Here is a 57671-nt window from a genome sequence, read left to right as displayed (position 1 = left end):
CCGCCGAGAGCCTGTGTTGCTGCTGCTAAAGCGGCGTGGATATGTTGGTCGGCACTGATGTAGGCATCGATCGTTTGGCCCATGTGGTCGGCTGTGCCGCGGTGTGCATCCTCAATCAAACCGAGCACGTTGTCGCCCGCATCAACAATCATCTTGTTAATCGGATACAAGGCCATGAGTAGAAGCCCCGCGTTCTCCTTCTCAGAGAAGAAATCGCACCATTGGCGTAAGAAACTGCGAATCTCTTGGGTGTGCTTACATTGTCGTTCGAGCACGGCCTTGGCCAAGAACATATCCGCGTATTCGACAGATAAAGGCATATTCCCTCGCTATGTCTCGAATCTTTGACGGTGGATCCTCGCCAGTGAGGTGCGCCGTGGTGCTCAGCGGTGAGCCGATCGTAGTGCCCACCCACATTAACACAGGTAGTCAAAGTTCGTGGTCGGCTTCTTGAGGGGTGTAGACCGCGCACGTATGATCGCCGCATGAGCGTCCTTGGAACCGTCATCGTCGGTATCGTCATCCTGATCGGAGTGATCGGAGCGGTCGTGCAGGTTTGGCCGTCCGCGCCCGTCGTCGGAGGCGCGATCCTCGTGTGGTCGTGGATGACCGGCACGCGCGCCGCGTGGATCATCTTCGCCATCGCGGCAGCCGTCCTGCTCCTCGGAACGGTCCTGAAATACGTGATCCCCGCCCGCGGTATGAACAAGGCGGGAATCCCCCAGTCGACCCTCGTCTGGGGAGGGGTCGGCGGCGTCGTCGGCTGGTTCCTCGGCCTGCCCCTCGGCCTCGTCCTCGGCATGATCGCTGCCATCTTCCTCGTCGAGTACCTGCGCAGCCGCGACACTGCAAACGCCTGGAGGGCCACCCTCCACGCCCTCAAAGCCTACGGCTGGACCATCGCCATCGAGCTGGTTGCGGCGCTGGCCTCCGCGACCCTGTGGGGCGTCGGCGTCGCTCTCGCCGCAGTGGGAAGCTAGGCGATCGGGGAGGATACCCCGCCTCGTTCAACCTCCGGTACGATGGACGCGTTGCGCGCACCCGCGCGACGCACCCAACTTAACGGAGATACTCATGCCCGCCGTCATCGTTCTCGGCGCCCAGTGGGGCGACGAAGGCAAAGGCAAGGCCACCGATCAGCTCGGTCAGCACACCGACCTCGTCGTGAAGTTCAACGGAGGAAACAACGCGGGGCACACGGTCGTCATCGACGGCGAAAAGTACGCGCTGCACCTCCTGCCCGCCGGTATCCTCTCCGAAGGCGTCACCCCCATTATCGGCAACGGCGTCGTTGTCGACCTGGACGTGCTCTTCGAGGAACTTGAGGACATCAGCGGGCGAGGCGTGGACTGCTCGCGCCTTCTCATCTCCTCGAACGCGCACATCATCGCCCCCTACAACCGCCTCATGGACCAGGCCAATGAGCGGGCGCGCGGCAACAACCTCATCGGCACGACCGGGCGCGGAATCGGCCCCACCTACGCCGACAAGATGAACCGCATCGGCCTGCGCATCCAGGACCTCTTCCACCCGGAGGAGTTGTGCGCCAAGGTGGAGGCCGCGCTGGCCCCCAAGAACACCATTTTCGAGGCCGTGGACCTTCCCGTCCTCGACCCCGCCGAGGTCTCCGACCACCTTCTGTCCTTCGCGGATCGTATCAAGCCGATGCTGTGCGACGTGTCCCTCGTGGTCAACGACGCGCTCGACCGCGGCGACACCGTGCTCTTCGAGGGCGGCCAGGCCACGATGCTCGACATCGACCACGGCACCTACCCCTTCGTGACCTCCTCCAACCCGACCGCGGGTGGCGCTCTCACCGGCTCCGGCGTTGGCCCAACCCGCATCGACCGCGTCGTCGGCGTCGCCAAGGCCTACACGACCCGCGTCGGCGAGGGCCCCTTCCCCACTGAGCTGGATGACGAGGTGGGCGAGGAGCTGCGGCGCAGGGGCGGCGAGTTCGGCGTGACCACGGGTCGCCCGCGCCGCACCGGCTGGTTCGACGCCGTCGTCATGCGCTACTCCACGCGCATCAACGGCCTGACCGACATCTGCCTGACGAAGCTCGACGTTCTCTCCGGCTACGACACGATCCCCGTGTGCGTGGCCTACGAGGTGGACGGCGTGCGCACCGAGGAGATGCCCCTCGATCAGGCGGGCTTCGAGGCCGCCGTGCCCGTGTATGAGGAGCTGCCTGGCTGGCGTGAGGACATCTCCGGTGCGCGTTCCTTTGAGGAGCTGCCACGCGCCGCCCAGGACTACATCACGCGCCTGGAGGAGCTGTCGAGGTGCCGCATCCAGTCCATCGGCGTGGGACCGGGCCGCGAGGCAACCATCGTGCGCTACCCGCTCATGTGAAGCGGTTGGCGGCTGAACGGGGGCTGACGCATGCGCGTCGGCCCCCGCTGCGCTGTCCGGGCCTCGCCCGCAGCCCCGTGGTCGAGCCTCGTTGTGCTCTATCGTGCGGGAGCCTCGCGCGAGAGGCGGCAGTCTGTGACATCTCCACCGTCGCGAGGGGCAGCCGGGTCGCTGGATGAAACTCCAACCGCCCCTGCGTCGTCGGCCTGCGGGTTCTGTGAAACTCCAACCGCCCCTGCGTCGTCGGCCTGCGGGTTCTGTGAAACTCCAACCGCCCCTGCCTGCCCGAAATGGCGCAAAAATGACCCTTGCCGGGCGACAGGGGTGGTCGCGGTTTCACTGGGGGCGGGCGTGCCGTACGCAGGGGTGGTCGCGGTTTCACTGGGCGTGGGTGTGCTGTAGGCGGGGGTGGTCGTGGTTTCACTGGGGGCGGGCGTGCCGTACGCAGGGGTGGTCGCGGTTTCGGTCGCGGCTGGGAAGAGGACGGACTCCGCGCAGACGCGCTGAGCCGCGCCCTCGGCGGGCGCGCCTCGGCGCCTGCAAGAGGACGGAAACCGGTAGCAGGGACCGTGCGGGTTGCGGGCGAGGTCGGCACAGACGTCCCGTGTCCCACACCGTGGCCGGGTGCCCCGCCATCGACGCCCGGATACGACAAAGCACGCCGAACCGAATGCGCCTGTCGGCGCGAAGGCCGCTCGTAGCGGCAGAGTTTGGAGCCCGGGGCATACCGGTCCGGCGTGCTCCACAACTGTACGGCGAAGGAGCGCCTCGGCGCATCTTTGGCAGGCGTGCGCATACACACACTCGCTCGGCCCCTCCCCGCCTCCCGCCAGTCGGTGCCCCCCACGGCCGCCCCGCCGCGGCCGTCCCACCCCTGCCCCCGCCGCAAGGCGCGGGGCGGGGCCTCGCGACCACCGAACATGTGCGACGATGGAGGCGTGATGACATCAAGCCAGCCTCCCACGCGAACCAGAACCGGCCCCGACCGCGGGCGCCGCCGCGACACACCGGCGACCCTTCGTGTCCCAGCCGCCGTGGGCACGCTCATTGTCATGCTCCTGGCCGCGCTGACGATCGCGGCCTGGTGGTTGCCCGGCTCGCGGTGGAGCGTGGGTCCCGTCGTCGCGGTGGCATCCTTCCTCCTCGCCCTCGGGTGGCCTTCCCTCGCTCGCCTGCACATGCCGTGGCTCGCGCAGGCGGTCCTCGCCCTGGGGGGAGCGCTGACGCCGGTGGCCGTCGCCTACTGGAAGAACCTCGACATCGCGATCCCGCTGACGGGCATCACGCTGGTGGCCCTGGTTGCCGCCACGATTCTCGACGCGCCCGCTCCTCGGGACCACTCCGTCGGGCGAACGAGCGAGCACTGGGGTTCGACGTCCCTGACGGCGGCGCTGGCCTCGTCGGTGACCGCGCTCCTCATCGTCACGGCCGGCTCGATGTGGGTGTCCCTGACCGTTCACGAGCGCTGGTCCGTCATCGTTCCCATGGCTGCTCTGATCGCGCTCGTCGCCGCCGCGTCGGCGCGAACCGGTCGCAGCTCGCGAGCAGTCATCGTGTGGTCGATCATCATGGGGTTGGTTGCGGGCTTGGTCGCAGCCTCGGCGGCGTGGATTCTGGGCCAGACATCCGACCTGCTTCCCGTCGTCTTCCCCTTCATCGCCAGACGATTCGGAGACTTCGCTGCCTTCCTCACGCTCGGTGGCGTCACCGGATTCGGCGTGGGTTTCGCGGTGTCCGTCGTGGACGTGCTCCTGGGCGAGCGGACCTCCTCCGCGCAGCTGGCGAGCGTGCTTGGACGGGGAGCCGCGAAGTTCCTGGTCGCCGCCCTTCCGGTCTACGCGATGATCCGAATCGGCGGGATCTGAACCCGGCCCCTGCGGGTGTCAGACGCTAGGCTGGAGGCATGATGGTGATACCCGCTGATCTGCCCGCACTCGTCGCTCCCGTCGCGTGGATGCTCGGAACCTGGGAGGGGTGGGGCATGCTCGCCGGCCCCGACGCTTTGAGCCGGGGGGACGGGGACGGCGCCGCCGAGGACTCTCCCGTGGTTGAGGAGATCCGCGGCGAGGTCGTCGGAAACCAGATGCGCCTCGTGACACGCGTCTACGCCGGTGCCTCCTCGACCCCGATCGATCCGACCTGGGACGCGGCCAGCGGGCTCTCCGCGATCTCCAAGGGCGACCTCGTGAGTGAGGAAACGCTGTACGTGTCGGTCGCCCCCTCCGATGCCCCGCTTCCCCCGCCCGGGCAGTACTCTCCGCGAGAGTTCGCGGCGACCTCGGCCTCGACTCAGGGGCACGCGGCGGTCTGGAACGGCGTGAGCGTGGGACCGCGCGTCCAGATGGTCTCCGACGCGATCGCGCTGGGCGAGGGCACGCAGCGACTCGTTCACCTCGGGCGCATGTTTGGCCTGGTAGCCGGGGAGTTCATGTGGACGCAGGAACGCACGCTCGACGGGGAGCAGGAGGCGAGCGTTGAGATCTCGGGACGACTGATGCGAACCGCGCAGGCCTCGACGGAGTCGGGCGAACCCATCGACGGAATCGACGATTCTGAGGGTGGTTTCCTTGTCTGAGGAACGCAGCGCTGACATCCTCGACGAGGCCGTGACCTCCTTCGGCGCGACCCCACACTGGGGGGACCCCGCGGGCGAGCAGTGGGCGCTCGAGGGCGGGCGCGCCATCGTGGAGCGTCCCGATCTGGCGGTCATTGACGTGGGCGGCGCGGATCGGGCGACCTGGCTGACGTCGCTGGCGTCCCAGGTTCTGACCGGGATGGCGCCCGGAGACAGCCGCGAGCTGCTGATCCTGTCTCCCGAGGGACGCATCGAGCACTGGGCGGGCGCCAGCGACGACGGCGAGACGACCCACCTGATCGTGGAGCGTTCCGACGCGGACTCTTTCGTTGAGTTCCTCGAATCCATGCGCTTCGCGCTGCGGGTGAGCGTGGGCGTGCGCGACGCGGTTGTCTTCTCGTCCGTGCGCGCCGGAGCCAACACCGCCGACGCCGCTTCGGCCCTGCCCGGGATCGAGTGGACGTGGGAGGACCCGTGGCCCGGGGTCGCCGAGGGCGGCGCGGCGTACTTTCAGGGCGAACGTCACCCGGGCGCGCGCACGCCGATGATGTACCACGTGGCCTCGCCCGAGGGGGCCGCCAGCTTCGAGGACGCCTGGCTGGGTGTCACCGAGGGAGGGAGTCGTCGCCGGGCCGGCATCTTGGCGTGGGAGGCCATGCGCATCGCCGCGTGGAAGCCGCGCCTGGGACGCGAGGTGGATGCTCGCACGATCCCGGCCGAAGTGGACTGGCTGCGCACCGCCGTCCACACCGATAAGGGCTGCTATCGCGGGCAGGAGACCATTGCTCGCGTCATCAACCTGGGGCGTCCGCCGCGCCGCCTCACCTACCTGCAGCTCGATGGCTTGCGCGCCGACCTGCCCGCCCCGGGCACTCCCATCGAGGTCGGGGGGCGACAGGTTGGGGTGATCACCTCGGCCGCCCGCCACGCCGACGAGGGGCCGGTGGCCCTGGCGCTCCTGGCTCGCGCGCTTCCCGTGACGACGGTCTTCGACATTGACGGGGTGGCTGCCGCGCAGGAAGAGATCGTGCCCCAGCACGGTAAGTCCTCCATCTCCCCGCAGACTCGTCCCGGGGCCGACCTGTCCCGCGAGGCGGGCCAGCGCGGCGGGGCGAGCGGATTCGGTGGGCTCGGTTCCGCGCTGGGGGCGCGCTGATGCGAGCCGTTATTCAGCGCGCGACCTCGGGGGAGGTGCGGGTCGGCGGCCGCGTCGTCGGACGCCTCACCTTCGGCGAGGGACCCCTCGGGCGCGCGGGGGATGAACCCGGCGCCCCGGCGAAAGCCCGCGTGGACGGCGAGAGCGCGCAGGCGCGCCAGGGCCTCGTGGTCCTGCTGGGGGTCCGGCGAGGCGACGGCCCCGAGCAGGTGGCCACCGTTGCCCGCAAGATCGCGGAGCTGCGTGTCCTTAACGGCGAGGTCAGCGCGTCGGAGGCGGGCGCTCCGATCCTTCTCATCTCGCAGTTCACGCTGTACGGGGACACGCGCAAAGGTCGGCGCCCCTCGTGGGCGCACGCCGCTCCCGGGGAGGAGGCGGAGCCTCTCGTTGACGCGGTCGCGCAGGAGCTGCGCGCGCGTGGCCTGCACGTTGAAACGGGCCAGTTTGGCGCGATGATGGAGGTCCGCCTCGTTAACGACGGACCGTTTACGGTTCTGGTGGAGGCCTAGCTCGCGGGGCCTGCCGCCCGGCCTCGCTCGCTGAGCGTTTCTGTGGTCGCGGTGCCTGCGTGCGCTGCCGCACCGCCGGACCGTCGTGGTTTGTTGGCCGGTGCCGTGCTGTGGGTTTGCTGGCCTGCCGTGGGTCCGGCTACGCGCACGTTAACCCACTAGGTGGCCGCTTCGGCCCGGTTACACGCACGTTAACCCACTAGGTGGCGGGTGGGCGGGGTTGCCCACGCTCCACTAACTGGGCTAACCTGCGCAGCTGCCGGGCCCACGCTCCACTAACTGGGCTAACCTGCGCAGCTGCCGGGCCCACACGGCCAAGTAGTGGGCGAACGAGCACGAGGCGCGAGGCACAAACCACGAGGGCTTGCGGAGCCGACCCGGCACGTGAGGAAGATGGCCCGTTCCGAAAGCCGTAACGTCGCAATCTCGAGCGGGCCCGGCGCGTGCGGAAAACGGCGTTCCCGGCGTCGCGGGACGTGCCGCCCAGAGGGAGTCGGAGGGCCGATTCCGTCCCGGCCTCGTCGAGAGGGTCCCGTCCGGCGAGCTTGCCCGCACACTCGCCGCCCCATGCCCTGCGCCCAGGGCGAAAGCGCGCGCACGCCGTGAGCTGGCCTCGTAGTCTGGTAACCAGTCAACTGGGATGGGTCTGTGCCGAGTTCGGCGCGGTGGACGCCCCTGAAATGAGGAGAGGCATGTTCGAACGCTTTACCGACCGCGCTCGCCGGGTCGTCGTGCTCGCGCAGGACGAGGCACGCGGTCTCAAGCACAACTACATCGGCACGGAGCACCTGCTGCTCGGTCTGATCTCGGAGGGTGAGGGCGTCGCAGCCAAGGCCCTGGAGACGATGGAGATCAAGGGTGAGGCCGTGCGCGCCTCGGTCATCGAGATCATCGGCGAGGGCGAGAAGCCGGTTGAGGGCCACATTCCCTTCACCCCGCGCGCCAAGCGCGTCTTCGAACTGAGCCTGCGTGAGGCCCTGCAGCTGGGCCACAACTACATCGGCACGGAGCACCTGCTGCTCGGCCTGCTCAAGGAGGGCGAGGGCGTGGCCGCCCAGGTCCTTACGAAGCAGGGGGCCGACCTGGCGCAGGTGCGCCAGACCGTCATCCAGATGCTGTCCGGCTACCAGCGCGGCGACGAGGAGGGCCGCGAGTCCGTGGGAGCCGGCGTGGGTGGCACCGGCGGCCCCGAGCGCTCCAACTCGGCGATCCTGGAGCAGTTCGGTCGCAACCTGACGCAGGCCGCGCGCGAGAACAAGCTGGATCCCGTGATCGGGCGTCGCACGGAGATGGAACGTGTCATGCAGGTCCTGTCGCGGCGCACGAAGAACAACCCGGTGCTCATCGGCGAGCCGGGCGTCGGCAAGACCGCCGTCGTTGAGGGGCTCGCCCAGGCGATCGTGGCGGGCGACGTGCCCGAGACGATCAAGGATCGGCAGATCTACAGCCTCGACATGGGGTCGCTGGTGGCGGGTTCGCGCTATCGCGGCGACTTCGAGGAGCGCCTGAAGAAGGTGCTCAAGGAGATCCGCACGCGCGGGGACATCATCTTGTTCATTGACGAGATTCACACGCTCGTTGGCGCGGGCGCCGCGGAGGGGTCGATCGACGCCGCCCAGATGCTCAAGCCGATGCTGGCGCGCGGCGAGCTGCAGACGATCGGTGCGACCACGAACGACGAGTACCGCAAGTACATCGAGAAGGACGCGGCGCTGGAGCGTCGCTTCCAGCCGGTGAAGGTGGACGAGCCCAGCGTCGACGAGACGGTGGAGATTCTCAAGGGGCTGCGTGACCGCTACGAGGCGCACCATCGCGTCATCATCACGGACGCCGCGATCCAGGCGGCCGCGGAGCTGGCCGACCGCTACATCTCGGATCGCTTCCTGCCCGATAAGGCCATCGACCTGGTCGACGAGGCGGGCGCCCGCCTGCGGATCCGCCGCATGACCGCCCCGCCGGAGCTGCGCGAGCTCGACGAGAAGATCGCCGAGGTACGCCGCAACAAGGAGGCGGCCATTGACGACCAGGACTTCGAGAAGGCGGCCTCCCTGCGCGACGAGGAGTCGAAGCTCGCGGAGGAGCGCAAGTCGAAGGAAGAAGCCTGGAAGGGCGGGGAATCCGACGAGATCGCCGAGGTGGGGGATCAGGAGATCGCCGAGGTCCTGGCCATGTCGACGGGTATTCCGGTCGTGCGCCTGACCCAGACGGAGACCGCGAAGCTGCTCAAGATGGAGGATGAGCTGCACAAGCGCGTCATCGGGCAGGACGAGGCCGTCAAGGCCCTTGCCCAGTCGATCCGCCGCACGCGCAGCGGCCTGAAGGATCCGAACCGTCCCGGCGGCTCCTTCATCTTCGCGGGCCCGACGGGCGTGGGTAAGACGGAGCTGGCCAAGGCGCTCGCCGAGTTCCTCTTCGGGGATGAGGACGCTCTGATTCAGCTCGACATGTCGGAGTTCTCCGAGAAGCACACGGCCTCGCGCCTCTTTGGTGCGCCTCCCGGCTACGTCGGCTACGACGAGGGCGGGCAGCTGACGGAGAAGGTACGCCGCAAGCCGTTCTCGGTTGTTCTTTTCGACGAGGTCGAGAAGGCTCACCCGGACATCTTCAACTCCCTGCTGCAGATCTTGGAGGAAGGCCGCCTGACCGATTCTCAGGGCCGCAAGGTGGACTTTAAGAACACGGTCATCATCATGACGACCAACCTGGGGACCCGCGACATCAATAAGGGTGTTCTCACGGGCTTCCAGACGGCGGATCACTCGACGCACGACTACGGCCGCATGAAGGCGAAGGTCGCGGAGGAGCTCAAGCAGCACTTCCGGCCGGAGTTCCTCAACCGCGTCGATGACACGATCGTGTTCCCGCCGCTGACCAAGCCGGAGATCGCCCGCATCGTGGATTTGATGATCGCGAAGCTGGCCAAGCGCATGGAGGCTCAGGATATGCGACTGCAGCTGACGGACGAGGCGCGCGAGCTCCTCGCGGACGTCGGCTTCGATCCGGTTCTGGGAGCCCGCCCGCTGCGTCGCGCCATTCAGCGAGAGATCGAGGACGCGCTGAGCGAACGCATCCTGTTCGGAGAGCTGCAACCTGGTCAGGTTGTCACGGTTGGCGTGCAGGAAGAGGGAGGGGAGCGCTCCTTCACCTTCAACGGGGAGTGATCTTCTCGCCAGTTGCGCTGGGATGACAAGTGTGTGGTTGGTGGTAAAGCGACCGCTGCTCTGTGAGAGAACCCCCTCTGGTTGTTAGGTAATCGCCGGTCTGATAGATTCTGATTAACTATTGGATCCGTGTGAACTCGTGTCACACTATGTTTAGGGCACTGCTCATCTATCGAGAGAAGGGTCATGACCTCGCGACCGCGACGACACCTGACTAGCGTGAGGCGACGCCTGCCGTCGGCCATCCTCATGCTGGTCGTCGTTGCACTCTGCATCGCGGGCGTCATCTACCGGGGCGCGGAAGTCACCCAGGTCAACGTCAACGACGGTGGCATCTGGGTGACGAACAAGTCGAAACAGATGGTCGGCCACCTCGACTACGAGGCCCGCATCCTCGACGGCGCGCTGCGCACCGAGGCCACCAACTTCGACGTGGGTCAGGCGGCCGAGACCGTCACCGTCTCCGACCTCAGCTCCCTCACGGTCGCTCCGGTCAACGTCACTCAGGTCGCCCTCGGCGCCCCGACCGCTCTGCCCGCCGGTTCCGTCGCGATGCAGGGCGGCGACGTCCTGGGCGTGCTCAACGCCGCCGACGGCACCCTGTGGACGACGTCCGCGTCCTCCCCGAGCCCCTCCAACCTCGCCGAATCAGCTGCTCTGGCCTCGAACATGGGGGCCAGCGCCTTCGTGACCGGCGAGGACGGGTCCGTCTACTCCCTCTCGGCCTCGGGCACGCTCACGACCGTGAAGCATCGTGGCTCGGTTGACGAAACGAAGACGAGTCAGGTCGCCGGGATCTCCGAGGACGCCCGCCTGTCCATGACGGTCGTCGGCGATCAGGTTGTCGCCCTCGATGCGGCGTCCAACACGCTCTACCTCCCGGGGAACAAGACCCTTGACCTCGGCGCCGCCGGTGTCGAGTCCGGCGGTGTCCTGCAGCAGGCCGGACCGAAGGACGACTCGGTCCTGCTGGCCACGGCCACCTCCCTGGTCTCGGTCCCGCTGGCGGGTGGGCGCCCCTCGATCACGCCCGCCGCCGAGGGAGCCCCGAGCGGCATCCCGACGGCCCCCGTGCGCCACGAAGGCTGCGCCTACGGCGCGTGGAGCGGATCGGGGGCATACGTGCGCTCCTGCAAGGACCCCTCCTCGAACAAGCAGATGGTGGTTGACACGCTCACCTCCGCCCGCGAGGTTGTCTTCCGCACCAACCGCAAGGCCATCGTCCTCAACGATGTCGCCGAGGGAGACGTGTGGCTGCCCGACTCGAACATGGTCCTCATGGACAACTGGGACGAGGTCGAGAACCAGCTCGAAGAGAGCGAAGAAGAGCAGGACAGCCCGGAGCTCACCAACGAGGTGGCCGACCCGCAGCAGCGCGAGGAAAACACCCCGCCCGAGGCCGTTGACGACGAGTTCGGCATCCGCCCGGGGCGCTCCACCGTCCTGCCCGTCCTGGACAACGACTCAGACCTGGATGGCGACGTGCTGACCGCCACCCCGACCTCGCAGCCCGGGTGGGGCTCGGTGGTCGTGGCGCGCAGCGGGCGCGCCCTGCAAATCGAGGACGTCTCGGCGGACCAGAGCGGATCCACGTCCTTCACCTACGAGGCGTCGGACGGGCAGGCCTCCGCCTCCGCCCGCGTTCAGGTCACGGTCCATCCCTACGGGCAGAACGAGGCGCCGGTTCAGGTGCGCTCCTCCTCCGTCAAGATCGGGGTGGGCGCGCGGATCCAGTACCAGGCCCTCAGCGACTGGCGTGACCCCGATGGCGACCCGATCTACCTCAAGGACGTGCAGGTTCCCACCGGCCTGAACGTCTCCTTCGTCGAAGACGGAACCGTGACGATCAACGAGGAGGGCAGCTCCGCCGGGCCCAAGACCGTCGTCCTGACGGTGGCGGACGACCAGGGGGCCGAGGCACGCGGCGAGCTCGTCGTGAGCGTCCAGGAGGCGGGAAACCTGCCGCCCTCGGCCAACGGCGACCTCTTCCAGGCGCACCCGGGCGAGACCGTCACCCTCGACCCGCTCAAGAACGACACCGACCCCAACGGCGACCCCCTGTCCCTCGCCGCCGTCTCCGGAGCCCCGTCGGGCGTGACGGTCGCCCCGGATCTCGACCGCGGCACCATCGACTTCCGGGCGCAGCAGCCGGGCTCTTACTCCTTCGCCTACACGGTCTCCGACGGGATCGCGACGACGCTGGGCATCATCCGCGTGGAGGTCGTGGCCGCGTCCTCGGTGCGGCCCGTCGCCGAGAACGACACGGCCGTCCTGCCCCAGGGCGGGTCCGTGCTGATCAATCCCCTCGGCAACGACTATGACCCCGCCGGAGGCATGCTCTCCGTGACCTCGGTGGATACGTCGAAGGCGCCCGAGATCGAGGTCGCGCTCATCGAACGTCACCTCCTGCGAATCACTGCCCACGCGGGCATCGATAAGACGGTGACCTTCTCGTACACGGTTTCCAACGGCCAGGGAAACGCCACCGCCGAGGTGACCGTGATTCCCGGCGCGTCGGATCGTTCCGACCTGCCGCCTATCCTGGCGCCCGACCGGGCAAAGGTGCGCGTCGGCGACGTCGGAACCGCGTCGGTCCTGTCCAACGACCGCTCCCCGGCCGGCCTGAGCCTCCAGGTCGAGTCGACCCTCGAGTACGACCACGCCTCGTCGGTGGGGACGCCCTTTGTGACGGGTAACCAGGTGCGCCTTGAGGCGGGAACGAGCCCCGGGCTTCTCGAGGTCGTCTACTCCGTCATCGACTCCGCAGGAAACCACGCTTCCAGTACGGTCACCTTCGAGGTCATCCCGGATTCCGACAGCAACGAGGCCCCCCGTCCGCGCACCCTCAACGCGTGGACGAGCGCCGGTCAGGCCGTGACGATTCCCGTCACGCTGAGCGGTATCGATCCCGATGGCGACTCGGTGACGCTGGTCGGCGTGGACTCTTCACCGACGCAGGGCGTGGCCACCGCCTCGGCCACCTGGATCGACTACACGCCCAACCGCGGGGCGGTCGGCACCGACACCTTCACCTACACGGTCGAGGACCGCAAGGGAGCGCGCGCCTCCGCCCGCGTGCGCGTCGCGATCTCCCCGTCACCCACGTCCAACCAGAACCCCGTGGCCGTCCCGGACACCGTGCAGGCCCGCCCTGATCGCGTCCTCAACATCAACGTCCTGTCCAATGACGTCGATCCCGACGGCGACACGCTCTCCCTGGACGAGGACGGCCTGACGACGGCCACGCCCGCGCTCAATCCTCAGGTCCGCTCCGCGACCACGATCTCGGTGCGCACCCCATCCGAAACCGGCAGCTACGCGGTCGCCTACACGGTCTCGGACGGCCGAGGCGGCTCGGCCACCGGTTTGGCCACCATCTACGTATCCGAGGACGTCCCCCTCAAGGCCCCCGTCGCCCGCGACGACTACGTGGCCTACACGGAGCTGCCCGAGGACGGGTCGGCCGTGCGCGTGCGCGTCGTCGACAACGACGACGACCCCGACGGGTCGGTTGACGAGCTGAAGGTCACCACCGGCGAGTCCGGGGTGAACGTGAGCGGCCAGGACCTGCTCATCCCGGTCTCCGATCAGCTGCGCCTCGTCGTCTACACGATCACCGACCGCGACGGACTGACCAACTCCGCGGTCGTCACCGTGCCCGGACGCAACGGCACCGCGCCCTTCCTGAACAACGCGAACCTCCCGATCGAGGTGGACGCGGGATCCCAGCGCACGATCTCCCTCTCCGACTACGTCATCGTGCGATCGGGGCGCTCCGCGCAGCTGGTGGAGGGATCCTCCCCGGCCGCCCAGGCGGGGCTGACGTCGGTGAGCGCCGAGGGCGCGACGCAGTTGACGATCAGCGCGGCCGAGAGCTTCTCCGGAAACACGGCGTTCACCATTCAGGTCAGCGATGGGGATGACGCGGGCGCTCTGTCATCGAGCCTGTCCGTACCCGTTCGCGTGCGCGCGACCCAGAACCAGCCGCCCACCTTCACCCCGACCGGCGTGCGTGTCGAGGCCGGGGGCGAGGCCGTCACCCAGAACCTGGCGCTCGGAGTCACTGACCCCGAGGGCGGCGACCCCTCGACCTTCACGTACGCGGTGGGGAGCGTTCCCGACGGCATCAGCGCCTCGGTGTCGGGTTCGACCCTCACCGTGACCGCGGCCCAGGACACCGCCCGAGGCCCGGCCGGATCCATCGGGGTGAGCGTGACCGACACGGACGGAAACTCGGTGTCGGGTTCCGTCCCCGTCGAGGTCGTGTCCTCCTCCAAGCCTCACGTCAGCGCACCTGACTACCAGGAACGGGGCCGGGTCGGCGAAACGGTGAGGGTGGACGTCGCCTCCCGGGCCATCAACCCCTTCCCCGATTCTCCGCTGACCCTCGAGGGTGCGGTCATGGGCCTGGGAGGCGGGCAGGTGCGCGCCGAGGGAACGGTCGTGTCGATCACCCCCGACGAGGTGGGAACCATCAAGGTCACCTACCGCCTCAACGACTACCTGGGCGACCCGTCTCGCTCGGCCCAGGGCAACATCGTCGTCACCGTCGTCGGTAAGCCGGATGCCCCCACGGGAGTGCGCGCCGAGGCCAGGGGGACGAGCGGTGCTCGCGTGACCTTCACCCCGGGCGCGGCCAACGGCGCCACCGTCACCGGCTACCGGGTGCTCGACGCGGACTCGGGCCAGCAGGTGTCGGCCACCTGCACCGCCGGCTCGTGTACGGTCGATGGGCTCAGCGCCGGTCGCGGCTACTCCTTCTCCGTTGTCGCCACCAGCAGCGAGGGCGATTCCAAGCCCTCCGCAGCATCCAACAGAATCTCGACGGTGGGCAAGCCCAGCCAGATGGTTGCGCCCACCGTGAAAGAGGGAGACTCCGTGCTCAACGTGTCGTGGGAGGCTCCCACCGACAACGGCGGGGCGGCGATCGACCACTATGAGCTTCAGGTCAACGGCGGCCAACCGACCAGCTACACCACCACGTCGGCCACGCTTTCCGTGGTCAACGGGCACGACTACGCTGTGCAGGTCCGGGCCGTCAACCGCGAGGGTCAGGCCGGACCGTGGTCCTCGCCCACCATCGGACGCCCCCACCCCTCGCACGTCGCCCCCGACGAGCCGGTCGTCACCGTGACCACCGAACGCTGGGAGGGACAGGGCCAGATCGTGGCGAAGGTCTTCGTCTCGTGGACGGTCGGCAACAGCGGCGGCAGCGGATGGGGGACAACCACCGTCACCGTCAACGGCGAGTCTTACAACGTTACGGCGGACGAGGACCAGCGTAAGACTAAGAAGGTGGTCCTCGAGGACTCGGTGACCTTAGCGACCGTGACCGTCACCGTGCGCAACGCCGAGGGCGACGCCACCACGTCGGCCCCCCAGACCGTGCGCATCCCGCCGAACCCGAACACCCCGCCCTTCGAGATCGACCCGCCGACGATCACGGCGACGGGTAACTCCGGCCAGCTCCACGCCACGAACGTCAACGTCAAGCCCGGGCGAGGCTACCTCGCCAACGAGCTCACCGTGTTCTGGGGAACGAGCGGCGCCGACTGCTCCGCCAAGGCCCGCTCTAACGACACCAACCGCAGGGTCCAGGGCACGAACTTCGTGTGGTTCGGGGGAGATGAGGCTAACGGGGTTCCGCAGAACTTCTACTTCTGCCAGATCTCGACCTCGGGCCTGGTCTCGAGCGCCATCAGGGTCACCGGCACGCCGAGGAACGACCACGCCGTTCCGGACAAGGATTGGGCGAACATCGAGATTCGCGCCGACTACGTGCCCTACCCCGACGGCGGCTTCGCGGTGGGAATCCGCCGCACCAAGGAGACCGAGGGCCTGTGCACCTACGGTTGCCGGCTCAAGGTCGTCGATTCGGCGACCGGCCAGACGATCTACAAGCAGAGCGACGCCGTCATATCGCCCACCGAGACACCGGGTCTTCGGGTCGAAGGCTCCATACTGCCCGTCGACGAGCCCTATCGAGTTGCCCTCTACATCACCCTGTCGACGGGCAAAGAGATCATCAAGTACATGCACTAGGGCACGGTCCGGGCGGGAAGGCCCGGAACCAGCACACCGACAACCAACACAACGAACGAAGAGAAAAGGATACTCATGTCACTGTCCATTGAGGACGCGACGCGTTTCGCCCAGGTTTTCAAGAGCCTCGTCAACGGGGTCTCCGTGGCGGTCTTGGACAAGCGCCAGGCTGTTCGCCTCGCGCTCACGACGATGTTTGCCGGAGGACACCTGCTGCTCGAGGACGCCCCGGGCACCGGCAAGACCGCCCTGGCGCGCGCCATCAGCGCCGTCATCGATGGCACGCACTCGCGTATCCAGTTCACCCCCGACTTGCTTCCCTCCGACATCACGGGCGTGAACATGTTCAACCAGAAGACCGGCGAGTGGGTCTTCCACGCGGGCCCCGTCTTCGCCGAGATCGTCCTGGCGGACGAGATCAACCGCGCCTCGCCCAAGACCCAGTCCGCCCTGCTGGAGGTCATGGAGGAAGCGCAGGTCACGGTGGACGGCGTGCGTCGCCCCGCACCCCAGCCCTTCATGGTCATCGCGACCCAGAACCCCGTCGAGCAGGCCGGAACATACCCCCTGCCCGAGGCCCAGCTCGACCGCTTCCTCATGAAGACCTCGATCGGCTACCCGTCGCGCAGCGCCATGATCGACGTCCTCGACGGCTCGGCATCCCCGGACCGCTCGAAGAACCTCCAGCCCATGGTGTCCGGCCAGGACATCGTCGCCTGGTCCGCCCTGGCCGCGGACAACCACACCGACCGCGCGGTCCTGGACTACGTGGCGGCCCTGGCGGAGGCCACCCGCGAGGACGAGTCCTCCCTGCTGGGCGTCTCCACGCGTGGCGCGATCGGCATGGTCCGATGCACCCGCGTGTGGGCGGCCGCGCAGGGGCGTAACTTCGTTCTGCCCGACGACGTCAAGGCCCTCGCCGTGCCCGTGTGGGCCCACCGCATCGTCGTTGACCCGGACGCCGCGTTCTCCGGCGCGACCTCCGAGGGCGTCATCCAGCGCGCCCTCACCTCGGTCCCCGCACCCGCGGTCGGCGCGTAAGGATCCTCCCGGTAGCAGTGATGGAAGGGAAGCGTTCGGATAGCGAGGACGGGGTGCGGCACCGCAGGGAGCAAAGCGCTCGTGTGCGCCCCCTCGCGGCGCTCACGGGCGCCGTCACGCCGATCGGCTGGGCCGTCATCGTGCTCATCGTCGCCGGCGTCGCGGTCGCCGCAGCGTTCCAGTGGGTCGAGGCGTTGGCGTGCGCGCTTGCGGGCGTCGTCGCGCTCGTGCTGGCGGCCACCCGCGTCGCGTGGAAGCCCCCGCACCTCGTGTCGATCCGCGTCCCCAACGAGCGCATCGTCGCCGGCCAGACGGCCGTTGGCGAGATCATGGTGCGTAACGAACGCAACCGTCCCGTGCGGTCGGGCATCATCGAGTTGCCCATCGGCTCGGGCACCGGCGAGTTTGTCGTGCCCCCGCTGGGCGCGCGACGCTCGTGGGACGAGATGTTTCTCATCTCGTCGCGTCACCGAGGCCTCATCAACGTCGGTCCGGCGCGCTCGGTGCGCTCCGACGCCCTCGGCCTGCTGCGCCGCGTGCGCGTGTGGGACGAGCCCGTCATCCTCCACGTGCACCCGCGCACCGTGCGCGTTCCCTTCGACGCCACCGGCTTCCAGCTGGATGTCGAGGGCGTGTCCACGGGCAGGCTCTCCAGCTCCGACGTGTCCTTTCACGCGCTGCGCGACTACGAGCCCGGGGACGACCGGCGTGCCGTCCACTGGCAGTCGACCGCCCGCCTGGGCAAGCTCATCGTCCGCCAGTACGAGGAAACGCACCGTTCCCACCACGTCATCGTGCTGGACACCTCCCGCGACGTCTGGGATCACGAATCCTTCGAAACGGCGGTCTCCGTCGCCGCCTCGCTCGCTCTGGCCAGCCTGCGCGAGTCCCGTCCCGTGTCCGTGACGACGACGGAGGACTGGCTGCCGTCGGGCAGCGCCATGCGCCTGCTGGACGCCCTCTCCGAGGTGGGGGCGGGTGCCGGAGGGGAGTTGTCCCTGCGCGTGCGCGAGGCCGTGGCCGAGCGTCCCGGCGTCTCGGCCCTCACCCTCGTGGTGGGTCCGAAGGTGAGCGACGTCGACGCCGCTCACCTGGCGCGACTGGCCCCCATCGACGTTCCGGTCTCCATCATCCGAATCGGTGGCGCGGAGGGGCGAACCAGGCGAGACCTCGGGCGGGGCGTCCTCCTGGACTGCGCGCGCCTTGATGACCTGCCGCGTATCATCGTCGCCGGAGGGCTTGCATGACCACCAGCGTTGATACCAAGCCGCGCGCGCAGAGGGTCGACTCGCAGGCCGAGACCGCACCGGCGACGCCCGTCGCGACCCGCGCGCGCGCGGACGCAGCTCCTTCCGCCTCCGCCCGCCCCCGCGCCAACGACCGTCCCCCCGCCGGCTCGCAGGGGCCTCGCCACAAGACGACGCGTTCGCGCCTGCTGACCATCACGCAGCGTTTCGCGACGTACCGGTCGAAGCTGCCGATCTGGTCCCTCCTGGTTCTCGCCCTCCTCTTCGCCGGGCCCATCGCGGCCTTCGAACCCGTCTTTGGCGGGGGAGTCGGGGCCATCGCCGCCGGAGCCGGCGTGGCCTGCGGCCTGGCGATTGCCGCGGCCTCGACCCACTGGCGGTGGGATGCGCTCACGACCGTGTTGAGTGTCGCGGTGACCTACTTCCTGGGCGGCAGCGCGGCCGCGCTGCGCTCCGAGGCGCTGTTTGGCTTCCTGCCCACGGGGCAGACCCTGCAGGTCATGGTGCTCGGGTCCTTCCGCGCGTGGAAGGATCTACTGACGCTGACGCCCCCGGTGTCGGTCTATTCTGGCCCGGCCCTCGTGCCGTGGATGAGCGGCCTCATTCTGGCGCTTCTGGCCGGCCTGATCACTGCGCGCGCCGGACGCGCCGTCCTGGGATCCATCCCCGTCGTCGTGATGGCGGTCATCGCCGTGTTCTTCGGGCTGACGCACTATCCTCTTCCGCTCGCGCCCGTCCTCGCCTGGTGGGCGCTGCTGGTCGCCTGGTGGGCGAGCGCCGCCCAGTACCAGAGAATCACCCTGGGCCAGGATGTGCTGGTGGGACGAAAGAGCTCGCCCGGCGCCGAGGCCACGGTCGGGCGTCGTTCTCGCTCGACGGTCTACGTGGGAAGGCGGGCGGTTGGCGCCATCCTCGTCCTCGCGGTTTCCGTCGCCGTGGCGATGCCGGCCGCGGCGTTCCTGGGCTCCCCTCGCGGACGCATCGTTGGCCGCGACCTGATTCACCCGCCCCTTGACGTCCAGGCCTACCCCTCCCCGATGTCCTCCTTCCGCCACTACACGACGGACCTGAAGGACGAGACGCTGCTGACCGTGTCGGACCTGCCCGAGAACCAGCGCGTGCGAATCGCCGCGATGGACGTGTACGACGGCACGACCTTCGGCATGTCCCAGAAGCGAGGCGACGGGCACACGGGGTACATCCAGGTCCAGACGACCATCCCCGGACGCTCCCAGGGCGCCTCCGTGGTCACGCTGACGACCACGGGGCTGTCGGGCCCGTGGGTTCCCGTCCTGGGAACTCCCTCGCAGATCGCCTTCACGGGGGCGCAGTCCTCCGAGCAAAAGAACGGCCTCCACGTCGATACGTGGGCGAACGCGGCGCTGACGACCGGTCCCGCGGGCTCCATGAGCTATAACGTGACCACCGATTTTGTCGCGCCCGTGCGCGACGAGGAGCTGGCCAACCTCGTGGCGCTGTCCTCCACCTCGGAGGACAAGAACGTTCCCGACGGCGTCGCGGAAAAGGCCGCGGAGCTCACGCAGAACGCCTCGACCCCGCTCGCGGCGGCGCGCGCCATCGAACACTACCTGGCCACGAACGGCTACTACCTCAACGAGAACACGCGCTTCTCGCGGCCGGGCGTGCGCACCGATCGGCTGGAGCGCATGCTGACCTCCGACGAGAATCTGATCGGCGACGACCAGCAGTACACCGCGCTCATGGCTCTCATGCTGCACCAGTTGGGGATCAACGCGCGCGTCGTCATGGGAGCCTACCCCGAGGGCGGCTCCCAGGGGGGCGCCGCGACCCTGCGTGGATCCGACATTCGCGCGTGGGTTGAGGTCGAGTTCTCGGGCGGCGTCTGGGGCGTGTTCGACCCGACTCCGCCGCGCGACCACGTGCCGCAGACCCAGGTTCCCAAGCCTCGGTCCGTCCCTCGTCCGCAGGTCCTGCAGCCGCCGGAGCCCCCCGAGCCCCCGGCCGAGATGCCTCCGCCCACGCGTGACCAGAACGCCGACCCGCTCAAGCCACCCGAGGCGGGCCTGCCCTGGGGCATTATCGCCGGAGTGTCGGGCGCCATCCTCCTCCTCGCGCTGCCGCCCCTGGCGATCCTGGCGTTCAAGGCGGGCCGGCGCAGGCGTCGCCGCAGGGCGGCGGCCGGTGATGCGCTGGTGGGCTCGTGGGACGAGGTCGTGGACCTGGCCGCCGACTCTGGCCTGCGCATCGAGCTGGGACGCACTCGCCAGGAGACCGCGTGGGCACTGTCCTCCCAGTGGCAGCTGGGGGAGGACCCGGGCGACCCCTTCGCCCTGGTGACGGGTGAGATGCGCAGCGGCGAGGACGGGTCGACCTCGTCCTCCGATCGCGGCGACGCCGGTGGCAGGGGACGCTACGTGATTGACGGGTGGAGCCGCTTCGGCGGCGACGTTCCTTCTCCCGTTGTGATCGCTCGCTTCGCCGACGTCGCGAACTTTGCCTCCAACGGTGCCTCCCGCGACCGCGCGCGCGCCGCGTGGGCACAGGTGGGACAGCTGCGAGACCAGGTGTCCAAGCGTGCGGGCTTCTTTGCGCGCGTGCGCCGGGCGCTGTCCCTGCGGAGCCTGCGTATGCGCCGCAAGCTGCGTCTGAGCGCCCTGATCGAGCGCACGATGCGAGAGGAGATCGAGCGGTGAGTCCAGCCGTCGCAGGCATGAGGGGGCCGGAGATTCCGGGATTTAGGTGGGTTCGTCCCCTGGGGCAAGGCGGTTTCGCCGACGTGTTCCTCTACCGTCAGGAGCTGCCGAGCCGGGACGTGGCCATCAAGGTGGTGCGCGCCCAGGGGGATGAACGGGGCACGAAGGAGCTGCATCGCGAAGCCGACGCCATGACGCTCCTGTCGGGTCACCCCTCCGTCGTGGAGTTGCACGGCGTGGGAACGACGGCGGACGGGCGGGCATACCTCGTCATGGAGTACTGCCCGGTTGCCGACCTCCTCACGCAGGTTCGTGCGCGGCCCATGTCGCTCGAGGACGCCCTGGACACGATGATCAAGATCTGCGGCGTCGTCGAGACCTTCCACTGGCAGGGCTACGTGCACCGCGACATCAAGCCCTCGAACATCATGCTGGACGCCTACGGCAAGCCTGTCCTGGCCGACTTTGGGGTCGCGTCGAAGGTGGGAGCGCTGGAGGTCGGTGCTTTCGACGGCTTTTCGGTCCTGTGGGCGCCCCCGGAGCAGCAGGACGTGAACTCGCCCGCCTCCCCCCTGCAGGACGTGTGGGCCCTGGCATCGACGACGTGGACCTTCGTGACCGGGCGCAGCCCCTTCGAGGATCCGATCGGAGACAACTCGGCGGCATCGATCGCCAACCGCGTCCAGCGGGGGCGCGTGCGCGGCCTGGGACGGGCGGATGCCCCCTGCGAGTTGGAGCGCGTGTTGCGGGCGGCGATGGCGGTGGACCCGGCGGAGCGCACACAGTCGGCGAAGGAGTTCGGCGAAGGGCTTCAACGGGTTCAACGGGAGCTCGGCTACCCGCGCACGGAGATGGAGATCAAGGAGAAGCGATCGAAGAAGGTCCAGGCTCCTGCGGTCGGCACCGACGACAAGACCCGCCTGCGCGCGGCCCCCGTGATCGACCCCGAAGCGACGCACATGCGTCCCTCCCCCTACTCCTTCGAGGGGGGAAGCGGCTCCGGCGGCGTCGAGGCGGTCGCCGACTCGTGGAAGAGCGACCGGGACGGCGACATCGACGAGGTCTCTGCCCGCCGCAAGGTTGAGGAGACGGCGGCGCCCGCCAAGGGCCTGACCCCCGTGACGGGGATGATCCTCGTGCTGTTGGCCGCGATCATCGCCGCCGGCTTGGCTGTGGCGATGCTGCGCGGTCAGGGGTCTTTCACGCGCATCACGCCGGCACCCGAGACGAGCACGGCGTCGGCCACGCCGGGTGACGCGGTGGGGGTTGCCCCGCCCCAGGTCACCGATTTGACGGGGAGTTACGCGGGCGGGCTGGTGGAGTGGACGTGGACCGCGCCTGCGGGTGCCACCGACTCCGAGACGGCCTACGCGTACGAGGCCTCGGGCGCGGGAGGAACCTCCCGCGGGCGCGTCAAGGAGACGACCGTTCGCGTCGACGGCGCCAGCGGAGACAACTGCGTGGAGATCACGACGGTCGCTCGCTCGTCGGGGCGCATGTCCGATCCGGTCCGCGCCTGCATCACGGTCCCGTGAGGATGCTCATGACGCCGCCTGCGTTTTGTTGTCTTTCGCGCTTTTCGGATGCTGCGGGCCTCACGCGCCCCGTGTGTAGAATGGTGGACGTAATGCGTCACGCTGCGCGAGTTGCGCAGCGGGAAAGATGAAGGCAGATGGCTCTCGATGAACATGCGGAGCGCCCCGCGGTTCGATGGGGTGCCTCGACCGACATTGGCCCGGTCCGAGCAGAAAACGAGGACTCGTGGCTGGCTGTCCCACCCGTCTTTGCGGTCGCCGACGGCATGGGCGGGCACCTGGGCGGGGCGCAGGCCTCGTCGACGGCGGTCCTGATCCTGCAGGAGTACCTCAGCCCGGGCAGGCTCGGGGATCGGCCGGTGGATCTGGTGGATCTGTCCGTTGCGATCGACTCCGCGGCCACCGCGGTGGCCTCGTTGGCTCCCGCCGACAATCCGATGAGCGCGCCGGGCACGACGCTGTCGGGCCTCATGGTGCTGCACACCGCCGAGGGCCCCTACTGGCTGTCCTTCAACGTGGGGGACTCGCGCGCCTACGTCGTGGGTGGAGGCGGGGTCCGTCAGCTCACGCACGACCACTCGGCGCTGCAGGAGGCCCGCGACCTCGCGGCGACCTCCGGGGCGCCCAGGGTGATCCCGCCGGCGAATGTCGTGACGAAGGCGCTGGGAGCCGGACAGTCGGGTGGCGTGAAGGCTGACTACACGATCATGCCGTTGGAAGAGGGCGATCGGGCGGTGATTTGCACGGATGGCGTGCACGGGGTCCTGTCGGATTCGCAGATGTGCGCCCTGGTTGCCGCCGGGAACGGGCCGCAGGGTGATGCCGATGCGCTCGTCCGGGCTGCCCTCGAGGGGGGAACGCGTGACAATGCCACTGCCGTTGTGGTTTACGCAGGAACCGAATCGCGAGTAACATTGCCTTCGAATGTCATGAGTCGCATGATTCAACCAGTACGTCCGGCGTCGATCGAGACAGCTCGCCGGATTCCTCGAAGAAAAGGCAGTAACTGATGCTTCAGATTGGACGCTTCCTGTGTCGCGGACAGGGCGCGATGCTCGTCACCGGCCCTCTCGGTGCAGCGTTGGTTCCGCTGAGTTTCGCTGATTCCGCGGCAGACGTCGTGTGGGGGCGCGCGGATACGCAGGCGTGGCTAGCGCACGTGCAGGCCGAGCAGGGGGACGCCCTGCTCCTGGACTGCGCCGGCGAGCAGCCCTACCTGACCGTTCTGGGCAACATTCAGCTGCGCATGCGCGCCGCCGGCCAGATCACGGAACAGGTGTGGACCGACCCGATCTGGGCGTGGCCATTCAACCCAGGCGAGTGGCAGACCTTCGAGGCCACCATCATTGAGGGCGACGAGGTCACGTGGATGGTGCCCGCCGCCGACCGCGTTGAGGCTGCCGAGATTCGCATTGGTCGCGCGCTCGATGAGGTGGAGGCGATGTCCTCGCTGCCCGTCGACACGATGGGTTTCCTCATCAATCCCGACATCTCCACCCACGAGCGCCGGGCACTGCGGGAGGCTCGCGAGGAGCTTCCCGAGCCGACCCTGCGCACCGCCTCCGTCGATCTCGAGGCCCTTGAGGCGCAGTTCCTGGCCGCAACCAACAAGGCGCCGGTGTTCCTGTCCTCCTCGAGGGCATCGTCGGCCGACGAAGGCGAGGCCGGTGCGGATGCTACCGATGCCCGAGAGTCGGCCGCCGATCGCGCCGAGGACGAACCCGTGAAGTCGGCCGAGCAGCCCTCCGGGGAACTCTACGTTGTCGCTGCCACGGAGGAGCCCCCGATCGACACGGCAGCCTCCTCCGATCGAGTCGAGGACTCGGAGGCCAGCGAGGAGCCGACCCCGGGGTCCGCCCCGGAGCCGACCCCCGAACCGGCTGCGGAGTCTCCGGCCGTTCCCGAGGCGATGAGCGCCGTGGGACTGGCCGGCCTGAACGCCGAGACGGACACCGAGGCCACGATCTTGCGCCTGGCCCCCGTCAACTCCGGCCCCGCCGCACCCGTCGCCTTCCTGATCCACGGCGGAACGGTGCCCGTGGAGGTCTCGCGTGACGTGGTCATCGGTCGAGACCCCGATGCCTCTGCCCTCACCGGTCGTCCTCCCGCCACCGTCCTGCGTGTGCCCAGCCCCGCGACGGAGATTTCTCGCTCGCACTGCGCCGTCATGATGACCGCTCCCGGCTCGTGGGCGCTCATGGACCTCGGCAGCGCCAACGGAACGGTTCTGCGTCACGCGGACGGTTCTTTCCAGGACGTGACCCCCATGGTCACCTTGGCGCTCAACGACGGCGACCTGATCGACGTCGGCGAGGGGACCACCATCGAGTTCCGCGTGCGCTGACAAGTCGGTGACGCTTCGCGCGTGGGGCGGGTCTTGTGGCTCGCCCCACGCGTTTCTTTCTGCTCCGACTCGTTCGGCGGGCGCACCCTAGGACGCCTTGTCAAGACAATGGGGCGTCGTCGCGCCATCAGGTGACCTAGGTCCCTAGAGCAGTGTATTCTTGCCTGTGGTAGCGACCCGCGCGCGGGTCGGTCATCGCAAAACAAGGAAGTTGAGGACCACGATGGTCAAGTATGTGTACGACTTCTCCGAGGGTGACAAGTCCATGAAGGACCTGCTCGGAGGCAAGGGAGCGAACCTCGCAGAGATGACGAAGCTCGGTCTGCCCGTTCCCCCCGGGTTCACGATCACCACCGAGGCATGCCGCGCATATCTCAAAGAGTCGACGGTTCCCGAGTCGCTGGCCACCGAGGTCACCACCGCGCTGCGCGGCGTCGAAGACCAGATGGGTCGCCAGCTGGGCGATCCATCCGACCCGCTCCTAGTCTCCGTGCGAAGCGGCGCGAAGTTCTCCATGCCCGGCATGATGGAAACCGTTTTGAACATCGGGCTCAACGATGAGTCCGTTCGCGGCCTCGCCGCCGTTAGCGGTAACGAACGCTTCGCGTGGGACTCCTACCGCCGCCTCATCCAGATGTTCGGCAAGACCGTCCTCGACATCGACGGCGACCTCTTCTCCGACGCCCTCGACGCCCTCAAGGCCGAGCGCGGCGTCGTCGGCGACACCGACCTGAGTGCCGAGGACCTCAAGGGCCTCGTCGACACCTTCAAGGGCATCGTCAAGGAACAGACCGGCAGCGACTTCCCGCAGGACCCCCGCACCCAGATGGACATGGGCATCGAGGCCGTGTTCCGTTCCTGGAACACCGAGCGCGCTCGCATCTACCGTCGCCGTGAGCGCATCCCCCACGACCTGGGCACCGCCGTCAACATCTGCACCATGGTGTTCGGCAACATGGGCGAGAACTCCGGCACCGGCGTCTGCTTCACCCGCGACCCCTCCTCCGGCCACTCCGGCGTCTACGGCGACTACCTGGAGAACGCGCAGGGCGAGGACGTCGTCGCCGGCATCCGCAACACCCTGCCGCTGTCCGCCCTGAAGGAGATCAACAGGCCCGTCTACGACGAGCTGCGCTCCATCATGCGCAAGCTCGAGACCCACTACCGCGACATGTGCGACATCGAGTTCACGGTCGAGCGCGGCAAGCTGTGGATGCTCCAGACTCGCGTCGGCAAGCGCACCGCTGCCGCCGCGTTCCGTATCGCCACCCAGCTCCTGGGCGAAAAGCTCATCACCCGCGACGAGGCCCTGGGGCGCGTTACCGGCGACCAGCTCACCCAGCTGATGTTCCCCCAGTTCGACGCCAAGGCCGATAAGGAGCTCATCGCTCGCGGGATGGCGGCCTCCCCGGGCGCCGCCGTCGGCAAGATCGCCTTCGACAACGCCCAGGCCGAGGCCGCCGCCGCGAAGGGGATCAGGACCGTCCTCGTGCGTCGTGAGACCAACCCCGATGACCTGCCCGGCATGGTCGCCGCCGAAGGCGTCCTGACCGCGCGTGGCGGCAAGACCTCCCATGCCGCCGTCGTCGCCCGCGGCATGGGCAAGACCTGCGTGTGTGGAGCCGAAGCCCTCGTCATCGACGCCACCGCCGGCACCGTCACCATCGGCGACATGGTCCTGACCGCCGACGACACGATCGCCATCGACGGCCAGACCGGCGAAATCTTCCGCGGCGAGGTCCCGGTCACCGACTCGCCCGTCACGACCTACCTCGCCGAGGGGCTCGAGGCCGGTGTCGCCGCGGCCGGCGCGGACCAGGGGACCCGAGAGCTCGTCGAGGCCGTCGACAAGCTCCTCTCCCACGCCGACAAGGTCCGCCGCCTGAGCGTGCGTGCCAACGCCGACACCCCCCTCGACTCCAAGCGCGCCATCGACTTCGGCGCCGAGGGCATCGGCCTATGCCGCACCGAGCACATGTTCCTGGGCGAGCGCCGCCCGCTCGTCGAGCGCGCGATCCTCTCCGCCCCCGAGTCCGAGGAGCGACAGGCCGCCTTCAACGAGCTGGAGAAGCTGCAGAAGCAGGACTTCCTTGAGATGCTCGAGGTGATGGACGGCAAGGCCATGACCGTGCGCCTCATCGACCCGCCGTTGCACGAGTTCATGCCCGCCCTCATCGAGCTGGAGACGAAGGTCGCCGTCGCCAGGGCGACCGGCACGCTCGATCCCGCCGACGAGGCGATGCTCGTCGAGGTCCGTCGCATGCACGAAGAGAACCCCATGCTGGGCCTGCGCGGTGTGCGCCTGGGCATCTACCTGCCCGGCCTGTTCGCCCTGCAGATGCGCGCCCTGTGCGAGGCGGCCGCGCAGCTCGTTGCCCGCGGCCTCGACCCGCGTCCCGAGATCATGGTCCCGCTGGTCGGCTCCGTGCGTGAGCTCCAGCTCGTGCGCGAGGAGGGCGAAGGCATCATTGCCTCCGTCGCCGCCGCCCACGGCGTCGACCTGTCGGGCGTGTCGATTGGCGCCATGATTGAGCTGCCGCGCGCCGCCATGACGGCCGAGGACCTGGCCGAGGAAGCGGACTTCTTCAGCTTCGGCACCAACGACCTGACCCAGACCGTGTGGGGCTTCTCGCGCGACGACGTCGAGGGCGTGTTCTTCCCGCAGTACATCGAGGCCGGCATCTTCGGCGTCTCCCCCTTCGAGTCCATCGACGTGCACGGCGTCGGCACCCTGGTCTCCGAGGGCGTGCGCCGCGCCCGCTCGACCAAGCCGAACATCAAGCTCGGCGTGTGCGGCGAGCACGGTGGTGACCCGGCCTCGATCCACTTCTTCCACGGCGTGGGCCTGGACTACGTGTCCTGCTCGCCGTTCCGCGTCCCCGTCGCCCGCCTTGAGGCTGGCCGCGCCGCGGTTGAGGACCACGTGGACATGACCGCCTGATCGGCGGCCGTGTTGTGCCGAGCGCCGCTGATTGAGCGCGACGAGGCCGTGACCGGTTCGGTCACGGCCTCGTTCCGTTGTGGGTGGGGTGCTGTGGGCGGGCGAGTGTGTGGTAGATCGGCCCATCTACTGGTGGTGTTAACCCACTTGTGCACAGCTAAACCCATTTACTGGAGGCTGGGCGGGTGTGACCGTGTGCCGCCAGGTGGGTTCACATGCGCAGGGGTGGGCCCACGTTGCCACCAGGTGGGTTAGTGTGTGGGCCCGTGTTGTGTTGTTGCGGGCGGTGCTTGTTGCGCCGGGGGTTGGCGGACTTTTCTCGCCAGTTCTCTTGTGCCGCGTGTGGTCTGGGCTTTCAGATTCCGCGTTTGTTCTTGTCTGAGCGTGCAGTGCACCCGATCCGTAGGCATTACACCCGTTCTGATCGGGTGCAGTGCCCCGTAACGGGTGCAGTGCCCCGTAACGGGTGCAGCGTCCTCGCGGTGTTGCCGGTTGAATGGTCGACTGTGGTGTCGCATTACCTCCCGAACTGGTGCAGCATTGGCCTCTCGCGCGTCGTGTAAGCGGTGCGTGTTCGCGTGAATGCTTGTTGTTAAGTGGTGTTACACCACTTAGGTGGGTATTGCACCAGTTGGGAGGTGGTGTAATGCTCCCTAACTAGTGCAGTGCTTGTGGACGCGTGTTGGTTGTGCGCATCTGCGGGAGGCGTGACCCCACTTGTGCGCAGCTAAACCCATCTACTGGAGGCTGGGCGGGTGTGACCATGTGCCACCAGGTGGGTTAACGTGCGCAGGCGTAGGGCCGGAGCAGTGGTGTCACGGGTTGTGGCTTTTCGGCGGTGGCTGCGCTCAGGGTGCGTCCGGCTAGGCGCCGGCGTGGGAGAGGAAGACCGCGCCAACGACGAGCGAGTTGTTGAGGGCGTGCAACAGCCAGGCGTAGGCCAGGTTCTTCCCCGAGCACAGGTAGGCGAGCGTGAGGGTCAGGGCCAGGGGAATGTAGGAGGGGATATCCTGCCACCCGTGGCAGTGCATGAGGGTAAAGAGCAGGCACGATACGGTCGCGACGAGCCACGTGGGGGCGTAGGCGCTGAGCGTACCGATGAGGAAGTGACGGAAGAACACCTCCTCAATGAGGGGGCCGCCGAGGGCGACGATGAAGGAGAACACGAGCCCGCCGAAGCCCTCCGTGAAGTAGTGGAGGGAACCGTCGTCAAACGAGCTCGGGGTGGACAGAGCGTTGTTCGCCAGGTTCTGGGCGATCATGGTCAGGACGAACAGGCCGAGGAGGGCGGCGACCTTGCGGATGGGGCGAGTGCGCAGGTAGGAGAAGTCCGAGAGGAAAACGCGCCCGGCGATCGCAAGCGCGAGGACCAGGAGTCCGATGTTGACGCAGTCCTGGATGAGCAGGAAGTGCTCCGATCCCACCGGCGCCAGGGTGCGCAGGAGCTGCGTGGGGTACAACGCTCCGCAGGGGATGCCGAAGATCGCGATGCGCGCCCACCCGGCTCGCGTTGGGCGAGCGGTGCGCCTCGGAGCTGAAGCGGGGCTGGTGGGCGGCGCAGGTTCTTCGGCAGCGGGTGAATGAGCGGGCCGGGACGCGGTCCTATCGCGTGTGGGAGACATGCGAACCCCTTCGTTCGACGAGCCTGACTTCTCCATGGTAACGCCGCCGCTTGACAGTCGAGGGCGTTTCGTGATCATCGGTCCGGCGCGGTGGGCCGATGCCGGTGGGTGGGCTACCCGCAGCGTCTGACCGAGTGGTAGCCTCAGAGAGGGGTGCCGTGCTACGCCTGTCGGAAGGGGGGTGGGATCGGTCTGGTGGTCAGCAAAACAGGCCCTTGGTCCCAGCGTGGAGCGGTCTTCGAGCGCTAAGGACGGCGACTGTGCGGTCACAATTTAGGTAATCCTAAACGTAGTGCTTTCCGCTAGGCGAGCATGACGTTACTCTCGTTGGGTAAGAATCCTACAAGCCCGGCGCCTCCCATCCGCCGGTTCTACAGGAGGTTCGTGATGACAGTGCTTCGCATCCGCACGCAGGACGTCATCCAACACTTCGTCCGCATCGTCGTCGCCGTCGTCATGGCCGTGCTCATGGCGCTCATCGTGGCAACACCCTCCCGCGCCCAGGGCCAAAGCTGGGGCGACGTGGCCACCACCATCAACGGAATCATCGACGAGGGCGTCGCCGCATTTCGGGCCGGTGACGCCAAGGTTGGTAAGGACAAGGTCAACGACGCCTACTACAAGAACTATGAGACGACCGGCATGGAGAAGCAGGTCATGGCACGCATCTCTGGGGCGCGCGTGTCCCAGGTGGAGATGGAGTTCTCCCTCCTGAAGAAGGCCATGACCGACAACGCCGCCTCCGACGTTGACGCCCACGCCGCAACCCTCAAGCAGTACGTCACGGAAGATGCAGCCGCCCTGGACGGCGTCTCACCGGGGCAGGCGGGCACCGCTTCCTCCGCCGACTACAGTCCGGGCCCGTGGGGCGAGGTCGCCCAGACCATCAACGGGATCCTGGCCGAGGGGGTCGAGGCCTTCAAGGCGGGTGACGCCAAGGGCGGCAAGGACAAGGTCAACGACGCCTACTACAAGAACTATGAGACGACCGGCATGGAGAAGCAGGTGATGAGCCGCATCTCCGGGGCGCGCGTGTCCCAGGTGGAGATGGAGTTCTCCCTCCTGAAGAAGGCCATGACCGACAACGACTCCAGCGCCGTCGACGAACACTACGCGACCCTGTCAAACTTCGTTCGCGAGGACGCCAATACCCTGGACGGCTACACGGGCAAGACTGCCGAATCCTCCTCCGCATCCTCCCCGTGGCTCGCGCAGTTCCTCCCCTCCCTCCTCGTCATCCTGCGTGAGGGTATGGAGGCGATCCTCGTTGTCGCCGCGGTCCTGGCCTACCTGGCGAAGGCCGGGCACAAGGACAAGACCGGCATCGTGTGGGGCGGCGTTGGCCTCGCCCTGGCATTCTCCGTCGGATTGGCGGTCGTGTTCAGCTATGTCTCCTCGCTCGCGGGCGCGAACCAGGAGCTCCTCGAGGGCTTTGCCGCCCTCTTCGCCGTCGCCATGCTGATCTGGGTATCGAATTGGATGATCAACAAGTCCTCCAACGAGGCCTGGGACAGGTACATCAAGGACAAGACGGACGCGTCCCTGACCCGGGGCTCGCTCCTGGGCCTGGCCTTCATCTCGTTCCTCGCGGTCCTGCGCGAGGGGGCCGAGACGATCCTCTTCTACGTGCCGATCGTCTCCGGCGCGGGCGCCAACGTGCACTACGTGTGGATCGGCCTCGGAGTTGGCGCCGTCATCCTCGTCGTCGTCTACCTACTCATCCAGTTCGCGGCGCTGCGCATCCCGCTGCGTCCCTTCTTTACGATCACGTCGATCCTGCTGGCCCTCATGGCCTTTACCTTCACGGGATCGGGCATCAAGGAACTCCAGGAGGCCGACGTTATCTCGCTGACGCCTCTGTCGGGATTCCCCACCATTGACCTCTTGGGGATCTACCCCCGAGTGGAGAACCTGGCCGCGCAGGCCTTTGTTCTCGTCCTCATCGTTGGGCTCTACTTCTTCGGAAAGGCGCGCCTCGCTCGCGAAGCCGCCGCCTCGAAGCAGTCAGAAGTGAGCTCATCGGAGCGACGCTGACCCATCACCAACCAACACGCTAAGGAGTTCATCGCATGAAGCGCTCACTCTTCCGCGTCGGCGCGGCCCTGGCCACGCTGGCCCTCGCCGGCACCCTCGCTGCCTGCTCGAACAACAACGCCTCGTCCAACGACACGAAGCCCACCACCGGATCCTCGGCCGACGCCGACTCGGGTGCCGCGGCCCCCGGCGAGGACGCGGGCTTCGAGGAACAGCCCCTGGGCGACGACGTTCACGTCGGCCCGCTCGTCGTGGGCGGCGTCTACTTCCAGCCCGTCGACATGGAACCCACCATGGGTGTGCCCGCGGCCGAGGCGTCCATGCACATGGAGGCCGACATTCACGCGGCCGCCGACAACAAGCTCGGTTACGGCGCCGGCGACTTCGTCCCCGCCCTGACCGTCACCTACACCATCAAGGACAAGTCCGGCAACACCGTCCAGAGCGGTACCTTCATGCCGATGAACGCCTCCGACGGCCCCCACTACGGCCTGAACATCCCCAAGCTGGAAGCCGGAACCTACGACGTGACCTTCTCCATCGAATCCCCGGAGAAGAACGGCTGGATGCTCCACACCGACAAGGCCACGGGCGTCGAGGGACGTTTCTGGACCGAACCCCTGGTCGCCGAGTTCCCGGACTGGCAGTGGGATCCCACGGCCGTCTCCTGGTGACGATCGCTTGAAGCGGGGACGAGGCGGCTCCCACCCGGGAGGCCACCTCGCCCCGCGCCCTTCGGGGCGCTTTACCACCGAGACCGTTGGGTCTCGGGTTGTCTTGTGTGGAGAGGAATACCAATGCTTCAGCAGATGAGCGAAGCGACGTTGACGTTGCTGCTGACGATGCTCGCCGTCGGCGCCGCCATCCGCTTCATGCCGGCCGCCGGGCACGGTCGCCGCGGAAAGAAGGCCCGCCAGCTCGCCGTGTGGTTCGGCATCGCGGCGGGCGCGATCGCCTCCGTCGCGCTGACGATCATCAACGTGGAGGCTCCCAAGTCGGTCAACCGCCAGACCGTCGGCCTGTACACGCTGCCGATCGCGGTCGTCCTCGCCCTCATCTTCCTCTCGCTCCTCGCCCTGCGCTCGCGGCGTGTGCGCTCCCTCCTGCCCACGGGGGACGCCGAGGCCCGGGCCCAGTTCTCGACGGAAACGCCGGTGCCAGGGGATGCCCTCGTGCGCCTCGTCGGCGCCCTCTTTATCGCCTTCGCCCTCTTCCGCTCCGTTCCCACGGCGCTCAACCAGGCAGTCATGATGCTCTCGGGCGGCGTCGAGATCTACTCCACTCAGGCGGTTCTCGCCATTGTCGGATACGGGCTCGCCTGGGTGCTCGTGTGTTTCCTCGCCTGGGTGTCCTACCGCCTGTGCGCGTGGAACAACCGCGTGTGGCCGGCCGCGTGCATCCTGTGTTCGCTGGTCCTCAATCACTCGCTGCTGTTCGTGCGCATCCTGAAAGCCAAGCGCTGGATCACCGTATCCAAGGGCGCGTGGAACACCATCTCCTGGTTCATCAACAACGAGGCAGTCTTCACGATCGTGGCCGCCCTGGCCCTCGGCGTCGTCGTCGCTCTCACGTGGCACGCCTCCCGCTCGATCCCGACCGTCGGTGCCAATCCCGCCGAGGGACGCCTGGGCCGGGCCCGCTCTCGCCTCTACAAGTCCATGGCGGGCACGGCGGCCGTCGGATACCTGTGCGGGGCACTCCTCATCACCGTCGGCGTCGCGATCGGTAGCCAAGAGGTCGAGCTCTCGGCCCCCGAGGCGCACAGCGTCGTTGACGACCAGGTCAGCGTCAACCTGGCCGACATCTCCGACGGACACCTGCACCGCTTCGAGTACACGACCTCGACCGGCGTCAAGGTGCGCTTCATCGTCATCCAAAAGTCCGGGTCCTCGTTTGGCGTGGGACTCGACGCGTGCGAGATCTGCGGTCCGACCGGCTACTACGAGAAGGACGGCAAGGTCATCTGCAAGCTGTGCGAGGTGGCGATGAACATCGCGACCATCGGTTTCAAGGGAGGATGTAACCCGATACCCATCGAGTACAAGGTCTCCAACGGGACCCTGACCGTGCCGATCTCGGTCCTCGAGGCCTCGGCTCCCATCTTCGCGAAGTAGAGGGGCACGCTTGTTTATCCGAATGCTGCGAGGCGCGCTCACGAGGCGCGGCAATCGTCACCTCATGATCGCCCTGACTATCGCGCTGGGAGCCGGCGTGGCAACGTCCATGCTCTCCGTCATGTTCAACGTCGGCGACAAGGTCAACCAGGAACTCAAGTCCTACGGCGCCAACATCGTCGTGCGCGCCCAGGGGGCCGCCGTCCTGTCCGACCTGTACTCCACGGGAGAGGCCAGCGAGTCCCACGCCTACCTGCGCGAGGACGAGCTGGGCAACATCAAGACGATCTTCTGGACCTACAACATCCTCGACTTCGCGCCGCTGCTGAATGTGTCCGCCACGGATGCCTCGGGCGCCCCCGTGGCGACCACGGGAACCTGGTTCAGCCACCACCTCGAACTCGCCACGGGAGAGAGCATCGACACCGGCTTGGACAAGCTGCGCGGATGGTGGGGCGTCACGGGCGCGTGGCCGACCGACGAGGACGCGACGGGTGCCATCGTGGGCGCGACCTACGCCGCCGAGCGCGACCTGAACGTGGGGGACTCCTTCACGCTCACGCGCGCGGGCATCAGCCGCGAATTCACGGTGCGCGGCGTCGTGACCACCGGGGACGATGCCGACCGCGGCGTCTACATTCAGCTTCCCGCGGCCCAGGAACTGATCGAACGTGAGGGGGTCGTCAGCAGCGTCGAGGTCTCGGCCCTGACCACCCCCGACAACGACTTGGCCCGCAAGGCCGCGAAGAACCCGAACTCGCTGAGCGTGTCCGAGAAGGAGACCTGGTACTGCACGGCCTACGTCTCCTCCATCGCCTACCAGATTGAGGAGGTCATGACGGACTCGGTCGCCCGTCCCGTCCGCCAGGTCGCCCAGTCCGAGGGAACCGTCCTGGAGAAGACGCAGCTCCTCATGGTGCTGGTCACCGTCCTGGCCCTCATCGCCTCGGCCCTGGCCATCGCGAATCTCGTGACCGCGGGCGTCATGGAGCGCTCCAGCGAGATCGGCCTGATGAAGGCCGTGGGCGCCAAAGACAAACAGATCATCGCCCTCTTCCTCGCCGAGACGATCGTCGTCGGACTCGTGGGCGGAGTCATCGGCTACGGAGCGGGGCTCGGCCTCGCCCAGGCCATCGGATACATGGTCTTCGGCTCGGCCATCGCCTTCGCCCCCGTCGTCGTCGGACTCGTCGCCGTCCTCGTCATCATCGTCGTCCTGGGAGCCTCCATCCCGGCGATCCGCTACCTGCTGCGTCTCAACGCGGCGGAAGTCCTCCACGGAAGGTGAGCCACATGTCCAGACGAGCAATGTTCTGGCGGATGGTCACCTCCTCCATCCTGCGCCGGCGCTCCCGCGTCCTCATCGCGGTCCTCGCCGTCGCCATCGGCGCGACCACCCTGTCCGGCCTCGTCACGATCGCCGTCGACGTGCCCGCGCAGATGGCCCGCGAGATCCGCTCCTACGGCGCCAACCTCGTACTCACCCCCAGCGGGGAAGGAAGCATCACGGACGAGGCGGTGGCCGCCGCCACCGAACACGTGCCGGCCGGCGCCCTCGTCGGCTCCGCAGCCTTCGACTACGAGACGGTCACCGTCAACGACCAGCCCTATGTCGCGGGAGGAACCGACCTGGATGCTGTGCGCGCCATGAACCCCTTCTGGTTCGTCGACGGCGCGTGGCCGGATGCGCCCGGGCAGACGCTCGTCGGCGAGCAGATCGCCTCCACGATCGACGTCAAGGCCGGAGACACCATCACGGTCAGCCAACTCGATGGCAACGCGTCCGCCAAGGCCGCCCAGGCATCCGGCCAGCAGTCGGGCGCCGACGCGGCCCAGGCCTCCTCCCTGTCCCTGGAACCACGCACCGTCACCCTGACGGTCTCCGGGATCCTCAAGACCGGTGGAAACGAGGACGGCTACCTGTACATGTCCGCCCAGGACATGTCCGCGCTCACCGGAACCCAGGGAGCGGTCTCCCTCGCGGAATACTCCATCGCCCTCGAGGGCGAGCAGCTGAGCGCGGTCGCGGACGCCATGAACGCCTCCAACCCCGACGTTCACGCTCAAACGGTGCGGCGCCTCGCCCAATCGGACACGGGAGTTCTCAACATGCTGCGCTCCCTCCTCCTCGTCGTCACCGTCATCGTCCTGGCCCTCACCATGATCGGCGTCTCCACGACGATGATCGCCGTCGTCACCGAACGCCGCAACGAGATCGGCCTGCGGAAGGCCCTGGGCGCCACCGCCCGCTCCATCACCGCGGAGTTCATGGGCGAGGGCGTCATGCTCGGAGCCATCGGCGGGATCCTGGGGGCGGGCGCCGGATACGGCCTGGCCACCCTGATCTCGACCTCCGTGTTCCACCGCACCATCTCCCTGCACCCCCTCATCCTGATCGCCACCGTCGCGTGCGCGATCCTCATCGCCGTCCTCGCCTGCCTCCCGCCCGTGCGCCGCGCACTGGCTGTCGACCCCGCGCTCGTCCTGCGCGGAGAATGAGAAGACCCATGAACACCCCAGAGAAACTCCCCGCCGATCCCCAGGCAAAGCCCGCGCACCCCCTCCTCCGCCTTGACGGCGTCTCGAAGATCTACGGCGACCTGCACGCCCTGGACAACGTCTCCCTCGAGATCCCGCGCGGCCAGTGGGTCTCCATCGTCGGCCCCTCGGGCAGCGGAAAGACAACCCTCATGAACATCGTCGGCGCCATGGACACGGCGACGACGGGCACCGTCACCCTCGACGGACACGACATCTCCGACCTGACGGCCGACGAACTCACCGAGGTCCGCTGCCGGACCATCGGGCTGGTGTTCCAACAGTTCCACCTCATCGGCCACCTCACCGCCCTCGAGAACGTCATGGTTGCCCAGTACTACCACTCGATGCCGGACGAGAAGGAAGCCATGGAGGCCCTGGACCGCGTCGGCCTCGCCGACCGCGCCACCCACCTTCCCCGCCAGCTCTCCGGCGGCGAGCAGCAGCGCGTGTGCGTCGCCCGCGCGCTCATCAACTACCCCAAGCTCGTCCTCGCCGACGAGCCCACCGGCAACCTCGACGAAACCAACGAGGAGATCGTCCTGGACCTGTTCAACCAGCTCCACCGCGACGGCACGACGCTCATGGTCGTCACGCACGACGCGCTCGTCGCAGAGCAGGGGCAGCGCGAGATCCGTCTCGACCACGGTAAGGTCGTGAAAGAGACGTGGCACGACCACGACTCGCGCACCTTAGACCTCGCGGCGGAGAACGCGCAGGCCTCCCGCAGCGGAAAGGACAAGGTACGATGAACCGTCGATCGACGCCCCCCAGCCCCTCCGGCTCCCCCCGGTGGGGGAGCGTGGCCACCTACGCGGCCCTTGGCGCCCTCGGCGCCACGATCCTGGCCGCCTGTCAGCCCTCGACGGGCCTGGACATGAGCAAGCCACTGAGTGATGGGACCTGGACCGCGCAGTCCAACGCCGACGACCAGGGCTCCGTCGGCACGATCACCATCACCGTCGAAGGTGGGCGGATCACCGCGACCTCGTACGAGACGACGCTCGCGGACGGCACGGACAAGGGAAGCGACTACGGGAAGAGTTCGGCCGGAGAGGTCTTCAACGAGGACTACTACAAGAAGGCCCAGGCCGCCGTCGCCTCCTACCAGGAGTACTCCGAGAACCTCACGAAGGTCGGCGACCCCGCCAAGGTCGATGTCATCACGGGCGCGACCGTCGCCCACCAGCAGTTCGTGCAGGCGGCGATCCGAGCGATCGCGGCCGCCCAGGGCGTATCCCCCGACGGAGCGGACGACATCGAGATCCCCGGCCTGAACGACGCCACCAAGGAGGGGGCCGACGGCCTTGGGGGCAGCGACGGCTGAAAGCCCGCCCACGTGGCGTTCCTCCTTCCCCGCGATGGGTACCCGCGTCGACCTGATCGGCTGGGGCGGGGACGGCATGGGAATCGTCAACGCCCTCGTCGGCCTCGTCGCCAGGCACGAGGACCTGTGGAGCGCCTATCGCGCCACGTCCGAGGTATCGAGGATCAACTCCTCCCATCTCCCATCGGTGGTCGGCGCACCATCAGTGGTCGGCGCCCCATCAGTGGTCGGCGCCCCGGACCCGGGTGGCGTCCTCGTCAGCGAGGAGACCGACCGCCTCCTGAGGGAGGCGCTGGTGCTGGCGAGCGCCACCGGAGCATCCTTCAACCCCCTGATAGGGCCCCTCGGCGCCGCATGGGACGTCCCGGCCATGCGGGCGGCATACGTCGCGGGCGCTCCGCTTCCCCCCGCCCCGGCCCCGGGCCTCGTCGAGGCGGCGCTGGAAGCCTCCTCGCCCGAGCTTCTGACCCGTGTTGGCGAGCGCCGCTGGCTGCTGCGAGACCCCGGAGCCTTCGAACGCGCGGCTCTTTCCGCGCGCCCGCTTCAGGCGCCCCGCGAGGGCACGCGACCCTCGCCGCGCCTTGATCTCGGAGGAATCGCCAAGGGATACACGGCCGACGCGTGCCGCGACCTCGCCGCGGAGCTGGGCGCTTCGGGCGTCCTCGTTTCCGTCGGCACCTCCTCGATCGCGGCGCACGGGACGCGCGCTGACTCCTCCCCCTGGCGCGTGGGCATGAGGGACCCCAACGACGGGGAAGCGAGCGTGAACGGAGTCATCGAAGTGCCCGCGGATGGGATGGCATCCCTGTCCACGTCCGGGGATAACCTGGGGCCACTCGGTGCGAGGCGCGCGCCGATGCCGCCCGGAGCCCCCAGCCGGGCGCGCGACCACCACATCATTGATCCTCGCACGGGCGAACCCGCGCGCTCCGGGGTTCGCCAGGTCAGCGTCGTGGCATCCTGCGGCGTGCTTGCCGAGGCTCTATCCACGGCCCTGCTCGTGGATCCGTCCCTCGATGTTGGCGACGTCGTAGCCCGCTGGTCGTGTGCGAGTGGCCTGCCCGCGTCTGCCCGGGTCGTGGGGCTGGAGCGCGCCGTGCAGTGATGAGCGTCGGCGCTCAGGCGCTTCGGGTGCACGGGAAGGCGGCGGCGGGGCCTCGCGGTTCGGTCGAACGGGCGCCTCCGCCATTACACCGTTACCCGGATGGTGGTGGGGTCTCGTAGCCCGGTTGAAGGGATTGGCGACTGGCCTTGCGGGCGTTCGGAAGGTGGCGGCGGGGCCTCGCGGTTTGGTCGAAGGGGCTCAGGGCGGATCTGTCTCGGGCGCCTGCCGATGCCTGCGCGCGAGCACTCTCGAGGACGCTCGCGCACAGCGCCTCCGCTGCCTGTCCGTGCCTGCGTGCAGGCACAGCACCTGATCGGGAGCAGCGCACCTGATCGGGAGCAGTACACCTGAACAGAAAGGGTGTACTGCATACCGATCGGGTGTAGTGCCGCGTGGGTGGCGCGACGCGGTGCTGTATCGGCGGGAAGCGCCTCCGCTGCCTGTCTGTGCCTGCGTGCAGGCACAGCACCTGATCGGGAGCAGCGCACCTGATCGGGAGCAGTACACCTGAACAGAAAGGGTGTACTGCATACCGATCGGGTGTAGTGCCGCGTGTGTGGCGCGATGCGATGCTGTTTCGGCGGGGAGCGATCCCTCTCGCACGTGCTGCTACCGCGTGTGTGGCGCGACGCGGCGCTGTATCGGCGGGAAGCGTCTCTGCCGCGGGAGCGACACCGTCGCTGCCCTGAGGTCTATCCGCAGCCCCACGCGTGCCTCGTGACGCGTCCACAGGGCTTGCTTGTCTGGATGTGCTGGTACCCCGTGCGATGGGATCATGCGGACATGAGTAGCCACAAGCTGACGGTTGTTCGTTCCTCGTCGATCCATCGAATGACCCGTGAGGACCAAGAATCAGGTGCGTGCATGCATGTGATGCGAGGGCACTACGTCCGAGTGGAAGATCCGCGTCTGCTCGAGACTCCGTGGAACACATGGAACGCTGTGGCGCGAGCGAGACTGCTTGCGCTACAGGCTTCCGGGAAGGGGGACAGGGTCTTTGTCGGCGCGAGTTCGATTGTCGCCCGAGGAATTCCGCTGTGGGAGGCGAATCCGGATGTGTTTGTGTGGGCGAGTACCCGACGTGGATCCAAGTCACTACGCGCGGTTCGAGCTGCCGGCACTCTCGTGCCAGCGGTGTCAGTGCGGTGGTCTGTTGCCCCGCCTCATGCCACTGAGCTGCAGACGGTTGGAGGAGTTCGCGTCGAAGGCATCGTTGACGCTGCGGTTCGAATGGCGTGCCGGTCCGAGTATCTCAGCGCGTTTGTCGCGATCTGTATGGTGCTGAACAGGCGGTCGCGCTTCTCCGTCTTCTCCCAGGCAGAGTCTCGTGAACGAGCGAATGACGTGAGGGAGGCAATGCTCGGCAGGCTCGCGGCCTGGCGCCAGCGAGAAGACAACGTGCCGTTTCAGCGAGCGGAAACCATCATGTGTGCGGCGGATCCGGGATGCGACAACCCGGCTGAGGCCGCACTGCTGTGGGTCATCAAGTCGGTGAGTGCGTTCGACGTCGTCACCCAGCATGAGATCGTCATCAACGGACGTCGCTATTTCGCGGACATAGCGATTCCCGAACTCATGATCATCTTTGAGTTCGATGGGATCGGAAAGCTCGGCACGAACGAAGCCGACTTTGCCCGAGCGAAGAGAGAGTGGATTGCGCGGGACAATGATCTGCGTGCCGCGGGGTGGAAGACCTATCGCGTGTCGTGGCCGGACTACGAGGACTTGGTGCGGCTGAGGGCTTGGGTGATTGAGATAGTGGGCTTGCGGCAGTCCTCGATACCCGCGTCGGCCCAGGGATTGTGGGTCAAGCCAACCAAGGCGTGTGACGGGCCCGATCGCCGCTTCCACGTGACGTGGTCTCAGCGGGATGCACGGGGGTAGTACACCTGATGGGGAGCGGTGAACCCGACAGGGGACAGCGCGCCCGATGGGAAGCAGAGCACCCGGACAGAAGTGCACCCGATGGGGGGGGCAGTGCGCCGACGAGGGGCAGAGTGCCCGATGGGGGGCAGAGTGCCCGATGGGAAGCAGTACACCTGGACAGAACTGCACCCGATGGGAAGCAGAGTGCGACAAGGGGCTGCGCGCCCGGACAGAAGTGCACCCGATGGGGAGTAGAGCACCCGATGGGGAGCAGTACACCTGGACAGAACGGGTGCAATGCACACCGATCGGGTGTCGTGCCCTCGCCAACAAGCACAAACGAGGCGCACTGCCGCTTGCCGGGACACGAGGCGCCGTTGCGGCTGGTTGGACAGTCTGCGGTGCGTGTGGGGCGATGCGAGCGTGGGCATCGACGCGGACCGCAGTGCGTGTGGATGTGATGGCTGCCCCGCCGCGCCCACCCCCGCGCCGGGTGGATCGCGGTGCGTGTTGGGGGCGACGCCGAGCGTGGGCCATCGACGTGGATCTTGGCGCAGCTTGTGCGTCAGTAGGAGGCCACGCCCGTGTCGCTGCCGGGATGGGTGCAGGGAGACTCGGGCGCCTGGGGAGCCTGGACGGTGGCCTCTCCGCCGTTGATGGTGACGTCGCCGTTGATGACGATGCTCGGTTCCGGCGGGAAGAGGCGGGCCATCGTCGACTGGCGCTTTAGCCAGGCAACGACCGCCAGGACGATGCCGATGACGATGTAGATGACGTGCTGGACCGTGGGGTTGTCGGCCAGGCGCGGGGCGATCTCGTCGGCGATCTTGAGGACGAGGCCCAGCATGATGAACAGGCTGGAGGCGACGACAAAGGGGAAGCTGACAATCTTGTAGGTGTGGGCCGACCTCAGGTAGAGCCACTTATTGAGGGCGTGGTATCCGAAGCCGACGGCCATCATCGCCAGGGTCGCCCAGACGTAGTGGGCCTGCCTGGTCGAGGTGAGCCACCCCATGTGATCGACGGTGAAGGCGCCGACCGCGCCGATGATGAGGAGGTAGTCCGGGGAGAAGAGCAGCCACAGGACGAGCTTCTTGTAGTACCAGATAGCGAAGAAGAACAACAACCACAGCATCACGGCGACGAAGAAATACATGGTTTCATTGTACCTGACCGATTGGTATGTGTGCCGCGTTTCTCAGCATGTCACCGCCCTGGATGCGGCCGTGTTCGGCCGCTGCGCAGTGCCCCACCAGGCTTGACGCCACGCCCGCCTAGCGCTCAGCCAGCAGCACACCACCAGACCTGACACCATACTCAGGCTAGCGCTCCGCCGACAGCGCACCAGACCTGACACCGCGCTTCGCCAATAGCGTCGCCAGGTGGACGCCCGCGCGTCCGGCCAGCTGCGAGGCCTGAGTGCGGCACGAGAAGCCGTCGGCCAGATACACGGCCTCCGGATGCGCTGACAACGTGGGCAGCAGCGAATGTGAGGCGACGGCGAGCGAGAGGTCGTAGTGCCCCGCTTCCATGCCAAAATTGCCCGCCAGGCCGCAGCATCCCTCCAGGCGCAACACGCGTGCTCCCAGGGATTCCAAGAGCGCCTGGTCGGTGTCCCATCCCATGACGGAGTAGTGGTGGCAGTGAGGCTGAGCAACGATCGTGACGCCGCTCAGGTCGGGCAGGCGGCGCGCAGAGTCGGGCACGGCGGACAGCGCCTCGGCGAGCGTGTGCGTCGCGCGCGAGACGAGGGCGCTGCGGGGGTCCTCGGGCAACAGGTCACGCAGGTCGTCGCGCAGCACGGCCGTGCATGAGGGCTCCACACCGATGATGGGAATCCCGGCGGCGGCGAAGGGGGCGAGCGTGGAGAGCAACTCCGTCAGGTGCTTCTTCGCCCCCGACAGCTGTCCGGTCGTAATCCACGTGAGTCCGCAGCACGCGTCGGGCGCGACGATGGGGGCAAAACCGTTCGCGTCGAGCACGTCCACGACAGCGCGCGCACCCGCGTCGTCGAGGGTCTGGCTGAAGGAGTCCGCCCACACGAGCGCGTACGGCCGCCCGCCGGGATCGTGCGGGCCGCTCAGGATCGGGGAATCCGACAGCGACGAGGCAGTGGTCGCCTCGCGCTCGCGGGCTGAGTCAGACGAGGCCGGGGTGCCGCCGCGCTCGCGGGCTGAGGCACCGGGGTCGGAATGGGAAGGCGCAGATGTGGCGAGCAGTGACCGATGTCGAGCCCACGCGGTGAAAGTGCCGGACTGGAGCTTGGGCATGCCACGGCGAGGGTCGAGGCCAATGACGCGGAACGCGAGGCGCCGCAGCAGCGGGACGGACAGGACGGCGTTGCCGAGGGCCGCCAGCCCCGGAACCCGTGCGGTCACGCGGGTCAGGCGCGGGAGCCAGCCGAGCGTGTAGTGGCTGAGGGGTCGCACTCGTCCCCTGTACGTGCGATACAGGACCTCGGAGCGGTAGCGAGCCATGTCAACCCCCGCCGGGCAGTCGGCCGAGCAGGCCTTGCACGCGAGGCACAGGTCGAGGGCCTCGAGGACCTCGGGGGAGTCGATGGCGCGCACGAGGCGCGAGTTGGCGGCCTCCTGAAGGATTCGCGCCCTCCCGCGGGTCACGTCCTTCTCCTCCCGGGTCGCCAGGTAGGAGGGGCACATGAAGGTTCCCGATACTCCCGCGCGGCACTTGCCGACTCCGGTGCAGCGGTGGACGGCGGACGTGAAGTCGCCCCCGTCGCTCGCGAAGGCGAAGCCTCCATCGGCGAGCATGGGGTGTGCCGCGACGCGGCGCAGGTTGGCGTCGAGGGGATCGACGCCGGGCTGGCACTCGAGGGGGTGGTCGGAAGCGTCCCGGGGTGACCGCGAGGAAGCGGACGTGGCGGCCGCCCGTCGTGCTAAGGCGCGGGAGGCGGCGCTCGCGGAGTCCATCGGGGAGGCCAGCACCCCGGGATTGAGGATGTTGTCGGGATCGAAGACGTGCTTGACGCGGGCGAAAAGGTCAAGCATGTCGGGGGAGTACATGAAACGCAGGAGCTCCCCGCGTGCGCGCCCATCGCCGTGCTCGCCGGAGACCGAGCCGCCGTGGGAGGCGCAGATGCGGGCGGCGGACTGGAGGAACGCCCGCGAGTGCGCCACGCCGGCCGGGGTGTCGAGGGGCATGGCGAGGCGGACGTGGACGCAGCCGTCGCCGAAGTGGCCGTAGAGGAGGCCGTCAATGTCGAACTCCTCCATGAGGGCCGTGAAGTCCCGAAGGTAGGCGCCGAGGTTGCGGGGCGGAACGGCGGCGTCTTCGAAGCCCGGCCACGCCTGCCGGTCGGCGCCCGTCTCGTCCGGCGGGGTGCGCCCTCCCAGGCCCGCCCCGTCGGCGCGGATTCTCCACAGCGCCGAGGCCTGAGCCCCGGGCGGGTAGACGACCGTGTCGATGGCGGCCGAGTCGGCGCACAGGGCGCGTGCGCGGGTGAGTGAGGTCTCCATGTCTTCGCCCGCGGCTCCGACCTCCACGAGCAGCCAGCCATCGCCGTCGGGCAGGGCGGGGACGGCGCCTGGCCCCCTGTGTGCGCGCACGACGTCGACGAGGCGCCGGTCCATCCCCTCGACGGCGAGGGGTGAGTGGGCCAGGAGCGAGGGAACGTCGTCCGCGGCGTCGATCATGGATCGGTAGCCGAGGGCGGCGAGCACGGGCGCGTCGGGAAGGGGGACGAGCCGCACCGTGATGGACAGGATGAGGACGAGGGTGCCCTCGCTTCCGGCGAGCATGGCGGCCAGGTTGCGTCCCCCCTCGGGGGTGAGGTGCTCGAGGGAATAGCCGGACACCTGGCGCTTGAAGCGGCCCAGCTGGGTGCGAATGGGAGCGAGGTGAGAGTCGATGAGGGGGGCCAGGTCGGGCACGCAGCTCAGGCCCGTGTCGTGCGAGGTCGTGGCGGTGAAGCGCCTCCCGCGCCCGTCGACGCATTCCAGGGAGACGATGTTGTCGGAGGTGCGTCCCCAGGCCGTGGCGTGGGGGCCGCAGGCGTTGTTGGCGACCATCCCGCCGATCGTGGCCCGGTTCTGCGAGGAGGGGTCGGGTCCGAAGCGCAGGCCGTGGGCGGCGGCGGCTGCCTGGAGGGTTGAGCCAACGCACCCCGGTTCGACGGTGGCGGTGCGTGCGTCGGGATCGATGTGTAGGACGCGATTCATGTGGCGCGAGAAGTCGAGGACCAGGCCCGGGCCGATCGCATTCGACGCGCACGAGGTGCCGCCCCCGCGCGCGGTCAGGGGCACCCCGCGTGCGCGGGCGAGGTCGAAGGCCGCGAGGGCCTGTTCTTGCGTGCGAGGGAAGGCGACGGCGAGCGGCGGGATGCGCGTCAGGCCGGCGTCGGAGGAGTAGCGCGCGCGTGTCCCCACCCCGTCGTCGACGTCGATGAGTGCGCGCAGTTCCTCCAGGAAGCTATCGCTCATGGACCCAGTGTGTCACGGGCTCGGGGGCCTGGCCGAGGCTATCCGCTGTGCGGATGGCTGATCGGTGCGCGCGTGAGGAGCGAGGGGGATGGCGCCGACAGAGGGCGGGCCGCGCGGCTCTAGGCGGGTTCGGGGTCGTCGCCGTAAAGCTTCGGGAAAGGTGTCACGGGAACGGGCATGGGCTCGATCGGGGGTAGATGAGGCCTGACCGTCTGTGAAGTATCCGGGTAGAGGCGCGGGCGTGAGCCGACGTGAAGGCAGTAGGGAGAGAGTTCGCGGCAGGTCTCCTCCGATGCCGGAACTCGTGATTCTGGCGCCGAATACTCAACGATGCGCAGGCTTTCTCTGCCCATTTCTCCGCCCTGTCTGTTGCTCGCTTCGTGATGCGCAGTAGTTTAACCGGATGGAAGAGATTGTGCCATTCGTCGTCCGCGCTACCCTCAGTATCCTACACAACGATACGGCTCAGGCGAGGCGAAGCGCAAATAGTTGTTCGGAATGTGTCAGCGTTGGCGCTAGTATCCGGTGAGCGCCTGCTTCCACCATTGCGACTCGTCGTCGGTCGGCGGCTGGGGGTTGCTGCGCGCCTTCTTGAGGGCCTCCCACTCCTCGTCGGTTGTCGGCTTGGCGCCGGCGATGATGTTGGCGAAGTCCTGCGAGGTGCGCGTGCCCTCTTCGAAGTGCGCCATGTGGTTGTCGAAGCCGTGAATCGCGCGTTCGACGACCCCCGCAGCTCCTGCGATACTCGGGGGAGTCGGCGTCCAGTAGTTCGCGGCATCGGTCGCGTCTGCGCTCAGGTGAGTGATGCCCTCGAGCTTGCGGGGGTTCGTCCCGTACGAGGCGTCGGGACCCAGGCCTTGGACGGCGTCGCCATCGGGGATCGATGACTCGTAGACGTGGCCCTCGGGCAGTCCGTAGGCGTCAATGTTGCGCACGCCTGATCCGGGAGAGTTGAACATGACGACGTTGTCGACGGTCCCCGGAGCCATCATGGGGAGCGCCTTGCCGGAGGAGACGATCGCGCTCGTGCGCTCGTACTTTTTGTCGTAGTTGAAGTCGAGCGGGTAGGTCTCGGCTCGGCCCGCCTTTCGCCGTTCGGAGTTGTTGGTCTCGTTGCGAATGGCGGCGAGGTCGTCGTAAGCCTCCTTCGCTTTCTCCATCTTCTTGTGTGCCTCGGTCAGCTCCGTGTCGTCGTAGGCGGCGCGGCCCTTGTGGACGTCGTCTGGGATCTGTGTGGCTCGCTTCTTGTCGTAGGCGGCCTTTGTCGTTTCGTATTCCGCCAGCGCCTTGTTGTATTCCGCTTGAGCCTGGTCGTAGGCTCCCGTATGTTCCTTGCCGTTGGAGTCCGTGTAGCCAAAGAGGGAGTCGGAGAGCTCGCGCAGGGCGTGGGAGAACTGGTCGAGTTCCCCGTCGCGAATGTCAGGATCTGGCATGGGACGGTCCCGGGGCAGCGTGGAGGGGAGGCGAATGTGCGGTGTGGGTCGCATTCTACCGATGTGAAGGCATCGGCAGGTGGCGTGTGCGACAGCCGAGATCGTGTGCCGAGTGAGGCTCGACACCCCAAATAATTACGTGGTATCTATCGCAATTCCCCTGTGTCCTCCCTGCTTCTTTTGGAACGTGTGGAACAATGACCACGAGTGCCCCACACACTTGGAGGAAAGAGCGATGGCCCTGTTTGAGTTCGAGGACGGACGCCTCGTACCCGCTCAATTCGGGTACCCGGTCGCCCAAGACCTGGGTCCGGAGCTGGTCGACGCAATTTGTCAGCAGGTCCTGCAGATCGTCTCCCGTCCCCTCTTCCCGGTGACCTGGCGTGACATGACGGGCCAGGGGGAAGAGGAGACTCCCCGCCTGACAGCCCTGGACGTGACCGGCCAGATCGTCTCCGTCGAGATCCTCAAGGAGCTGGACTCCGACACGCTGATCACCTCGCTCTCGCGCCTGGCCGAGGTCGCCTCCATCTCCTGGGCGGATCTGGCCAACGAGTACCCGTCGGGTCCCGAGGGGTTCCGCACCGGGTGGGCGCAGTTCCGCGACTCGATGCCTCCCGCGGTGGGGCCTGGTCCCAGGCTCATCATGGTCGCGGGCGAGATTGATCCGTCGGTTCGCCCCGCCCTGTCCCTGCTCGCCACCTCCGGCGTCGAGGTTCACCTGATGAACCTGCGTCAGATGTCCAACGGGCGCCTCTTCCTCGACGTCAACGCCGTCGGGCCGCGCCTCTACGGTCACGCCCCGCAGGTCCTTGCCTCCGCGGCTGCCGCCCCCGAGCTGACGTCCGGCCCGAGCTTCGGCGAGGTCGAGCAGGAATCCCTCCCGTCGCAGGCGTCAGGCGACCGTCAGGCCCAGGACGAGGAGCTGGGCAGCGAGGAGCCGGACAACGAGGAGCCGGACAACGAGGAGCCGGGCTGCGAGGAGCCGGATGCCCGCGACGAGTGCGACGCCGAGTCGGACGGCGAGACGCCGACCACTCGCCCGACCCCGAAGGTCGCGCCCCACCTGCGCGATGTGTTCAGCTATCCGGCGAGCGAGGAACCTCCGGCTCCCTGGCAGCCCTCTGAAGCCGAGGGTGCCTCCGACGCCGACCTGACCGACGAGGCGGCCCAGGGCCGAGGCGGCGAGGCGGACGCCGGTGACGACGCGCACGCCGATGGGGCGAGAGACGCGGACGCCGCCGAGCAACAGGAGACCTCGGAAGACCCGGATGAGGGGGCCGAGGACGACGAAAGCCCGGCAGCCCTCGAGGAGGAGCGCGACCCCGACGAGGCCGGGGAGGCCGACGCGGACGACGACGAAGGCCCGGCGGAGTCCTCCGTGACCCTCGATCCGCGCGACGGCGATCGCGCAGCACGGGCGCAAGGCGAGGGCGAGCTGCCCGGAGGCGACGACGAGGAAGACTCCGACGCCGCGCGCGAGCAGCCCGAGGAGGATACGGCCGAGGAGGATGCGGCCGAGGAGGATGCGGCCGAGGAGACCCGCTCGGAGCGCCCCGCACACCTCGGCAGCCGTGCGTCCCGGCGCGCGCAGATCGGCGAGCTCAACGACGCCGGAGCCACCTACGCGGCCACCGACTCGTTCGTCGACCACGCCGAGGAATCTGTCGAGGTCATCCAGGCCCGGGAGGAGGGGGTCCCCGTCCTCAGCCGCGACGAATCCGGGCTGCGCGCCCTCGCCCAGATCCTCGGCGAGGACACCCCCCTCGTCGCACGGAGTGAGCTTGGCCTGCCCGCCGACCTCATGCTGGAGGCCAACGGCGCGATCTTCGGCGCCGGCCTGACCTACCCGTCCCTCGACACCCTCCTGACGGCGCGAGGACTCGGGCACATCCAGGCCTGGGCTCTGGTGCGCATCGGAGATAGGCTCGGGCCGACGCTTGCGGAGGCCCTCGATGAGATCAACCGGGAGATCGTGCGCGAGTACTCCGACTCTCCGCGGGGGCGCCGCTCAGCCCGACACTGACACGGGCGGTGGTGGGGCCCGACGCCGGGTGAATCGCTGACGTCGGTCCCCACCTGCCTCACTTGACGAAGGCCGCCAGCCATCCCAGCATCGTGTCGTAGACGGCTTCTCGCACGGGAGCATCCGAGAGAACCAGGTCGTGCTTGCCCGGGAAACGCGCGATCGTCACCATGTTCGACAGGTTGAGGCTGCGCTGAGCGATCACAACCGGATCCAGGACGGTGTCGGAGACGAAGGCACGTTCGCTCCACTCCTCGTCGAAGTACGCGGAGGTCGACACCATCGACAGGACCGGGCACTCCAGCGCCACGTCCTTCTCGATCGTCTCGTGCCCGGCCATGATGGCCTCCAGCCAGGAGGCGGGCACCGGGTAGGATTCGGGGCGCTTCCACTCGTGGGCAATCGGCCATCCCGCGACCGACGGGTCATCCTCGGCGAGCCCGGCCGGGATGGGCAGGCCCGACGAGGCGCGCCCGGCGAGGGATCGGCCGTAGAGGCCCGATCCTCCCGTGGGCACCTCCCACATCGGGCTGCGCGAGGCGATCCTGCCGATCACGGGCGCCATCGCCCCGCGCCAGGCGCTCATCGACTGCATCTCCAACCACGCCGAGTTCAGGATCAGGCCCGCCAAAACCCCGGGGTGACGATGCGCCCACAGGGTGGCGATGAGGCCCCCCGTCGAGTGGCCCATGAGGACGAGGGGATCGTCGTCGCGCTCGTCGCGGATAAGCTCGATGGCCAGGCCGATCTCCTCGTCGTAGACGGAGAGGTCGTCGGCGTAGCCGATCGTCTGGTGGGGGCGAAGGCTGCGCCCGTACTTGCGCATGTCCAGCGCGTAGAAGGCCGCGCCAGCGGCGGACAGGCGCTGGGCCATCTCCGTCTGGAAGAAGTAGTCGTTGCGCCCGTGCAGGTACAGGACCGTCACGCGCGCGTCCGTCGTGGGAGTCGCGCGCACGAGGGTGGCCACGCACTCGCCCTCCGCGTCGTCCAGGAGTTCGATCGTGCGCGAGGAGAAACCCGGGCCGAGGATGTCCGGCGCCCAGTCCCGGCCGGGGGGACCCGCCTCGCCCCACGGCGCCATGACGTCGCGCTCGGGCGCGGCCTCGTGCGAGGCGTCGGTGGGGACACCGGAGAAACCGGAGAGATCGGCCGCTTCGGGGCGTGCGTGCCCCGAAGCCATCGGATCGGTGGATGCGCTCATAGGGTCAGCATAACGCGCTCAAAGGCGGACCTGGCGAGCGCGACGCGGACGCCGAGAGCGGCACGCGCGAGGGAGGGGGCCGGTCGCGACCCTACGCGAAGGACGAGGCGCGAGAAGGGATGCGCTCGTTGAGAAACTCATCCAGGAGGGCCGTGAGCTGGTCCGACTCGATGAGGAAGCCGTCGTGACCGTGGTCGGAGTGAATCTCGCGGTAGAAGGCACCCGAAATGCCCGACGCCATCTGCCAGACCTGCTCGGGGTAGAACAGGCGATCCGAATCGACGGCGACGGCGAGCGTGCGCGCCGTGACGGACTTGAGGGCCTCGACAACCCCGCCGCGGTCGCGGCCAACGTCGTGGGAGAGCATCGAACGACACAGGGCCACGTAGGAGCCGGCGTCGAAACGGCGCACGATCTTCTCGCCGTGATAGTCCAGGTAGGACTCGACCGCGAGGCGCCCGCCGTGCAGGGGATCCTCGTCATTTTGGGGAATCCGACCGAAACGCTCGTCCAGCTCGGAGGGAGAGCGGTAGGTCGTGTGCGCGATCTGGCGGGCCAGGGCCAGGCCTGCACAGGGTCCGGGCCCGGCGTAGTAGTCGCCGCCCCGCCACGCAGGATCCAGCTGGATCGCGCGGATCTGCGTGTGGGTCCACGCCGCCTGCTCGGCGGTCGTCTGCGCGCCCGACGCGACGACCACCAGGCGCTCCACCCGCTGGGGGTAGGTCACCGCCCACTCGATGGCGCGGTGACCGCCGAGGGACGCGCCGACCACGAGGCTCCAGGAATCGATCCCCAACAGGTCGGCCAGACGCGCCTCGGCGCGGACCTGGTCCCGCGTGGACACGACCGGGAAACGCGACCCCCAGGGCGCGCCGTCGGGGGCAAGCGAGGCCGGTCCCGTGGACCCCTGGCATCCTCCCAGGACGTTCGCGGCGACCACGAAGTAGCGCTCCGTGTCAATGATGCGCCCCGGTCCCACGATCTTCTCCCACCAGCCGGGGGTGGGCTGCCCGGGGGCGGCCTCGCCGCACACGTGCGCGTCCCCGGTCAGGGCGTGCAGGATGAGCACCGCGTTCGAGGACGCCTCATCGAGGGTTCCCCACGTCTCGTAGGCGAGGGTGACGCTGGGCAGGACCGTCCCGTTCTCCAGGCGCTGGGCGCCCAGGTTGGCGAATTGGCGCAACGCCGGCGGATCCCCTTCCCGCCACGCGCCGGACGTGGGAGCTGGGGGGAGGCTGTGGCGGCTCATCGTATCCTCTTTCGTCTCTCTCGTGACTCGCTGCTCCGTGGGTCGGGTGGTGGCGGCGCGGGAGGGGCGCCGCCACCGTGGCTTAGGCGGTGGCTGCGCGGGCGGCGTCAAAGCCCAGCTGCAGGTCGGCCAGAATGTCCTTGATGTTCTCCAGGCCGATCGAGAGGCGGACGGTTCCGGGTGCAACGCCGGCCTTGGCGAGCTCGTCGGGCGTGAGCTGGGAGTGCGTCGTCGAGGCGGGGTGGATGACCAGGGACTTCGCGTCGCCGATGTTGGCCACGATGGGGAGCAGGCGCACGCCGTCGGCGAAAGCCCGGCCGGCCTCGTAGCCGCCCTTGATGTCGAAGGACAGCAGGCCGCCCACGCCCAGGGGAGCGTACTTTCGGCCCAGCTCGTAGTAGGGGGAGGACTCCAGGCCCGCGTAGTTGACCGACTCGACGTCCGGGTGCTCCTCGAGGAAGCGCGCGACCGCCAGGGCGTTGGAGACGTGACGCTCGACGCGCAGGGACAGCGTTTCGATGCCCTGCGAGATGAGGAACGCGTTGAAGGGGGAAGTGACGGCCCCGAGGTCCCGATTGACGAGCGTCTGGATGCGCAAGAGGAAGGCGAGGTTCGCGCCGAGGGCGCCCCCCACGCCTAGGTCGCGGGCGTAGACGAGGCCGTGGTAGGACTCATCCGGCGTGTTGTACAGCGGGAAACGCTCGGGCTGGGAGGAGAAGTCGAAGGCGCCGGAGTCCACGATCGCGCCCGCGATGGACGTGCCGTGGCCGCCCAGATACTTGGTCGCCGAGTGGACGACGATGTCTGCTCCCCACTCGATGGGCCGCACGAGGTAGGGGGTGGCGACCGTGTTGTCGACGATGAGTGGGACGCCGACCTCGTGTGCGGCCGTCGCGATCGGTTCGATGTCGAGGATGTCGCCGCGGGGGTTGGGGATGGATTCGCCGAAGAAGGCCACCGTCTTGTCGTCGGCCAGGGCGCGCCATGCCTTCGCGTCGAGCGGGTCGGGAACGAATCGGGTCTCGATGCCCAGGCGTCCGAGCGTGTTCTTCAGGAGAGTGACCGTGCCGCCGTAGAGGGAGGGGGAGGCGACGATGTTGTTGCCGGCCACGGCCAGGGCGAGGAGCGACAGGGCGGTCGCCGATTGGCCGGAGGACACGAGCAGGCCGCCGACGCCGCCCTCGAGGGCGGCGATGCGGGCGGCCACCGAATCGGTCGTTGGGTTGTTCAGGCGCGTGTAGATCGGGCCGAGCTCTCGCAGGGCGAAGCGTCCGGCAGCCTGTCCGGTATCGGAAAAGGCGTAGGAGGAGGTCTGGTAGATGGGCAGCGCGGTCGCGCCCGTCGATTCGTCGATGGCGAACCCGGCGTGGATCTGCTTGGTCTCGAAGGCCCAGTCGTTGGTGGTCATTGGCGGCTCCTTGCGTGGGGTGGCGTGTCGTCGTTGATTCCCCGGAGGCGGGCCGTGTGGGCGTGGTGTGCATGCGTCGAGGCGCGTCCCGCTGTCGGGGGACTGCGCGGCAGTCGCTTGTGCTGACGCGCAGTCAGCGGCGCATTCGACGGTTCATGCCCCCTATCTTTCGGTATTCGCGGCGGGAGCGCCGGGGCTGTTTCGCATGGCGGACGTGTGTGACGGGGCGATTGGGCGGGCGATGGGTCGGTGGGGTGGTGCATATCACGAGTGGGCTGGCGGGTGAGGAAATCTCGTCGTAATTGCTCGGTATTTATGGTGTGGATGTTGTAAATGTTGCGATTGTGTTGTTTGTGAAATCTGGGAACCTTGTTGCGTTTGTTGCCAAGCGTGACGAAAGTGGTTAGGCTCGTTCTCATGTACGCGCCCACGGGCGCTTCCGCCAACGAGATGAGACGACGATGAGACGACGCGGATCCATCCGCCTGGGCCTGTCGGCACTGGCCGCATGCGCCCTCCTGGTCCTGCCCCAGGTGGCACAGGCCGCCCCCTCCGAGGAGGAGATTGCAGCCGCGAAGGCCGCCGAAGAAGCGGCCAAGATGAGCGTGGCGCAGATCGAGGTCAAGCTGGCGGAAGTCTCCGCGAGCGCGGCAACCGCGACCCAGAACGCGCAGATCGCGGGCGAGGACCTCAACGAGGCCAACATCGCGCTGGCCGAGGCGAGCGCGACCGCCACGCAGGCCTCGGCCGATGCGGATGCCGCCGAGGCGGCGTTCAACGAGGGCAAGCAGCAGATCGCGTCCGTCGCCCAGGCGGCCTACCGAGGCGGAGGGGGGTCGCTCGATGCGATCGCCCCCTACCTCGGCTCCGACGGGCTGCGCAGCGTCGAGGCCAAGCAGGCGGGCATCAGCTCCTTCTCCGCCTCGGCCGAGGCGAAGATGCAGAACGTCGCCGCCCTCGAGCAGGTCGCCAAGGTGACCCGCGAAGCGGCCAATAGTGCGCTGGCCAGCCAGGAGGCTGCCACCGCCGAGGTGCAGGCGCGCACCGACGCGGCGAATCGAGCCGCGGCTACCGCTCAGAACGAGGCGGCCATCGTCGCCGCTCAGCGCAACGCCTACGTGCAGGAGCTTGCCACCAAGCAGAACACGACCGTCGACCTGATCAATCAGCGCGAGGCCGCGCTCGAGGCGGAACGCCAAGAGGCCGCCCGCGTCGCCGCCGAGCAGGCGGCGGCTGCGGCCGCAGCCGCTGAGGAGCGCCGCCAGGCGGAGGCTGCCGCGGCCCAAGCCCAGGCCCCGTCCGCCGCGGACGACGATGACGATGACGACGGCGACACGGCTCCCTCCTACACCCCGCCGTCATACTCGCCTCCCGCCTACACTCCGCCCGCTTCCTCCGGCGGCGGCGCCGCCACCGCAATCGCTGCGGCAAAGAGCTACCTTGGGGTGCCCTACGTGTGGGGCGGGGAGTCCTACGGTGGCGTGGACTGCTCCGGTCTGACGATGCTCGCGTGGGGCAGTGCCGGGGTTGATCTGCCGCACCTGTCGCGCGCCCAGTACGGCTACGGAACGCACGTCCCGATCGGCTCCATGGAGGCCGGGGACCTCATCTTCTGGTCCTCCAACGGAACCCAGTCCGGCATCTACCACGTCGCGATCTACCTCGGCGGCGGTCAGATGATCGAGGCGCCCACCTTCGGTGTGCCCGTGCGCATCACCGGCGTCTACAGCTGGGGCTCCATCATGCCCTACGCCGTGAGGCTGTGAGGACCGGCGCCCCGCGGACCAGTCCATCGGTCCGCGGGGCGCGGGACGCCACCGGACGCGGCGGAGCCGGGCTCAGTGCTGAACCGCCCAGTAGCCGCCCATCGAATCGAACCGCAGGGCGTGCAGGCGTTCGGGCGCGAGTGCGACGGGAAAGCCAGTGACCCGTCCGGTCAGCCGCGCGAGCGCGTCACGGAACTCGCCGGGGGGCAGCGGCACGGGCATCGTCGGCCGGTAGTAGGCCACGGTGATGTGGGGCGTGAACGGCCCGGAGGGGACGACCTCGTCGAACAAGCCCCGGGCGGTCAACAGCTTGCGGTGCTCCTCCTCGTCCACGGCCCTGACCCCGATGACGACGCTCGTGTTCATCATGTTGAAGACCGTGGTGGCCACCGTGCGGATCGGGCCGATCCCGCGCGCCCGTGCGACCAGTGCGCTTGCGCGCGCCGAGCTGGCCTCCACCAGGGGCCGGACCTGGTCCCGGTCCGGGGAGGCGTGGAGGTCGTGGAGCGTCACGTGCGCCATTTCCACTGGCAGCGGCTCCGACAGCGACTCGCCGAAACGGGCGTGGAGGCTGCTCGCGATCGATCCGACGAGATCCCGGACCCGGTCGTCGAGGAAGTAAGCGACCGTGTTCCCGTGGAAAGGCCGCAGCGAGCCGGAGCGCGGAGCCACCTTCTCCTCCAGTGACGGGGGCAGTGCGAACACCGGCTCGTAGGGGACCGAGTCGGTCTGGAACGATCCGATGCGCTCGTCGAACTCGTGGAGTGTTTCCAATGCGGATCCCTTCTACGGGTGGGGTTGGCGCTCGTGCGCGGGCGGGGTGGCCCGCCGTGGCGTGCCGGGCCCTAGTGCCCCGCCTCGCGCTCCTTGAGGCGCTCGTAGGAGCGGCGGATCTCGGCCTCGGCCTCCTCGCGGCCAACCCAGTGGGCGCCCTCCACGCTCTTTCCGGGTTCGAGGTCCTTGTAGACCTCGAAGAAATGCTGGATTTCGAGGCGGTGGAACTCGGACACGTCCTCGATCTCGGTGCGCCACGAGGCGCGCTGGTCGGACGCGGGGACGCACAGGACCTTGTCGTCGCCGCCCTTCTCGTCGCGCATGCGGAACATTCCCAGCGCGCGGCAGCGGATCACGCATCCCGGGAACGTCGGTTCCTCCAGGAGCACCAGGGCATCCAGCGGGTCGCCGTCCTCGCCGAGCGTGTCATCGATGAAACCGTAGTCGTCCGGGTAGCGGGTTGACGTGAAAAGCATGCGGTCCAGGCGGATGCGTCCGGTCTCGTGGTCGATCTCGTACTTGTTTCGATTTCCCTTCGGGATCTCGATGGTCACGTCGAATTCCATGGCTGGCCTTCCGCGTCAGCCCCCGAAACTCGGGGGTCCAGGTGGTTGTGTCGGGGCAGGGACGGGTACTGTAGCTACCGAGGTAACCACGAAGGGACATCCATGCAACGCACGTCTATGGGGACAATTGTAAGCGCTAGCGCCGCTCTTGTGGGCACGGCGGCGCTGGTGGTCGCCGGTTGCTGGCCGTCCGGTCCCGCCGCCGCGCCTCCCCCCGCGCTCCCCACGCTCGACGCCGCGGTTGCCTCGCAGGGGACCCAGGCCTCGTCCACGCCCGTCGACCCCGCCAACGTCGAGGAACTGTGGGCGCCCGTTGCCGCTGCCGCCGCCGCCGGCGGGTACACCGCCTGGGGCACCGTCGTGGACGCGCAGACGGGCCAGGTTCTCCTCGACGCGGAGGCATCCACCCCGCACACCCCCGCGTCCACGACCAAGACCCTCACCGCCTTCACCGCCCTGGCACACCTGGACCCCACGGCCACCCTCACCACCAGCGCCCTCCTCGGCGCCGACTCCCACACCCTCTACCTCGACTCCGAAGGGGACCTGCTCCTGGGAATCGGGGCCTCGGAGACGAGGGAGGTACCCGGGCGCGCGGGCCTGCAAACCCTAGCCGACGACACGGCCTCCGTCCTTGCCCAGCGAGGCGTCACCTCGGTGACCCTCGACTGGCGCGGAACGCTCTTCGAGGGCGCATCGCACCTGTCCTCCTGGGACGCGCAGGAGGTGGGAGCCTATGAGGGGGAAGTCGGCCCCATGGCGATTGACGCCGGGCGCACCTACGAGGGCGCAAACGACTTCTACTCCGATTCCCCTGCCCGCGTCGCCCAGGTGTTCGCCCAGGCCCTCGGCGCCGCCGGAATCAACGCGACCCTCGGCGAGGCAGGCGAACCCCCCGCCGGGGCGGCCGCCCTCGCCACCGTCAGCTCCGCGACGATGGGCGAGCAGCTGCGCTGGATGCTCGCGCACTCGGACAACACCCTCGCCGACCAGTACTGCCGCTTCGCCGCTCGCGCAGCCGGAGCGCCCGCGACCTACGAGGGGGCGACATCCACGGTCGCCTCGACCCTGAGCGCCGCCGGCGTCCCCACCGACGGCCTCTTCCTCGAGGACTGCTCCGGCCTGTCCAGCAACGACCGCATCAGCGCCAACACGCTCGTCGGAGTCCTCAAGGCCTCCTACTCGGGGCAGGGAACAAGCGCCGACACGATGCGCCTGCTGCCCTGGGCGGGACTCGTCGGCACGCTCTCCAAGCGCATGACTGAAGAACCCGCCGTCGGCAACGTCCAGGCGAAGACCGGAGCGCTCGCCGAGGTCTCCTCCCTCTCCGGGTCCGTCATCACGCGCGGGGGGCGCGTCCTCCTGGTATCGATCGGACACGACCAAGTCACCGCGGGAGCCCTCGCCACGCGCGGCCGCCTGGACGCCTTCGAGGAGGGCCTGGCCGGGCTAAACTAGGGTCATGGATATGCCGTTTGGCCCGCGCGACGTCGCGGGAGTTCTCGCCTCGCTGTCCTACGCGGGACCCTCGGCCTCCCGCGTGGGTGCCTCTGCTGTCGTCGCGCGCCTGCGCCGATCCGTGGCCTGGTCGGACCGCAGGCTCGCGCAGCTCTCGACCCTGTCCGACGCGTCGCGCACCGTCGCCGCGTCCCCGACCCTCGTCGTTGATCGCCGCGGACTCATCTCCACGGTGGGGGCGCTCATGGACCGCTTCGAGGACGCGCGCACGCCCCTCGTTCTGGCCGCCGAGGCCGTGATCCTGCGCTCCCTGGCCAAGAGCGCCACCGGCATCTGGGACGTGATTCACGGGCGCCGGATCCTGGTCGCACCCAACGTTCTCGCCGACGCGCAGCGTTACGCCCTGGATCAGACGGACTGGTGCCGCTGGGTGTCCCTGTGTACGGGCCTGCGCGCCGTACACCTCACTCACGCGCCCCACCTCGTGCCCTACATCGCGGAGCTGATCCAAGCCCTGCCCCAGCGAAGCGACGAGCTCGTGCGCATCGTGCTGCTCCTGGACGCCCTCCCCACCGCGCAGATGGAGGTCCTCACCCCCCGCGACCTGCCCTCGATTCAGTGGCTGCGCACCCACCGCGCCCAGGCCGGGGGAGTGGCCCTCGTCCGCGCGTGCGCGGCTGCCGGAATGCCCCTGGCAGGGGTCGAGGCCATCTGGGCGCAGACCGAGGGATTCGCGCGCACGGTCGTGCGTGAGGGGGCGCTCGCGGAGCTTCTGTCCGGCGTGGACGCGCTCCCCAGCGCGGGCGAGTACGCCGAACCCGCAGCGTGGCTGGCGCGTGTGCGCTGACGCCTCGCGCCTGGTGGGCCCCAACCCCTCCGGCCCCCTGCGTGCCTGCTCCCTTGCGGTGCGCGCTGCCCTGCACCCGATCCTGGCGGGAGGCACTCGCGCGCGCCGACTCGTCGTGGGCCTGTCCGGAGGAGCGGACTCGCTGGCCCTCGCCCTGGTCACCGTCGACGCGGCCAGCCGGGCGGGCGTGCCCGTCGTGACCGTGACCGTCGACCACGGGCTGCGCCCCGGCAGCCGCGCCGAGGCCGAAAGCGTCGCCGAGCTGGCGCGCTCCCTGGGAGCCGACGCCATCGTCGAGACGGTGACCGTTCCGAGGC

39 protein-coding genes (1 of these 39 running past the window's edge) are annotated in these 57671 nt (G+C 68.4%); 29 read left to right on the top strand and 10 right to left on the bottom strand.

The window, feature by feature from the left end; genetic code table 11:
* Window positions 1-320: the start of a hypothetical protein gene (locus HMPREF9006_RS10315; RefSeq protein ID WP_082162974.1), read on the bottom strand. The gene continues 892 nt to the left of window position 1, outside the view; only the first 320 of its 1212 coding nucleotides appear in the window; it begins with the start codon at window positions 318-320; its stop codon lies beyond the left edge, outside the window.
* 165 nt (window positions 321-485) lie between these two features.
* On the opposite strand from HMPREF9006_RS10315, the gene HMPREF9006_RS05405 reads away from it, so the two are divergent.
* From HMPREF9006_RS05405 to ppdK, 15 genes are all read left to right on the top strand, one after another.
* Window positions 486-980, top strand: a complete 495-nt coding sequence (locus HMPREF9006_RS05405) for a DUF456 domain-containing protein (RefSeq protein ID WP_009212560.1) — start codon at window positions 486-488, stop codon at window positions 978-980.
* 94 nt (window positions 981-1074) lie between these two features.
* Window positions 1075-2355, top strand: a complete 1281-nt coding sequence (locus tag HMPREF9006_RS05400; protein ID WP_009212559.1) for an adenylosuccinate synthase — start codon at window positions 1075-1077, stop codon at window positions 2353-2355.
* 941 nt (window positions 2356-3296) lie between these two features.
* Entirely contained in the window at window positions 3297-4220 is a 924-nt protein-coding gene (locus tag HMPREF9006_RS05395; protein ID WP_193389676.1) for a hypothetical protein, read from the top strand.
* Window positions 4221-4258: 38 nt separating this feature from the next.
* The gene (locus HMPREF9006_RS05390) at window positions 4259-4930 is read left to right on the top strand and encodes a heme-binding beta-barrel domain-containing protein (protein WP_009212557.1); all 672 of its coding nucleotides are present in this window, start codon (window positions 4259-4261) and stop codon (window positions 4928-4930) included.
* Window positions 4923-6086, top strand: coding sequence for a CAF17-like 4Fe-4S cluster assembly/insertion protein YgfZ (ygfZ, locus tag HMPREF9006_RS05385; protein ID WP_009212556.1), 1164 nt, complete (start codon window positions 4923-4925; stop codon window positions 6084-6086). The genes HMPREF9006_RS05390 and ygfZ overlap by 8 nt, the downstream gene beginning before the upstream one ends.
* Window positions 6086-6595 (top strand): D-aminoacyl-tRNA deacylase, encoded by a 510-nt coding sequence (gene dtd / locus HMPREF9006_RS05380; RefSeq protein WP_009212555.1) that lies wholly within the window; start codon window positions 6086-6088, stop codon window positions 6593-6595. Before ygfZ ends, dtd begins: the two co-directional genes overlap by 1 nt.
* A 692-nt stretch (window positions 6596-7287) precedes the next feature.
* On the top strand, window positions 7288-9756 hold the full coding sequence (locus HMPREF9006_RS05375; RefSeq protein ID WP_034231190.1) for an ATP-dependent Clp protease ATP-binding subunit: 2469 nt from the start codon (window positions 7288-7290) through the stop codon (window positions 9754-9756).
* 249 nt (window positions 9757-10005) lie between these two features.
* Window positions 10006-15798: an Ig-like domain-containing protein gene (locus HMPREF9006_RS05370; protein WP_009212552.1), complete on the top strand. Its 5793-nt coding sequence runs from the start codon at window positions 10006-10008 to the stop codon at window positions 15796-15798.
* A 75-nt stretch (window positions 15799-15873) separates the two neighbouring features.
* Complete coding sequence (locus tag HMPREF9006_RS05365) at window positions 15874-16839, top strand: AAA family ATPase (protein WP_009212551.1); 966 nt, start codon at window positions 15874-15876, stop codon at window positions 16837-16839.
* 20 nt (window positions 16840-16859) lie between these two features.
* A complete protein-coding gene (locus HMPREF9006_RS05360) occupies window positions 16860-18086 on the top strand; it encodes a DUF58 domain-containing protein (RefSeq protein ID WP_009212550.1) in 1227 nt (408 codons plus the stop codon).
* The gene (locus tag HMPREF9006_RS05355) at window positions 18083-20761 is read left to right on the top strand and encodes a transglutaminase-like domain-containing protein (RefSeq protein WP_009212549.1); all 2679 of its coding nucleotides are present in this window, start codon (window positions 18083-18085) and stop codon (window positions 20759-20761) included. The genes HMPREF9006_RS05360 and HMPREF9006_RS05355 overlap by 4 nt, the downstream gene beginning before the upstream one ends.
* A 17-nt stretch (window positions 20762-20778) precedes the next feature.
* Entirely contained in the window at window positions 20779-22296 is a 1518-nt protein-coding gene (locus HMPREF9006_RS05350; protein ID WP_009212548.1) for a serine/threonine-protein kinase, read from the top strand.
* 137 nt (window positions 22297-22433) lie between these two features.
* Window positions 22434-23306: a PP2C family protein-serine/threonine phosphatase gene (locus HMPREF9006_RS05345; RefSeq protein WP_009212547.1), complete on the top strand. Its 873-nt coding sequence runs from the start codon at window positions 22434-22436 to the stop codon at window positions 23304-23306.
* The gene (locus tag HMPREF9006_RS05340; protein ID WP_009212546.1) at window positions 23306-24640 is read left to right on the top strand and encodes an FHA domain-containing protein; all 1335 of its coding nucleotides are present in this window, start codon (window positions 23306-23308) and stop codon (window positions 24638-24640) included. Before HMPREF9006_RS05345 ends, HMPREF9006_RS05340 begins: the two co-directional genes overlap by 1 nt.
* Before the next feature lie 223 nt (window positions 24641-24863).
* Entirely contained in the window at window positions 24864-27581 is a 2718-nt protein-coding gene (gene ppdK, locus HMPREF9006_RS05335) for a pyruvate, phosphate dikinase (RefSeq protein ID WP_009212545.1), read from the top strand.
* Between the two features lie 863 nt (window positions 27582-28444).
* Here ppdK and HMPREF9006_RS05330 read toward each other — a convergent pair.
* On the bottom strand, window positions 28445-29203 hold the full coding sequence (locus HMPREF9006_RS05330; RefSeq protein WP_198002541.1) for a CPBP family intramembrane glutamic endopeptidase: 759 nt from the start codon (window positions 29201-29203) through the stop codon (window positions 28445-28447).
* Window positions 29204-29590: 387 nt separating this feature from the next.
* Here HMPREF9006_RS05330 and HMPREF9006_RS05325 point away from each other — a divergent pair, with 387 nt between their 5' ends.
* The 9 genes from HMPREF9006_RS05325 (at window position 29591) to HMPREF9006_RS05285 (ending at window position 40205) form a co-directional block, all read left to right on the top strand.
* Entirely contained in the window at window positions 29591-31237 is a 1647-nt protein-coding gene (locus HMPREF9006_RS05325; RefSeq protein ID WP_050786697.1) for an FTR1 family iron permease, read from the top strand.
* 35 nt (window positions 31238-31272) lie between these two features.
* The gene (locus tag HMPREF9006_RS05320; protein ID WP_009212541.1) at window positions 31273-31911 is read left to right on the top strand and encodes an iron transporter; all 639 of its coding nucleotides are present in this window, start codon (window positions 31273-31275) and stop codon (window positions 31909-31911) included.
* A 123-nt stretch (window positions 31912-32034) separates the two neighbouring features.
* Window positions 32035-33351, top strand: coding sequence for a DUF2318 domain-containing protein (locus HMPREF9006_RS05315; protein ID WP_009212540.1), 1317 nt, complete (start codon window positions 32035-32037; stop codon window positions 33349-33351).
* A 22-nt stretch (window positions 33352-33373) separates the two neighbouring features.
* Window positions 33374-34639 carry an ABC transporter permease gene (locus HMPREF9006_RS05310; RefSeq protein ID WP_009212539.1) on the top strand — a complete coding sequence of 422 codons (1266 nt, stop codon included), beginning with the start codon at window positions 33374-33376 and terminating at the stop codon, window positions 34637-34639.
* A 5-nt stretch (window positions 34640-34644) separates the two neighbouring features.
* Window positions 34645-35850, top strand: a complete 1206-nt coding sequence (locus HMPREF9006_RS05305) for an ABC transporter permease (protein ID WP_009212538.1) — start codon at window positions 34645-34647, stop codon at window positions 35848-35850.
* Window positions 35851-35858: 8 nt separating this feature from the next.
* Window positions 35859-36641, top strand: a complete 783-nt coding sequence (locus tag HMPREF9006_RS05300) for an ABC transporter ATP-binding protein (protein ID WP_009212537.1) — start codon at window positions 35859-35861, stop codon at window positions 36639-36641.
* Window positions 36638-37216, top strand: a complete 579-nt coding sequence (locus HMPREF9006_RS05295; protein ID WP_034231185.1) for a hypothetical protein — start codon at window positions 36638-36640, stop codon at window positions 37214-37216. The genes HMPREF9006_RS05300 and HMPREF9006_RS05295 overlap by 4 nt, the downstream gene beginning before the upstream one ends.
* Window positions 37197-38321, top strand: coding sequence for an FAD:protein FMN transferase (locus HMPREF9006_RS05290; RefSeq protein ID WP_009212535.1), 1125 nt, complete (start codon window positions 37197-37199; stop codon window positions 38319-38321). Before HMPREF9006_RS05295 ends, HMPREF9006_RS05290 begins: the two co-directional genes overlap by 20 nt.
* A 1344-nt stretch (window positions 38322-39665) precedes the next feature.
* On the top strand, window positions 39666-40205 hold the full coding sequence (locus HMPREF9006_RS05285; protein WP_232209834.1) for a hypothetical protein: 540 nt from the start codon (window positions 39666-39668) through the stop codon (window positions 40203-40205).
* 547 nt (window positions 40206-40752) lie between these two features.
* Here the strand turns inward: HMPREF9006_RS05285 and HMPREF9006_RS05280 are convergent.
* The 3 genes from HMPREF9006_RS05280 to HMPREF9006_RS05270 all read right to left on the bottom strand — a co-directional run bounded on the left by HMPREF9006_RS05280 (window position 40753) and on the right by HMPREF9006_RS05270 (window position 46059).
* Window positions 40753-41343, bottom strand: coding sequence for a hypothetical protein (locus HMPREF9006_RS05280; protein ID WP_048742762.1), 591 nt, complete (start codon window positions 41341-41343; stop codon window positions 40753-40755).
* 166 nt (window positions 41344-41509) lie between these two features.
* Entirely contained in the window at window positions 41510-44626 is a 3117-nt protein-coding gene (locus HMPREF9006_RS05275; RefSeq protein ID WP_009212533.1) for an FAD-binding and (Fe-S)-binding domain-containing protein, read from the bottom strand.
* A 515-nt stretch (window positions 44627-45141) separates the two neighbouring features.
* Window positions 45142-46059, bottom strand: coding sequence for a hypothetical protein (locus HMPREF9006_RS05270; protein ID WP_009212531.1), 918 nt, complete (start codon window positions 46057-46059; stop codon window positions 45142-45144).
* 235 nt (window positions 46060-46294) lie between these two features.
* On the opposite strand from HMPREF9006_RS05270, the gene HMPREF9006_RS05265 reads away from it, so the two are divergent.
* Window positions 46295-48085 (top strand): hypothetical protein, encoded by a 1791-nt coding sequence (locus tag HMPREF9006_RS05265; protein WP_034231184.1) that lies wholly within the window; start codon window positions 46295-46297, stop codon window positions 48083-48085.
* 58 nt (window positions 48086-48143) lie between these two features.
* Here HMPREF9006_RS05265 and HMPREF9006_RS05260 read toward each other — a convergent pair whose 3' ends face one another.
* The 3 genes from HMPREF9006_RS05260 to HMPREF9006_RS05250 form a co-directional block, all read right to left on the bottom strand.
* Complete coding sequence (locus tag HMPREF9006_RS05260) at window positions 48144-49265, bottom strand: alpha/beta hydrolase (protein ID WP_373567098.1); 1122 nt, start codon at window positions 49263-49265, stop codon at window positions 48144-48146.
* Window positions 49266-49377: 112 nt separating this feature from the next.
* Window positions 49378-50535 carry a homoserine O-acetyltransferase MetX gene (gene metX, locus HMPREF9006_RS05255; protein WP_034231182.1) on the bottom strand — a complete coding sequence of 386 codons (1158 nt, stop codon included), beginning with the start codon at window positions 50533-50535 and terminating at the stop codon, window positions 49378-49380.
* A gap of 82 nt (window positions 50536-50617) precedes the next feature.
* Window positions 50618-51943, bottom strand: a complete 1326-nt coding sequence (locus tag HMPREF9006_RS05250) for an O-acetylhomoserine aminocarboxypropyltransferase/cysteine synthase family protein (protein WP_009212528.1) — start codon at window positions 51941-51943, stop codon at window positions 50618-50620.
* A 461-nt stretch (window positions 51944-52404) separates the two neighbouring features.
* Between HMPREF9006_RS05250 and HMPREF9006_RS05245 the strand changes: the two genes are divergently transcribed.
* On the top strand, window positions 52405-53709 hold the full coding sequence (locus HMPREF9006_RS05245; RefSeq protein ID WP_009212527.1) for a C40 family peptidase: 1305 nt from the start codon (window positions 52405-52407) through the stop codon (window positions 53707-53709).
* Window positions 53710-53781: 72 nt separating this feature from the next.
* Here HMPREF9006_RS05245 and HMPREF9006_RS05240 read toward each other — a convergent pair whose 3' ends face one another.
* Window positions 53782-54483 (bottom strand): 2'-5' RNA ligase family protein, encoded by a 702-nt coding sequence (locus tag HMPREF9006_RS05240; protein ID WP_009212526.1) that lies wholly within the window; start codon window positions 54481-54483, stop codon window positions 53782-53784.
* 71 nt (window positions 54484-54554) lie between these two features.
* A complete protein-coding gene (locus HMPREF9006_RS05235) occupies window positions 54555-55049 on the bottom strand; it encodes an inorganic diphosphatase (protein ID WP_009212525.1) in 495 nt (164 codons plus the stop codon).
* A gap of 117 nt (window positions 55050-55166) precedes the next feature.
* On the opposite strand from HMPREF9006_RS05235, the gene dacB reads away from it, so the two are divergent.
* The 3 genes from dacB to HMPREF9006_RS10850 all read left to right on the top strand — a co-directional run.
* A complete protein-coding gene (gene dacB / locus HMPREF9006_RS05230; protein WP_009212524.1) occupies window positions 55167-56507 on the top strand; it encodes a D-alanyl-D-alanine carboxypeptidase/D-alanyl-D-alanine endopeptidase in 1341 nt (446 codons plus the stop codon).
* Between the two features lie 4 nt (window positions 56508-56511).
* The gene (locus HMPREF9006_RS05225; RefSeq protein WP_009212523.1) at window positions 56512-57354 is read left to right on the top strand and encodes a hypothetical protein; all 843 of its coding nucleotides are present in this window, start codon (window positions 56512-56514) and stop codon (window positions 57352-57354) included.
* The coding region (locus tag HMPREF9006_RS10850) for an ATP-binding protein (protein WP_009212522.1) at window positions 57344-57671 on the top strand (328 nt) is incomplete at its 3' end. The genes HMPREF9006_RS05225 and HMPREF9006_RS10850, both read left to right, overlap by 11 nt.

The sequence above is a fragment of the Actinomyces sp. oral taxon 180 str. F0310 genome, assembly GCF_000185285.1.
In the GTDB taxonomy this organism is placed as follows: Bacteria; Actinomycetota; Actinomycetes; order Actinomycetales; family Actinomycetaceae; genus Pauljensenia.
This window is presented reverse-complemented; position numbering and strand designations above follow the sequence as displayed.

Coding starts and splice junctions, on each gene's coding strand:
- HMPREF9006_RS05405 (WP_009212560.1), top strand. CDS start 486: ATGAGCGTCCTTGGAACCGTCATCGTCGGTATCGTCATCCTGATCGGA.
- HMPREF9006_RS05400 (WP_009212559.1), top strand. CDS start 1,075: ATGCCCGCCGTCATCGTTCTCGGCGCCCAGTGGGGCGACGAAGGCAAA.
- HMPREF9006_RS05395 (WP_193389676.1), top strand. CDS start 3,297: ATGACATCAAGCCAGCCTCCCACGCGAACCAGAACCGGCCCCGACCGC.
- HMPREF9006_RS05390 (WP_009212557.1), top strand. CDS start 4,259: ATGATGGTGATACCCGCTGATCTGCCCGCACTCGTCGCTCCCGTCGCG.
- dtd (WP_009212555.1), top strand. CDS start 6,086: ATGCGAGCCGTTATTCAGCGCGCGACCTCGGGGGAGGTGCGGGTCGGC.
- HMPREF9006_RS05375 (WP_034231190.1), top strand. CDS start 7,288: ATGTTCGAACGCTTTACCGACCGCGCTCGCCGGGTCGTCGTGCTCGCG.
- HMPREF9006_RS05370 (WP_009212552.1), top strand. CDS start 10,006: ATGCTGGTCGTCGTTGCACTCTGCATCGCGGGCGTCATCTACCGGGGC.
- HMPREF9006_RS05365 (WP_009212551.1), top strand. CDS start 15,874: ATGTCACTGTCCATTGAGGACGCGACGCGTTTCGCCCAGGTTTTCAAG.
- HMPREF9006_RS05360 (WP_009212550.1), top strand. CDS start 16,860: ATGGAAGGGAAGCGTTCGGATAGCGAGGACGGGGTGCGGCACCGCAGG.
- HMPREF9006_RS05355 (WP_009212549.1), top strand. CDS start 18,083: ATGACCACCAGCGTTGATACCAAGCCGCGCGCGCAGAGGGTCGACTCG.
- HMPREF9006_RS05350 (WP_009212548.1), top strand. CDS start 20,779: ATGAGGGGGCCGGAGATTCCGGGATTTAGGTGGGTTCGTCCCCTGGGG.
- HMPREF9006_RS05345 (WP_009212547.1), top strand. CDS start 22,434: ATGGCTCTCGATGAACATGCGGAGCGCCCCGCGGTTCGATGGGGTGCC.
- HMPREF9006_RS05340 (WP_009212546.1), top strand. CDS start 23,306: ATGCTTCAGATTGGACGCTTCCTGTGTCGCGGACAGGGCGCGATGCTC.
- ppdK (WP_009212545.1), top strand. CDS start 24,864: ATGGTCAAGTATGTGTACGACTTCTCCGAGGGTGACAAGTCCATGAAG.
- HMPREF9006_RS05330 (WP_198002541.1), bottom strand. CDS start 29,203: ATGTCTCCCACACGCGATAGGACCGCGTCCCGGCCCGCTCATTCACCC.
- HMPREF9006_RS05325 (WP_050786697.1), top strand. CDS start 29,591: ATGACAGTGCTTCGCATCCGCACGCAGGACGTCATCCAACACTTCGTC.
- HMPREF9006_RS05320 (WP_009212541.1), top strand. CDS start 31,273: ATGAAGCGCTCACTCTTCCGCGTCGGCGCGGCCCTGGCCACGCTGGCC.
- HMPREF9006_RS05315 (WP_009212540.1), top strand. CDS start 32,035: ATGCTTCAGCAGATGAGCGAAGCGACGTTGACGTTGCTGCTGACGATG.
- HMPREF9006_RS05310 (WP_009212539.1), top strand. CDS start 33,374: ATGCTGCGAGGCGCGCTCACGAGGCGCGGCAATCGTCACCTCATGATC.
- HMPREF9006_RS05305 (WP_009212538.1), top strand. CDS start 34,645: ATGTCCAGACGAGCAATGTTCTGGCGGATGGTCACCTCCTCCATCCTG.
- HMPREF9006_RS05300 (WP_009212537.1), top strand. CDS start 35,859: ATGAACACCCCAGAGAAACTCCCCGCCGATCCCCAGGCAAAGCCCGCG.
- HMPREF9006_RS05295 (WP_034231185.1), top strand. CDS start 36,638: ATGAACCGTCGATCGACGCCCCCCAGCCCCTCCGGCTCCCCCCGGTGG.
- HMPREF9006_RS05280 (WP_048742762.1), bottom strand. CDS start 41,343: ATGTATTTCTTCGTCGCCGTGATGCTGTGGTTGTTGTTCTTCTTCGCT.
- HMPREF9006_RS05275 (WP_009212533.1), bottom strand. CDS start 44,626: ATGAGCGATAGCTTCCTGGAGGAACTGCGCGCACTCATCGACGTCGAC.
- HMPREF9006_RS05270 (WP_009212531.1), bottom strand. CDS start 46,059: ATGCCAGATCCTGACATTCGCGACGGGGAACTCGACCAGTTCTCCCAC.
- HMPREF9006_RS05265 (WP_034231184.1), top strand. CDS start 46,295: ATGGCCCTGTTTGAGTTCGAGGACGGACGCCTCGTACCCGCTCAATTC.
- HMPREF9006_RS05260 (WP_373567098.1), bottom strand. CDS start 49,265: ATGGCTTCGGGGCACGCACGCCCCGAAGCGGCCGATCTCTCCGGTTTC.
- metX (WP_034231182.1), bottom strand. CDS start 50,535: ATGAGCCGCCACAGCCTCCCCCCAGCTCCCACGTCCGGCGCGTGGCGG.
- HMPREF9006_RS05250 (WP_009212528.1), bottom strand. CDS start 51,943: ATGACCACCAACGACTGGGCCTTCGAGACCAAGCAGATCCACGCCGGG.
- HMPREF9006_RS05245 (WP_009212527.1), top strand. CDS start 52,405: ATGAGACGACGCGGATCCATCCGCCTGGGCCTGTCGGCACTGGCCGCA.
- HMPREF9006_RS05235 (WP_009212525.1), bottom strand. CDS start 55,049: ATGGAATTCGACGTGACCATCGAGATCCCGAAGGGAAATCGAAACAAG.
- dacB (WP_009212524.1), top strand. CDS start 55,167: ATGGGGACAATTGTAAGCGCTAGCGCCGCTCTTGTGGGCACGGCGGCG.
- HMPREF9006_RS05225 (WP_009212523.1), top strand. CDS start 56,512: ATGGATATGCCGTTTGGCCCGCGCGACGTCGCGGGAGTTCTCGCCTCG.